This is a genomic window from Pseudomonas sp. PDM13 (assembly GCF_025685765.1).
Taxonomy (GTDB): domain Bacteria; phylum Pseudomonadota; class Gammaproteobacteria; order Pseudomonadales; family Pseudomonadaceae; genus Metapseudomonas; species Metapseudomonas solani.
Genome location: NZ_JAOTQU010000010.1, coordinates 53,655 through 109,762 on the forward strand (window position 1 = coordinate 53,655; position 56,108 = coordinate 109,762).

The window sequence follows — 56,108 nt, forward strand, 5'->3', positions numbered from 1 at the left end:
ATCAGGCTTTCGAGCCTGGCCTTGTCGATTTCGGTGATGTGGATCCCCGTCGCGTCGCCAAGGGCACCTTCGCGCAGCAGCTGCAGGTAGCGCCCAGCCGTCATGGCGAATGACTTCAATGCCGGCGTTTCGCTCTCCAGCTGGAAGCCGCTGCGCAGAAAAGCGTTCAACGACCGCGTGTTGTCCGGGTGGATCTTGGCGATGAGCTTCTGGGCTCGCATGTCCAGGAAGGCCAGCTTCATGCCCTCGCGGATCGTACGGGCGCCAAGGTTCCGGCCCCATTCGCCGCGGTTGCCGATGGCCAGGACCATCTCGCAATCCGCACCGGTCTTGATGAGACGGACGAAGCCCACTGGGGTGTCGTGCCTGTCAAAGGCCATGAAGAAGCGGCCGTCACTGTTGAACAGATGAGTCAGGATCGGCGCTCGAGTCCGCTCGATGGCGTGCTCGATGGAGCGTGAGACATCACGGGAATCGCTCAGGTAACGGGTGACGCGCTCATCTTCCAACCAGTCCATCAACGTCAGTGCATGTGCCCGAGTGATTTCCGGGCACAGCGAAATGAAAGGCTTGTTCATCTTCACCACAGCTATTCGTAAAGGATGAAAGCCCTTCATGGCTTCGGCCATGACGGTTCTTTCGGCGGCCCGCGACTTTACGGGAATGCCGAATGACTTGCGCGCCCCTGTTTCGACATTAAGCGCTTCCCGACAGGTGGCCGCGGCACGCACACCGGCCCTAAGCGCCCGAAGAGTGAGACCGCCCCGCCCTGCCCTTTACGGCTTGCTCAGAGCAGGTCGCCACAACCTCAGCAACACGATCAATCAATTGCCAGCCGTCCCGGCCCGCCAATCTTTCCGGCACATGATTATTCCCGAAAAGTATTTATAGCCGGAACATAAGAGCGAATAGGATATAAGCCGATCCGACGGGCAGCGCCTTTTCTGCGCCTCTTCCCCAAGGACTGCTCCACAGAGACTTGCCCAAGCAAGCGCCTTCCCGCCCTGCGTTGCACACCCATTCATGCGCCCTGCCCCCTGCGGGACGCTGGCTTGCAACGAGGATTGATCCATGAGCTTCGACGTTTTCTGGTTTTTGCCGACTTCCGGCGACACCCGTTTCCTGGGCCGCTCCGAGAGCGGTCGTCCGGCCACCAACGCCTACATGCGGCAGATCGCCGTGGCGGCGGACCAGCTCGGCTACGACGGCGTGCTGATCCCCACCGGTGCCAGCTGCCTCGACCCCTGGATCACCGCCGCCAGCCTGGCGCCCGTCACCCAGCGCATCAAATTGCTGGTGGCCCTGCGCACCACGCTCGGCAACCCCACCGCCACCGCACGCCAGGCCGCCAGCCTCGACCAGGCCAGCGGCGGGCGTCTGCTGCTCAACGTGGTACCGGGTGGCGATGCCACCGAGCTGGCCGCCGATGGCGTGTTCCTCGACCACGACGAGCGCTATGCCGCCTCGGACGAGTTCCTCACCATCTGGCGCCGCCTGCTGCAGGGCGAGACCGTGGATTTCGACGGCGAGCACCACAAGGTCCAGGGCGCGCAGAACTTCTTCCCGCCGCTGCAACAGCCCTACCCGCCGCTCTACTTCGGCGGCTCCTCCGAGGCCGCCCACGAGCTGGCCGCCAAGCATGTGGACGCCTACCTGAGCTGGGGTGAGCCGCCGGCCGCCGTGGCGGAGAAGATCGCCGACGTGCGTGCCCGCGCGGCCAAACATGGCCGCACCGTGCGCTTCGGCGTGCGCCTGCACGTGATCGTGCGGGAAACCACCGAAGCGGCCTGGGCTGCGGCGGACGAACTCATCAGCCATCTGGACGACGCCACCATCGCCGCCGCCCAGGCCAACTACGCGCGCATGGATTCCGAAGGGCAACGGCGCATGGCTGCCTTGCACCAGGGCCGTCGCGATCGCCTGGAAGTGGCGCCCAACCTCTGGGCCGGCGTCGGCCTGGTGCGCGGTGGTGCCGGTACCGCCCTGGTGGGCGACCCGCAGACCGTCGCCGCGCGCCTGCAGGAATATGCCGACCTGGGCATCGACAGCTTCGTGCTCTCCGGCTACCCGCACCTGGAAGAGGCCTACCGCTTCGCCGAGCTGGTGTTCCCGCTGCTGCCCGGCAAGGGCAAGGTCACCACGGCGGGCAATTTCACCGGGGGTGCCTTCGACATCCGCGCCGACAAGGGTGAGGCCGCCTAGAAACGCCGCTCCGGGCCCAGCTCATGGGTCCGGTTTCAGACGTTCCACTCGCGCTTGCAGGCCATCAGGAATTCGATGAAGGCACGCAGGCGCAACGGCATGTGCCGGCCCTGCGGGTACAGCAGGGTGAAAGGCCGCGAGCGCCCACCGAACGCTGGCAACACCTCCACCAGCGAACCCTCCGCCAGCTCCCGTTCGACGATGAACCGGTAGGTCTGGAACAGCCCCGCACCGTGCTTGGCCAGGGTCACGCCGCCGAGCACATCGTCCGAGCAGCAGTAATTGCTCCTCAGCAGCAGCTCCCGCTCCTGGCCGTTGTCATTGAACAGCCAGGGGATGCGGCGGCCATTGCTGGGCAGCTCGAACTGGATGCAGTCGTGCGCGTCCAGCGCCTCCAGGGATTGCGGCGCCGGAACCCGGGCCAGGTAATCCGGGCTGGCCACCACCACCAGGGCGGCGTCTTCGAGGTGCCGGGCGATCAGCGTCGAGTCCGGCAGCGCGCGCACGCGGATCGCCAGGTCATAGCCCTCGCCGACGAAATCGATATTGCGGTTGCTCAGGTGGATGTCGACCTTCACCCCCGGGCAGCGCTCGCGGAAGCGTGACAGCACCGGCAGGATGCGGTGGTGCCCATAGGTGGTGGGAATGCTGATGCGCAGCTCGCCGGTCGGCTCCAGCTGGCGGCCCATCACATCGCGCTCGGCCTCGATCAGCTGGGTCAGCGCCTGGCGGCATTGCTCGAAGTAGCCACGCCCGCTTTCCGTGAGGCGGATGCTGCGCGTGGTGCGCTGGAACAGCCGTGTGCCCAGGCGCTCCTCCAGGCGGGAGATGGAACGGCTGACCGCTGCCGGCGTAACGCCGGCCACCAGCGCGGCTGCCGTGAAACTACCCTCCTCTGCGGCGAGGCAGAACAGCTCGATGCTGCCCAGCTGGATGTCTTCGAAATGGCGCTTCACGATTGATTACACCGGGTATCAACTGAAGTTTCCGATCCTACATTTATCCAGCGAAACGGAACAAATACAGTTCCATCACCCCGCCGAACGCCACGGGCTTCGGCGCCATCCGCCCCCTCCAGAGGAACTCCAGATGCCATTCGTCAGCGTCCGCATTACCCGTGACGGTGTAACCCGGGAACAGAAGGCCCAGGTCATCGCCGAGATCACCGAAACCCTGCAGCGGGTCCTGGGCAAGGACCCCCACCTCACCCATATCGTCATCGAGGAAGTCGACACCGATAACTGGGGCTACGCCGGCATCACCACCACCGAGTACCGCAAGAACCCGCCCGGCTGAAGCCGACCCGCACCACAAGGAAAAGGGAGGCCATGGCCTCCCTTTTTCATGCCCACGCCTGTTCAGCGTTGCGCCGCGTCCGCATCCCGCTCCTTCAGCAGCATCTGGATCGCGGCCTCCTGCTCCGCATACCGTCCCTCCCCCGCATGCACCAGGCGGATGCGCCCCTTGGCATCGATGAAGTAGTGCGCCGGCCAGTACTGGTTATCGAAGGCGCGCCACACGCGGTACTGGTTGTCGGTGGCCACCGGGTGCCGGATGCCCAGGCGCTCGATGGCCTGGCGCACATTCGCCTCGACCCGCTCGAAGGGGTACTCCGGCGTGTGCACGCCGATCACCACCAGGCCTTGGTCGGCGTAGCGCTGCGCCCACTGGTTCACATAGGGCAGGCTGTGGCGGCAGTTGATGCAGTCGTAGGTCCAGAAATCCACCAGCACCACCTTGCCGCGCAGCGTCTGCATGTCCAGCGCCGGGCTGTTCAGCCACTGGCTGGCCCCGGCGAGAGACGGCGCCGGGCCCAGGTCCGGCAAGGCCATGCCCGTATCGGCCTGGGCGCTGCCGACCAGCCGCGCCAACAGCTTCGGCACACCGTCGAGTACCCGGTTTTCCAGGCTGGAAGCCAGCCCCGCAGGGCCCGCACCGGCCAGTTGCAGTGAGGCGCCGCTGGCGATGCCCACCACCGCCAGCAAGGCCGCCACGCCGGTGCCGCGGCGCAGCCATTCCACCAGGCGCAGGGACGGCCGCAGGCGCTGCAGCAAACCACGGCCGAGGAAGATCACCGCCGCCAGGGCCACGGCACTGCCCAGCCCATAGCTGAACAGCAACAGGCTGGCCGATGCATTGGGGCCGTCGAGCATCGCCCCTGAGAGGATCAGTCCCAGGATCGGCCCGGCGCAGGGCGCCCACAGCAAGCCCGTCGCGCAGCCCAGCAGCCAGGCCGAGAGCGCCGCCGGCAGGCGTCGGGCGCCGCCGGCAGGCGTCGGGCGCCGCCATGCAGCTGGTTCGCCAGCCACAGCCAGGGCCGGGAAAGCCAGGTGCCCAGGCGGTTGGAGAGCAACGCCAGTGCCGATACGGCGAGCACCGCCAGGGCCAGCCAGCGGCCCCAGACGCTGGCCTCGATCGCCCAGTTGGCGGAAACCGCCGCCAGGCTCGCCAGCGCCGCGAAGCCCGTGGCCAGGCCGAGCAAGGTCAGCAATGGCGACCAGGCCGAGCCGCCGGTCCGCGACAGCAGCAAGGGAAGAACCGGAAGGATGCAGGGGCTGAAAATGGTCAGCACCCCGCCGAGAAAGGCAATGAGCAGCATGGTCACCTCGGGTGCAGGCGGATGGGCCCTGGGTCAGTTGCTGTCCTGGCACGCCGTGGCGTGCTTCAGGTAGGCGAGGCTGCGCTGATGGCCCTGGGAGTCCAGGTAATCCATGCGCGCTTCAACCACCTGGCACAGCACGGTCGGCGCTTCGTGCAGCGCCAGGACCTTCTGCACATCCAGCTGCATGCCGTAGTGGTACTGCTCGACGGGGATGGATTCCGCGGCCTGCAGGCCAAGGCTGGCCAGCGGCAGGACCAGAGACAGGGCGAAGGCGGCGGTGCGGGCGATTGATTTCATGACGTACTCCTGGAGATGAAAGCCGGCTCGGTTGCCGGGCCTTCATTGCACGTCCAGGGGGTATCGCCACTGTGTCGGGAGCGTCGCCGATTTGCCGCGCCAGGTAACAAAGGGGCTCTGTATACACTGCAATACAAAGGGCAGCGGGCAAGCGGTCGCGACGTCGATACACTAGCGCCATCACCCTCCGAGGAGCGCTTCATGGACCACATCGACCACATCCTGGTCGTCGACGACGACCGGGAAATCCGCGAGCTGGTCGGCAACTACCTGAAGAAGAACGGCCTGCGCGTGAGCCTCGCCGCCGATGGCCGGCAGATGCGCAGCTTCCTCGACGGCAACGCGGTGGACCTCATCGTGCTCGACATCATGATGCCCGGCGAAGACGGCCTGAAGCTTTGCCGCGAGCTGCGCGTGGGCAAGCACAAAGCCACGCCGGTGCTGATGCTCACCGCCCGCAGCGAAGAGACCGACCGCATCATCGGCCTGGAAATGGGCGCCGACGACTACCTGAGCAAGCCCTTCTCCGCCCGCGAGCTGCTGGCCCGGATCAACTCGGTGCTGCGCCGCACCCGCATGCTGCCGCCGAACCTGCAGATCAGCGAAAGCAGCCGCCTGATCGGCTTCGGCCAATGGCGCCTGGACACCAGCGCGCGCCACCTGCTCGACGCCGAAGACACCATGATCGCCCTGAGCGGCGCCGAGTACCGCCTGTTGCGGGTGTTCCTCGACCACCCGCAACGGGTGCTCAGCCGCGAGCAACTGCTCAACCTCACCCAGGGCCGCGAGGCCGACATCTTCGACCGCTCCATCGACCTGCTGGTCAGCCGCCTGCGCCAACGCCTGCAGGACGACGCCCGCGAGCCGGCCTATATAAAGACGGTGCGCAGCGAGGGCTATGTCTTCTCCCTGCCGGTGCAACTGATCGAGCCGCTGTCATGAGCACCCTCCTCCACTGGCCGCGCACCCTGGCCGCGCGGCTGATGCTGATCTTCCTCAGCGGCCTGGTGCTCGCCTACGGCATGTCCTTCAGCTCGCAGTTCTACGAGCGCTACCAGACCGGCCGCAGCATGATGCTCAACAACCTGGAAATGGACGTGAGCACGGTGGTCGCCCTGATCGACCGCCTGCCGGCCCAGGAGCGTGCTGCCTGGCTGCCGCTGCTGGAGCGGCCGAACTACCGCTACCGCCTGGACCAGGGCCTGCCGGGCACGCCCATGGACATGGCCGCGGCGCCCATGGCCGTGGCCTCCATCGAGCGCGCCCTGGGCAAGGACTACGCCCTGAGCTTCGTCACCATCGAAGGCTCCACGCCGCATTTCCAGGTGCACATTCCGCTACGCGACGGCCACCCGCTGACGCTGGACGTGACGCCCGCGCCCATTCCCATGGCCAACTGGCTGCCACTGATGCTCACCCTGCAACTGGCGGTGCTGCTGTTCTGCACCTGGCTGGCGGTGCGCACGGCCATCCGCCCGCTGACCCGCCTGGCCGGCGCCGTCGACCAGCTCGACCCGGACACGCCCGCCCCGCCCCTGGCGGAGAGCGGCCCCCGCGAAGTGGCCCACGCCGCCCGTGCCTTCAACGCCCTGCAGGGGCGCATCGCCGCCTACCTCAAGGAGCGCATGCAGTTGCTGGCCTCCATCTCCCATGACCTGCAAACCCCCATCACCCGCATGAAGCTGCGCGTGGAGCAGATGGACGACACGCCCGAACGCGAACGCCTGTGGAGCGACCTCGACGAGATGCAGCACCTGGTGCGCGAGGGCGTGGCCTACGCCCGCAGCATGGACGGCAGCCGCGAAGCCATCTGCCGCGTGGGCCTGGACGCCTTCCTCGACAGCCTGGTGCTGGACTACCAGGACAGCGGCCAGGCGGTGAGCCTCGAAGGCCGCACCGGCGCCCTGCTGGAAACCCGCCCCCATGCACTGCGCCGGGTGCTGAGCAACCTCATCGACAACGCCCTCAAGTTCGGCGGCAGCGCCGAACTCCAGGTGCACAGGAGCGCCGAAGGCCGCGTGCGCCTGCAGGTGCTGGACGAGGGCCCGGGCATCGACGAGGCGGAGCTGGAGCAGGTCTTCAAGCCCTTCTACCGGGTGGAAGGCTCACGCAACCGCGACACCGGCGGCACCGGCCTCGGCCTGGCCATCGCCCAGCAACTGAGCCAGGCCCTGGGCGCCCGGCTGACCCTGCGCAACCGTGAAAGCGGCGGCCTGTGCGCGCAACTGGAGCTGGATGTAACAGGCTGAGGCGCAGATACAACGGGATACAGAGCGCGCGGGTGCGGACACATCCGGGACAAACCCGCCGGCGAGCATAGCCTCACCGCAACGGCATTCCGCCCCGCGCCCGATCCCGAGGAACCACCCCATGCGCCCACTGGCACTCTCCCCCTTCAAGCACGCCTTCCAGCACATCGACCGCCTGGGCAGTTGGGGCGCGGACATCCCCCTGCGCCTGTTCCTGGCCTGGGAATTCTTCGAATCCGGCCTGGAGAAATGGAACGGCGACAACTGGTTCGAGCAGATCAACAGCGCCTTTCCCTTCCCCTTCGACCTGATCCCCGCCGGGCTCAACTGGCAGCTCTCCATGTGGGCCGAGCTGATCGCCCCGGTGCTCCTGCTGCTGGGCCTCGGCACCCGCTTCGCCGCCTTCTCGCTGATGGTGCTGACCGTCGTCGCCATCGCTGCCGTGCACTGGCCGGCGCACTGGTCGAGCCTCTCCGAACTCGCCCTGGGCTACTCCATCAGCGACAAGGGCTTCGGCAACTACAAGCTGCCGCTGATCTACCTGGTCGCCGCCCTGCCCCTGCTCCTCAACGGCGCCGGCCGCCTCAGCCTCGACGCCCTGCTGCGCCGCAAGGCCTGATCCCCGCCCAGCAAAAAGCCCGTGCATCCAGTGATGCGCGGGCTTTCTTATTTAGCGTTACGTAACGTCAATAGTTATTCGTTACGTAACGGTAATTTCCTATCAGGAGCCTGTAGGTCGGGTGAAACCCGACGCTCCTCGCCCTTCGCGAGCAGAGCTCGCTCCTACCGCTGTAAGCGGGTGCCGATCACCACGCCCTGCTTCCGCAGGCTTTCCAACAGCGCCAAGCCCTGGGGCAGGAGCGTTTCCACGTCCACACCAATGGCCTCGGCCAGCAGCTGCACGTGCTGCAAACCGCTGCATTCACGCGCCTGCAGGGAGGCCAGCAAGGCATGGGCCAGCGGTGCCAGACGCGAGAAGTGCACCTGCTGGTCGGCGCCGCGGCGGGCCAGCAACAGCGTTGGCTGCTCCAGCTCGTGCGTTGGCAGGCAGCCGGGGGCGATCTCGCTCACCGGCCAGGCATAGGCCAGCGGCCAGGCCAGGGCCGAGAGCAGCGGCACGCCGTCGCGCAGGTCGCCCGCCGGGTCATGTTCGGGCTCCTGCAGATCACTCAGCAGCAAGGCGCTTTCCACCCACTCGTAGTGGGCCAGCTCCGCCAGCCAGGGCAGGCCCAGGCCATCGCCACCGACCGCCTCGAGAAAGGCGACGAACTCCCCTGCCAGCTCGGTGAACAGCGGCGTGCGGCACGGGTGCCCGGCATAGAAGGCCCGGACCAGGCCCGGCCATTGGGTGTCGCCAAGGCTCGCGCGCAGCACCGGGAAACCGCCCGCCAGCAGCCCCTCGACATTGCCGAAGAACAGCTGCCGGTAGACCGCCAGGCGCCGCGCCTCGATGCCGGGCGGCGGCGCAAAGCGCTGGGGGTCGCGCACATGGTGGGCCAGGCTCAGCAACTGGGCGTGCAGGGAGTCAGCCATGGCGCACCTCCGGCCAGTGGCTGGCGGCGTGCTGCCGCGAGCGGATCTGTTCCACCTCGGCCAGCAGCTCGCCCAGGGGCGGGAAGTTGAAGTCCCGCTCCAGCAGGGTCGGCAGCGGGCCGAAGCGCTGGTAGGCCTGCTCCAGCAGGCCCCAGACATCGGCTTTCACCGTTGCGCCGTGGGTGTCGATCTTCAGGTCCGGCGCCTCGTCGTAATGCCCGGCCACATGCAGGCTGGCCACCCGCCCGGCGGGGATCGCCGCCAGGTAGGCCTGGGCGTCGTAGCCGTGGTTGATGGCGTTGACGTAGAGGTTGTTGACGTCCAGCAGCAGGTCGCAATCGGCCTCTTCCAGCACCGCCCGGAGGAAGTCGATCTCGCTCAGTGCCTGGTAGGGCGCAGCGTAGTAGGAGATGTTCTCCACGGCGATGCGCCGGCCGAGGATGTCCTGCGCCTGGCGGATGCGCGCCGCCACGTGGTGCACCGCCTCCTCGGTGAACGGCAGCGGCAGCAGGTCGTAGAGCTGCGCCTCGTCGGAACAGTAGCTCAGGTGCTCGCTGAACAGGGCCACCCCGTGAGTATCGAGAAAGCGCCGGGTCTGCCGCAGCAACTCCAGGTCCAGCGGCGCCGGCCCGCCGAGGGACAGCGACAGGCCGTGGCAGCTCAGCGGGAAGCGCTCGGCGAGGCGCGCCAGGCCATCGCCGAAGCGGCCGCCGACGCCTATCCAGTTGTCCGGCGCGCATTCGAGAAAATCCACGGCGCTGGCGTCCATCGCCAGCAGTTCGGGCAGCAGGGCACGGCGCAGACCAAGGCCGGCGCCGTACGGGGAAGCAGTGCTCATGTCAGGTCTCCAGAAAGCAGAAACCCTCCCGGCCGGGGGCACAGGGAGGGTCGTCGGGGCGTGGGTGTCGACTCAGTCCTTCGCCTGGCTCATGTGGGTGAACAGCTCGGCGGGCACTTCCTTGCCATTGGCGCGGTACTGCTCGCTGCGGAATTTGTAGACCTCGGCTTCCGAGAGGAAGCCGTCACCGTTGGCGTCGATCGCCTTGAACTCCTTGGCGCCCTTCGGTGCCACCGCCAGCAGCTCGGCGAGGGAGACGCGACCGTCGTGGTCGGTGTCGGTACGGGTGAAGGAGGCGTCGCCGCACTTGCCCTCGCCACATTTGCCTTCACCGCACTTGCCTTCGCCCTGGGTCGCCTTGGCGCTGGCACCGCTGGCACCGCTGGCACCGCTGGCACCGCTGGAGCCGCACTTGCCCTCCCCGCACTTGCCTTCGGCGGCCTTGTCGGCGGCGGCCAACTGGTAGCCCTGGGGCAGCGCCTCGACGGCGAAGGCAGCGGACGAGGCCATGTTCAGGCCACCGGCCAGGGCCACGGCGAGCAGGCCGATGCGGGATTTGTTCGCGAGCGGGTTGTGGGACATGGTGCTTCTCCGGATACAGGGCGCGGGCGGTGCCGCGCGGGTCGTGCCACTGGGGGCGTTGGAACCCTCGAACCGCAGGCCGTTGCTGCATCAGTTCGGGGTTGGGGCTATTTCGCCCTGGCCCTGTATCCGTGGCGTATCCGTGAAGGGGAGCATTTGTAAGCCAGTCCTGGGACCGGCGCGGCGAGATACACAGCGATACACAGTGCGCTAGCCGGCGAGCGCCTCGCGCAGGCGCTGGAAGGCCGCCGTGGCGTAACCCTCGCGCCAGACCAGCAGCGTATCCACCGGCATCACCGCCAACGAGGTGACCGCCGGGCTCTCCCGGTACAGCGCGAGCACCGAGCGCGGCACGATACCGGCGCTGTCCCCCGCGCTGACGCAGGCGAGGATGGCGTGGTAGGAACCCACCTCGCGCACCTGCAGCGGCGTGCCGTCGGTGCGCTGCCCGGCCAGCCAGCGCTCGGCGAGCAGGCGGTAGGTGCAGCCCCGGGCGAAGCAGGCCAGCGTGCCAACGCGGATGTCCCCCGGCGAGGCCGCTGGCGGGTGGTCCGGCGGCAGCACCATTACCAGTTCCTCATGGAACACCGGGCTGGCGCACAGGCCGCGCTCCAGCGCCTGGCCGTCGAGATCCTGGCTGCGCAAGGCATCGGGGTGGGCCACCAGGGCGCAATCGAGGCGGCTGGACAGCACCCCCTCGATCAGCGCCTGGCTGGTGCCGGTGGACACCTCCAGGGACACCGCCGGGCACGCGCGGTGATAACGCGCCAGGACCGCCGGCAAGCGGCTGGCCGAGGTGCTCTCCATGCTGCCCAGGCGCAACGTGCCGCTGGCCACGTCCGAGTGCATGGATTGCCGCGCCTCCGCCGCCAGGGCCAGCAGGCGTTCGGCATAGGCGAGGAATTCACGGCCCTTGTCGGTCAGCGCCATGCGCTTGCCGTCCCGTTGGAACAGCGGCACGCCCAGCTCATCCTCCAGTTGCTGGATGCGCGTGGTGACGTTCGATTGCACCCGCTGCAGCTGCTGGGCGGCACGGGTCACGCTCTGCTCGGCGGCGACGGCACGGAAGATCTCGAGGCTGGTCAGGTCCACTTTCAATCTCTTACAGAGAACAAGTTGATCTGAATATTCTCATTATGAGATTTTACGTCAAGCCAACTATCGACCGAGAGGCCTGCCGAAATGTTGTTCACCGAACTGCTGGGGATCGACATCCCCCTTATCCAGGCGCCCATGGTGGGTGTTTCCACGCCGAAGCTGGCCGCTGCCGTGTCCAATGCCGGCGCCCTGGGCTCCATCGGCATCGGCGCCAGCACGCCCGACCAGGCGCGGACGATGATCCGTGACACCCGCGCGCTCACCGCCAAGCCGTTCAACGTCAACCTCTTCTGCCATCAGCCCGCCCAGGCCGACCCGGCGCGCGAGCAGGCCTGGCTCGAGCACCTGCGCCCGCTGTTCGCCGAATTCGACGCCGAGCCGCCGGCCACCCTGCGCGAGATCTACCGCAGCTTCCTCGATGACCCGGCCATGCTCCAGGTGCTGCTGGAAGAGGCCCCGGCGGTGGTCAGCTTCCACTTCGGCCTGCCGCAGCAAGGCTGGATCGACCAGTTGAAGGCACGGGGCATCCGCCTGCTCGCCACCGCCACCAACCTGGCCGAGGCGCGGCTGATCGAAGCGGCCGGCATCGACGCCATCGTCGCCCAGGGCGTGGAGGCCGGCGGCCATCGCGGCGTGTTCGAGCCCGAGCAGGATGCGCTGATCGGCACCTTCGCCCTCACCCGCACCCTGGCCAGCCAGACCCGCCTGCCGGTGATCGCCGCCGGCGGCATCATGGACGGCGCCAGCATCCGCGCTGCCCTGCAGCTGGGTGCGAGCGGCGCGCAACTGGGCACCGCCTTCATCCTCTGCCCGGAATCCGCCGCCAACACCGCCTACCGCGAAGCAATGAAGAGCCCTCGGGTCGAGCGCACCGCCCTCACCGCCGCCATTTCCGGTCGCGCCGCCCGGGGCCTGCCGAACCGGCTGTTCAGCGATGTCGGCCACCCCCAGGCCCCCGCCCTGCCCGACTACCCCATCACCTACGACGCCGCCAAGGCGCTGCACGCCGCCGCCTCGGCCAAGGGTTGCGACGACTACGCCGTGCAATGGGCCGGCCAGGGCGCGCCCCTGGCCCGTGCACTGCCCGCCGCCGAACTGGTAGCCGCCCTCGCCCGCGAACTCTCGTGATGTAGCCCGGGCTTCAGCCCGGGACGCTCGAACAAAGGGAGGTCCAGCGCCTCCCTTTTTCTTGGGTTCCACGCCTGGGATTCGTAGGAGTAGCGCTGTGCCGTAGATTGGCGCCGAGCGCGGCTCGGCTCTGCTGCGTTGGGCTTCGTACCTCAACCCAACCTACGCCCGTGCCTGGGACATACATGAACGCAAAAACAAAAGGGAGGCGCGATGCCTCCCTTTCTCATGTCACCTCCCGCTCACCAGGTTCCGCTGCTCATCCCACCGTCCACCGCCAACACCACCCCGGTGGTGAAGCCGGCCCCGGCGAGGTACAGCACCGCAGCGGCGATTTCCTCCACCGTGCCGATCCGCCCCGACGGCGCCAGGCCGTTGAGGAAGGCGCGGTTGGCCGGGTCGTGCATCGGCGTCTCGATGATGCCGGGCGCCACCGCATTGACCTGGATGTTGTGCGGCGACAGCTCCAGGGCCAGGGCGCGCGTCATCTGGTTGATGCCGCCCTTGATCAGCACCGGCAGCGCCGCAGGCACCTGGATGTTGGGCTGCAGGGCCACGGCGGCGGAGATGTTGATGATGCGTCCGCCACCCTGGGCGGCCATGTGCGCGGCCGCCACCTGGCTGCTGTAGACCACGCCCTTGAGGTTGGTGTCCAGCAGGCCTTCCAGTTCTTCCGGGCTGTAGTCGACGAAGGCCTTGGCCAGGAAGAAGCCGGCATTGTTGACCAGCACCTCGACGCTGCCGAACGCCTCCAGTGCCGCCGCGAATACCCGGCGCGCGGTGGCCGGGTCGGCCACGTCACCGGCCACGCCGATGAAGCCCTGCGGATGGCCCAGGCTGGCGGCGGCTTCATGCAGGCGCTCAGCGGAGCGCGCGGTGCCGACCACGTTGTAGCCCTGGTCGAGGAAGGCACGGGCCAGGCCCAGGCCGATGCCGCTGGATGCGCCGGTGATGACGACGGTTTGCTTGCTCATGTTCGGTTCCTCACAAATGGCGGGTGTCGTGGCAGCGGTCGATGACGCGTTGCCGTTGCAGCGCACTGTATTTGTGAGTGAGAGGCCGAAAAATCAGCTGCCGATCACTTCAGTTGATACCGCAGGTAATGAATCCCCGGTGATCACACTCGGCCCATGGTCCACACGACCGGATTTTGGCCGGACTCGCCGTGGCGAGGAACGCTCGCCTTGGCCATGCTGAGCGAGCCCATGACAACGATAAGAGGTGGCCGCCGTGTTCGAGTTCTACCATGCCCATCCCAGCGTCAACCGTGCCCTGCAGACCCGCCGGTTCCAGACCGTTCCCGCCACCGGCGCCCTGGGCGCCGATGTCACCGGGGTCGACCTGAAACAGCTCGATGAGGACGGCTTCGCCGAACTGCGCCAGGCGCTGCTGCACCACAAGGTGCTGTTCATCCGTGACCAGCAGCTGGAGGTCGAGGACCTGGAACGGGTGACCCTGGCCTTCGGCGAGTTCGGCCGCGAGCCCTATGTGAAGTGCATGCCCGACCACCCGAACGTGGTCCACGTGGTCAAGGAAGCCGACGAGAAGACCCCGGTGGTCTTCGGCGGCGCCTGGCATACCGACTGGTCGTTCCAGGAGAAGCCGCCGGCCTTCACCCTGCTCTACGGCAAGGACATCCCGCCCTTCGGCGGCGACACCTTCTTCGCCAACCTGGCGCTGGCCCATGACTGGCTGTCGCCGCCCCTGCAGGCCTTCCTCCAGGGGCTGGATGCCATCCACAGCCCCGAGCGCGCCTATGGCGTCGGCTCCGCGCACAACAAGCTGCTGGAGAACATGGACATCCGCTTCGGCGAAGCCACCGACGGCGAGGTGCGCCGCCATCCGCTGATCACCCGCCACCCGGAAACCGGGCAGCGGGTGCTCTTCGTCAACCCGGCCTACACCAGTGGCATCGAAGGGCTGCGGCCCTCGGAGGCAACGGCCCTGCTGACCCACCTGTTCAGCGTCGCCGCCCAGCCGACCTTCACCTGCCGCATGCGCTGGAGCCCCGGCACCCTGGCCATCTGGGACAACCGCAGCACCTGGCACCTGCCCATTTCCGACTACCACGGCATGCGCCGCGAGATGTACCGCACCACGGTGGTCGGCGAGGCCCCCAGCCGCTAGCCCCGCAGCGGGGCTGCCCGCCGGCCGCCCCCTGCGCGCCCCTCAGTCGCTGTAGTAACCGGTCACCACCAGGTAATGGCCGACCTTGCGCAGCAGCGCGTGCTTGTACTCCACCTTGCCGGTCACCGGGTTCTTCCAGCGGTACTCGTAGTCGCCCTTGTCGGCCTTGGTCATCAGCTCGAGGATCGGCGCGCCCACCGGCTTGCCTTCGGGGTCGTCGATGGTGGAGAAGTCCACGCCCACCAGGCGCAGGTTGTAGCCGTGGGCGACGTAACGGCGGTCCTGCAGGTCGATCACGAAGAGGTACAGGTCGTCCTCACGGAAGTCGGGCGACAGCGCGTTGATCGCCTTGATGCTGCCTGCCGCGTCGGCTTCCATCGCCTTCACCGCGCGGGCCATGAACTGATGGGCCTGCTCGGGCGTGGCCCGGGGCAGGTAGTGGCCGACGGCGATGATGCGTTCACCGACCCGGCGGAAATACACCTCCTTGCGCTCCACATGGCCGTCGCGCCAGTTCTTCCAGCGGTATTCGGCGGTCTGCACGCCCTGCTGCTCGGTGGTGGCCAGCACCTTCTGGAAGGCGTCGCGCAACTCCGGTTCCAGCACCTGGGACACATCGCGGCCGATCAGCACCGCCGAGGGCCCGCCGCTGGCCAGCATCACGCCGTGGGTGTCCACCACGAACACGTAGCGGTCCTCCTCGATGAACTCGCCCTGGCGGCTGAAGACGGCCAGCGCCGCATCACCGTGCGCCTGGTAATAGTCGACGGCGCGGTCCAGCAGCGCCCGGGCCTTGAGTGCATCCTGCGCCGGGTCGGCATGGGCCAGGCAGGCGAACAACAGGCCGAAGGCCAGGGCAATGCGTCGGATCATGGGTACTGCTCCTTGCGCCCGCAGGGGCGATGGCGGCGACCACCTGGCCGCAATGAATGATGGATGTACGCCTATGCATTCTTGCCCACTCCACGGATATCGCCAGAGCAGAGAGGCACCTGCGACTCGAGCTGGCTATGCCCTTCCCCAGCCAAGGAGGTACGCGCGGCAACCTGATGGACAGCGCGCCAGCCGGGCGTATCGAGGCCTACCGTCAGCGCACCGCTACGCTCTTCGGGCGCCTGGTGTGTGGCGGTGGAGGTGACAGTTGCGAGCGTTGAAGGGCTGAAAAGCACTCTTTCGAGGGACATTGCCGATGGTCGATGCGGCGATCTGTTCGATGGCGTGACCGGCGATTTGTCTCTACCCTGACACACTTTCAGGGAAGAACCACGGGCTGCAGGACGCAGGCAGTCGATTATCCGAAGCACGCGGGGCCAGGTCGACATGCCGTCGAGGGCTTGCTGCTTCCCAAGAACAAGACAAGAAACGGATGTCCAAAGAAAACAGTTCCGAACGCATCATCGTTGCCGACGATCACCCCGTATTCCGTGATGGTCTGCGGCGTATCGTCCAGCGTGTACTGCCCACCGTGCAGGTGGAGGAAGCCGGCAGCATGGAGGAAGTGCTCGCCTTGGCCAACGAGGGCGCCGCGCCCAGCATGTTCATCCTCGACCTGCTATTCCCCGGCCAGTCCGTCGAGGCCATCGGCGCACTGCGCCAGGCCTTCAAGCGCAGCTCCATCGTCATCGTCTCCATGGTCGACAGCCAGAAGGCCGTCGATGAAGTCATGGCCGCCGGCGCCGACGGTTTCATCGGCAAGGCCATCGCCCCCGACGAGGTCGGCGAGGCGCTGCTGGCCATCCGCGAGGGGGATTTCGTGGTGCGCTTCGGCGAAACCGGCCTGCTCGCCCACGACGCCGAACTGCCCCAGCTCACCCCGCGTCAGCAGGACGTGCTGCGGCTGATCGCCAACGGCATGTCGAACAAGGAAATCGCCCGCGAGCTGGATATCTCGCCCTTCACCGTGCGCATCCACGTCTCCTCGCTGCTGCGCACCCTCGGCGTCAACACCCGCGCCGCCGCCGCAGCCAAGGCCGCCAAGGCGGGGATCTAACCCCCAGGTAGCCCGGGCTTCAGCCCGGGAGCAGCGAAGGCCCTCTCTGTAGGAGCGGCTTCAGCCGCGAAAGACCTGCCGCAGGCACCTGGCTATGGGTGGGCGGATATTCCATCGCGAATGAATTCGCTCCCACGGGGCGGGCATGCGTATGAGCTGCAAGGTCGCTTGGTGGATGAAAAAAGCGTCATCCACACACCGGTTAACACCCTGGTTCGGGTTGAGCACGGTGCCGTAGGTTGGCGCCGAGCGCAGCGAGGCCCAACACAACGATGTTCGGCCCCGCTTCAGGCTCTCCCTGTGGGAGCGGCTTCAGCCGCGAAAGACCTTCCGCAGGCATGTGGCTGCGAGGGGCCGGATGCTCCATCGCGAATAAATTCGCTCCCACGAATGGTGCAGTGCCTCAACCCGCCGCAGCCTGCTCCGGCATGCCCAGCTTCAACGCCATCAACACCGAGCGCAGCTCGGCCGGGTGGATGGGCTTGGAGAGGATGGGGATGTCCGGGTCGGCCACCGATTCCTGCACCCGGCGCACTTCGTGGCCGGTGATGACCACCGCCGGCACCTTCCAGCCGCTGCGGGCGCGGACCTGGTCGATGCAATCGGCGCCCGACAGCTCGGTGTCCAGGTCGAAGTCGGTGATCACCAGGTCGCATTGCACATCGCCCGGCGGCAGCGAAGGCCGCGCCTCGACGATGCAGCCCCATTTCTCCAGCAGCGTGGCGGTGGCGCGCAGCACGTTGCCGTCGTCCTCGATGAGGATCACCCGCAGGCCATCGAGCATGCGCAGTGGCGCGCGCCGTGCCGGCAGCGGTGCATGGCGCGGCGCCTCGCTGGCGATCAGGCCACCGATGGACACACTGGTGCCTCGCCCCAGGCGCGAGGCGATGCGGATTTCCAGCCCCATCAGCTCGGCCAGGCGCTTGACGATGGCCAGGCCGAGGCCGACGCCTTCGATGTCCTTGTCGCGCACCTGGCGCACCCGGTAGAACTCGTCGAAGACGTTCTCCAGATGCTGCGGTGGAATGCCCCGGCCCTGGTCGTGGACATGGATGACGAAGCGCCCGCCCCGGCGACGGCAGCCGATCAGCAGCGGCTTGCCCGGCGCGTACTTGAGGGCGTTGGAGAGGATGTTCTGCACCATGGTCGCCAGCAGGTGGGGGTCGCTCAGCACATGCAGCCCACGCGCTACCCGCAGGCGGATGCGCACCCCGGCCCAGCGTGCGGCCTCGGCGTTCTGCTGTACCAGGTCCTCCAGCAACTCGGCCAGCGCCACCGGCTGCGCCCGGGGCACCACCTTGCCGCCGTCGAGGCTGTACATGTCGAGGATCGAGCGGAACAGCTGCGACACGCTGTGCAGCGACTTGTCGATGCTGTCCACCAGCTGCCGCTCCTCGTGGCCGAGGTCGGCATCGCGCAGGCAGGCGGTGAACAGGCTGATGCTGTGGATCGGCTGGCGCAGATCATGGCTGGCCTGGGCGAGGAAGCGCGACTTGGCCAGGTTGGCGGCGCTCTCCGCCTCGGTGGCGCGGCGAGTCTGGCCCAGCAGGATGTTCACGTAGGCCGGCACGATGATGGTGGTCACCACCAGCGTCAGCACCACATAGGGCTGTTCCTGCCAATAGGGGTTGAACAAGGTGATCACTCCCAGCGCCGCCAGTGCCAGCAGGGTGGAAACCGCCAGGTAGCGCGAGCCGAAGCGCAGGCCGTTGCCCACCGTCACCCACAGCAGCAGGCCATAGGCCGGCAGCATCGCCGCCCCGCCCACGCCCATGGAGAAGCCGATGCCGGCGTAGTCGTGGACCATGGAGAACAGCCGCCGCGCCGGGTAGTTGCCGGGCCGCCGCACGATGGCCATCAGCAGCACGAAGGACACCACCAGGAACAGCGAGTTGTAGACGAGGATGGGCACTGCCAGCTCCTCGGGCATGCGGCCCATGAGCTGAACAGCCGCGGTGTAGAGCGTTGCAAGGCTGGTGATCACCAGGCGGACCACCGCCTGGGAGCGTTCGGTGTCGATGGCGCTACTGCTGGGAGCGATCATGCGGAGTCCTGTCCGTTCAAGGGGCCCGGTTGACCGGTCCTCGTCCTTTTTTGAGGGTGACACCTTATGCGCCACCCTCCCGGATGATCAAGCACGCCGGCCGCATGCAACCGCCACCCTGACCAATGGCGCCAGGCCACCGTTGATCATTCTTCCCGAACCCTTCCCGCCGTCATGGGCCGTATTCCCTGTAACCCCACTGTTCTGGAGAACCCCATGAGACTGAACACATTGACTGCCTTCCTGCTCAGCGGCTGCCTGGCCGGAGCCTCACTCACCGCCCTGGCCGAAACCGATGGCGGCACCGGCCCCACCGTGCCCGGCCCGAGCACGCCCAGCTCGCCCACCGCGCCTTCCACCGATAGTGGCAGCGGGACCGGCTCCGGCGCCCAGTCACCGGGCAATGGCATCGGCGGCCCGAGCGCACCGGGCGGAACCGGTACAGGAACAGGAACAGGCACAGGGACCGGCGGAGCCGGCAGCGGCACCGGAGGCCAGGGCGGCGCCCCCACCCCGGGCACCGATGGCACCGGAACGGGTACAGGAACCGGCACCGGCACTGGCACCGCGCCAGGCGGCACCGGAACCGGTGGTTCGGGAACGGGCGGCGCAGGCACCGGCTCCGGGACGGGCGGCGCAGGCACGGGTTCCGGCACCGGCGGTGCGGGCACGGGTACCGGCGCGCCTGCCGGCACCGGCGGTACAGGCGGCTCGGGCTCCTCGGGTGGCAGCGGTAGCGCCACCGGCGGCTCCAGCGGCAGCCAGTGATCCCCTCGCAGCAACCACGCCTCCTCGCGTGGTTGCTGCGCCTGCCGAAGCAGGCCCAACCAATTCATGGGCTTCCCCCGCGTTCTAGTCGATGCCCACTGCCAGTGTTCGGGCCTCTGCCGCACAGTCGCGACCGCTGCCCAGACCCTGGGTGCGCACGGTTGCGAGTTCCTTTCGGGCCATGGCGAAATCAGCCTGGAAGGTCGGATCGCTGTGCAGGCGTGCCACTGCGGTAGCACCAACCTCACGCCCCTCACGGATATCGCTGTACCAGTGCACGTTGCACACCATGCGGCTCTCCGAATAGGCCCGGCCACGGGTCCAGATGGCGTCGGCATGTTCCGGAGCCAGTTCGCTCAGCACCAGAGCCCAGGCCCAACCAATCGCGCTATGCCCGGATGGATAGGAACCATCCTTGGCCAGCTTGGGCTCATCCTCCGGGGTGCAGCTGGGCTGCTGGTTCAGCACGAAAGGACGAGTGCGGGTGTAGCGAGTCTTGGCGCTGTAGGTCGCCAGGCCGGCGTCGGCCAAGGTCCGGCGCAGGAGCCTGTACAACGCCGGTGTCTGCTGCTCGCTGATGGGCGCATCCAGGGCACAGGAAAAGGTCCCGGCGGCAGCGGGGAACTTCAGGTCGGCATCGCGGATAGCCAGCTCCCAGCGCGCACTGCCCCGCAAGGCCTGGCTTTTTTCAGCCAACGCCTGGTCCAACAGGAACGCCGGTGTGCCCGCAGCAGGCGGTGGCGGTAGCAGCGCCAGGCTGTTGGGCAGGTCTTCCTTCTGCAGGTAGCCCACCAGGTAACCCGGGCGGAATTCCGGGATCGCTTGCTCCGGGTCGGCTTGCCTGGCTTCGCTCGGGTTGATGAGCGACAGCAACAACAGGCTGGCCAGACCGTTCGATACGTAACGTTGCATAGGGATAGCCTCTTTATATTTATAGGTGCGAGCCATTGCAGTGGCTTCGTTATTGAAACGCCGAATTTAATTACCGGATGACCCACGAGTAGTTGAACATCAGCCGTGTATCGTTGGTGTCGCGCTGGAAGTTAACGGCGTGATTGGAACGAAAGACCGCACTGCGCAAGCGAACACTGAAGTCCTTCAGCGGGCCGTCCTGCACGACATAGCGCAGTTCATTATCCAGCTCCCAGGACTTGCCGATCTTGCGAGCCCCGATGATCTCGGCATGGTCGCCGAACATATAACGGCTATTGAGACTGAGGCCGGGTAATCCCAGGCCGGCGAAGTCATACCCGTAGCGCAATGCCCAGGAACGTTCCTTGGCATTGGCGAAGTCGCCGAGTATCGACAGGTTGATCAGGTTGGCATCCGAGCCCAGGAGGTAGGCGTAGCCGGTATCCCCCATCATCCGCTGGTAGGCCACGCCGAGACTGTGGCCGGCATTGGCATACCCCAGAAACCCCTGCAGGGCCCGGTTGTCGATCTTGCCGCCCCTGGAGCCGCCATGGTCACGCATGAGGCTCAAGCGCAGATCGCTGCTCAGGACTCCGGCCCCCAGGGCGCCTTTATGGCTCAGGGCGAAGACCTGCTGGCGGTAGATATCCTCCAGTTGGGCGATATGGTAACGACCCAGCCAATGCGCCTGGAATCGGTAGTCGAGCCCGGCCGTGTCGAAGTGCTCCGCCGTCGCGCCATGCCCCTGGAAGCGCCGGTTCAGGGTGTTCAGCCGCAATGGCGTGTACTGCGTGGCATTGCGCTGCATGACCCGGCTCAAACGCCCTGCCGTCAGCTCCAGGTTCTCGAACTCGGCGGAGGTCAGCAGCCCGCCTTCGAACAACTGCGGGAACAGGCGGCCATCGTTGGGCTTGAGTGTCGGCAGGACCGGCGGCGCGAATGCCCCCAGCTTGAACTGGGTCTTGCCGGACTTGATCTTCCCGGCCAGGGCCAGCTTCGAATAGTCATCCTTCGCACGGCCATTGCGGTTCACCTGCAGCAACCCGGTACCGGTACGCCCCGGCGCCGAGTCCAGCTTGACGCCGAGCATGCCGATGGCATCGACGCCAACACCCATGCTGCCTTCGGTGAAGCCCGAGTCCAGGCGCAAGATGAAACCCTGTGCCCACTCCTCACGGTCGGCAGCACGGCCCTCGCGAAAGTCACGGTTGAAGTAGTAGTTGCGCAGGTCCAGCCGAGCGCTGCTGTCGTCGATCAGATCGGCCGCTGCCGGCGTGGCCACCACCCCTGCGCACAGCAGGATCGAGTAATTGCGTATTTGAAGTGGCAAGCATCTTGAAAGCATTGCATCGTCCTCTTTTATTGTTGTTCTTGGAGCAAGGCGACGTGTGGCGTTTCATTGGAGCGTTGTGGGTTTATTCGTTTGCGCGGCAAGTGCAAGTGCAACTCTGGCCCGGCAATTTCCAGGTCATTAATAAGATTTTATTTACCGCATGACGCCTTGAACTGACGAAGCCGAGGCTAAAGTGCAGGCAGACTTAAACAAGGACCATCAGACCCATGAATGAGGTGCTACTTGAACCAGCCCAATAATTACCTGCCCGCGCCAGGCAAGTGTCATATCAGTGGAATATCCAAGTGATCTTTTATTGCGAGCGCTGTAAGTAATTTAAATTCTGCTGTAAGAACTTACTTACTTGGAAAAGCCCCGTTAATTGTCTGCTTATTCATAGGGGGCAGTGTGAGTCCTGGCACGAGAGGACTGCGTGTAAAAACGGTGTCAGTGCAGCGAATGATGGCGAAATACTAGCCATCGTCATTCCTTCCCTTTAGTCTCCCTCCACCCGCACCCACCTTCCCTTCCTGCGGGCCCTTCGAGGACTCACCATGCAGCGGACCCTGGCTATCGCCCGCAAACTTTCCCTGTGCCTGGCATTCGGCCTGGCCGCCACCCAGGTGCACGCCGCCGGCGCCCTGGCCATCGACAGCAACCAGGGCCTGCAATACGGCTTCGCCTATGACTACCCGGACCTGTCCCAGGCCCAGGACCGTGCCCTGAGCGAGTGCGGCAGCAACTGCGAAGTGGTGCTGAATTTCGAAAGCGGCTGCGCCGCCTACGCCGCCGACCAGGTCAATGGCTCCACCGCCTATGGCTGGGGCGCCGACTTCAACGCCGGCAACGCCCAGTCCCGCGCCATTTCCGAGTGCCAGGATCGCGGCGGCAACGCCTGCCTGGTGCGCAGCTGGGGCTGCAACAGCGAGTGATCGCCGGGGCGCCGCCGGCTGGCCCGGCGTGCGCCCACCGCCCACTTTCCGGTTATTCCTGCCCGCACGGCCCTGCGGCAAAACGCCACGAGCGGCCACTCCCGAGCGGCCCATCGACCTGCTAAAGTCGCCGCCCATGAAATTCACCCGCACCGAACGCCCGCTGATCGCCTGGATGCTCTACGCAAGCGTCCTGTTCAGCCTGTTCGCCTGCGGTATTCACCACGGGCAGATGAGCGGCCTGGCCCTCAGCGGCCTGGGCGGTGCCTTCTGTTCGGCCACCGATGCCGAAGGTGCCGGGATCGACGACAGCGGCAAGCAACTGCCCCAGCTCGCTTCCCAATACAGCTGCCCGCTCTGCTCCTCCTTCGCCCCGGCCATGGCCCTCTGCAGTATCGGCTGGCAGATCGACGCCTTCCTCGGCGTGCCCGCGACACCAGTCGAAGCCCACAGCTGGCCGCAACCGCCGCCGCGCGAACTCTGGCCCTCCCTCAACCCCCGCGCCTCCCCCGCCTCTTCCTCCCTCGCCTGACCACTCGGCGCCTTCGCGCCGGATCACCTGTGCACGCTCGACTAGGAAGAGCCGATGAACCCGAAAAACACCTGCCTGGTGCTGCTGGCCTGTGCCTGCTCGCCCGCCTACGCCCAACACGCCAGCAACGCCCTGGAACTGCCCGCCAGCACCATCAGTGCCGCTGGGGAAAAGCCCGGCCTTGATCTCGACGCCGCGGCCGAAGGCACCTCGCGCCTGGGCCTCAGTCCCCGCGAGAACCCCGCCTCGGTGGCCATCGCCGACCGCGAGAAGATCGAGCGCATCGGCGCGCGCAACTCCCTCGATGTCGCCAACGCCCTGCCCGGCGTCAACGCCTCGGCCCCGCCCGGCTGGGGTGGCTACGTCGCCTACCGAGGCTTCAACGGCGCCCAGGTCAACCAGCTGTACAACGGCATCAGCCTGCAATACACCAGCGCCAACCGCCCGGTGGACGCCTGGATCTACGACCGCGTCGAGCTGATCGGCGGCCCCTCCTCCTTCCTCCACGGCAGTGGCTCGGTGGGCGGCAGCCTCAACTACGTCACCCGCCTGGCCAGCCGCGAGAACAGCGGCGAGGCGCGCATCCGCTATGCCCGTTTCGACGACCGCGAGGTCTCCATCGGCATCAACCGCGTGCTCAACGACGGCCCCGGCCCGCACCACTACGCCCGCCTCGACTACAGCCGCAACGACAGCAACGGCTACATCGACCGCCAGGAGCGCGGCGCCGGCAACTTCGCCTTCTCCCTGCTCAGCGACCTCACCGACAACCTCTCCCACACCCTGGCCATCGAATACCTGGAAGAGAAGGAAGACAGCCCCTACTGGGGCGCGCCGACCCTCAACCCCAAGGCCGGCGAACTGAAGATCGACCGCCACGACCGCTTCTCCAACTACAACGTCGAGGACGGCCGCTACGAGCAGCGCACCCGCTGGCTGCGCTCCATCACCGACTACCGCTTCGATGACGCCAGCAGCCTGCGCAATACCTTCTACCACTACGAAGGCCAGCGCGATTACCGCAACCTCGAGACCTACCGCTACACCGCCGACAACAGCGCCATCCAGCGCACCGGCGCCTACCTGCAGCGCCACGACCAGGAGCTCAACGGCAACCGCGTGGAGTTCCTGCACAAGGGCGAACTGTTCGGCCGGGCCAGCGACTGGGCCTTCGGCCTCGACTACAGCGTCAACCAGCAGGCGGTCTACCCGCGTTCCTCCTCGGCGATCTTCGACACCGTGCAGCCCGGCGCCTTCGACCCCGGCCACTTCGACGACATTCCCGGCATGGCCGCCGGCCTGGTCAAGGCGCGCAGCAACGAGGTGAAGACCACCTCCGCCTTCGCCGAGAACCGCCAGCAGCTCACCGACGAGCTGGCCCTGGTCACCGCCCTGCGCTACGACCACATCGAGCTGGACGCCACCAACCACGGCGCCGTCAGCGCCAGCGCACCGGCCGCCTTCTCGCGCCGCTGGGACGCCGTCACCGGTCGCGCTGGCCTGGTCTGGCAGTTCACTTCCGACGCCAACCTCTACGTGCAATACAGCACCTCGGCCGAGCCGCCGGGCGGCACCCTCACCGGCGCCAGCTTCACCCAGGTGCGCGACTACGACCTGAGCACCGGCCGCCAGGTGGAGGTGGGCAGCAAGCTGGACTTCGACGAAGGCCGCGGCTCGGCCACCGTCGCCGCCTACCGCATCGTCCGCAAGGACTTCCCCATCAGCGATGCCACCAACCCCAACAGCACCATCCAGGCCGGCCAGCAGACCTCCGACGGCATCGAGATCGCCGCCTCCTACCGGCTCACGCCCACGCTCACCGCCGAAGGCAATTTCGCCTGGGTCGACGCGCGCTTCGACGAGTTCAACGAGGTGGTCAGCGGCGCCAATGTCTCGCGCAAGGGCAAGACCCCGGTCAACATCCCCGACCGCCTGGCCAACCTCTGGCTCAGCTACGAGCTGACCGAGGACTGGCGCACCGGCGTCGACGCGCGCTACGTGTCCTCGGTCTACGCCAACAACGCCAACACCCAGTGGGTGCCCTCCTACACCCTCTACGGCGCCTTCGTCGAACACCGCCTGAGTGCCGACACCAAGGTCACCGCGCGCCTGCGCAACCTCACCGACGAGGTTTACGCACGCTTCATCCACCAGACCGGTGCGCAGTACTACCTGGGCGAGCCGCGCAGCCTGGAACTGGCCCTGGACATGCGCTTCTGAGGGCCGCCGGATGAAACGCCACCTGTACCTCTGGCACCGCTGGCTGGGCATCGGCCTGTGCCTGTTCATGGCCCTGTGGTTCGTCTCGGGCGTGGTCATGCTCTTCGTCGGCTACCCCAAGCTGACCCAGGCCGAGCGCCTCGCCCCGCTGCCGCCCCTGGCGGCGGGCTGCTGCGTCGAGCCCGCCGTGGCGCTCGCGGCCAGCGGTCGCAGCGAGGCCCCTTCGAGCCTGCGCCTGGTCAGCATCGCCGGCGAGCCGCGCTACCTGCTCGGCTACCGCGACGCCAACCTGGCGGTGGACGCCCGCGCCGGCAGCCTGCTGGCCGCCCAGGGGCCGCTGCAGGCCCTGGCCGGCGCGCGCAGTTTCAGCGGCGCCGAAGCCCATTACCTGGAAGGGGTGGACGAAGACCTGTGGAGCCACAGCCGCGCCCTGGATGCCGACCGCCCCCTGCACAAGGTGCGGGTGGACGACGCTGCCGGCAGCCTGCTCTACCTGTCCTCGCGTACCGGCGAGGTGGTGCGCGACGCCGGGCGCATGGAGCGCGCCTGGAACTACCTGGGCGCCTGGCTGCACTGGCTCTACCCGCTGCGCGGCGGTGTGCTGGACGGCCTCTGGGCCAACATCGTCATCTACCTGTCCCTGGCGGCCACGGCGATGGCCGTGCTGGGTGCGGTGGTCGGGCTGCTGCGCTGGCGTTTCTCCAAGCCTTATCGCAGCGGCTCGCGCTCGCCCTACCCGAGCGGCTTCGCCCGCTGGCACCACCTCACCGGCCTGGGCTTCGGCCTGTTGCTGATCGCCTGGATCTTCAGCGGGCTGATGTCCATGCGCCCCTGGCACCTCACCGAAGGCCGCTCGCCCCTCACCGCGCGGGATTTCCAGGGTGGCGAGCTGCGTGGTGATGCCTTCCATGTGGGCGTGAGCGAGGCCCTGCAACGCTTCCGCGACGCCGGCCTGGAGCCGGTGGAGCTGCAATGGAGGATGCTAGGCGGCACAGCCTACCTCGGCGCCCTGGACGCCCGGGGCGACAGCCGCGTGCTGCCCCTGGCCAGCACAGGCCCGGCCCTGGCGATGCTGCCACGCAGCACCCTGGAAGCCGCCGCGCCGCAGCCCGTGGCGCAAGCCGACTGGCTGGAAGCCTACGACGCCTATTACTACCCCCGGGGCGAAGCCAGCATGTACGGCGGCCAGCCGAAGCGCCTGCCGCTGCTGCGCCTGGCCTTCGACGACCCCGGTCACAGCTGGGTGCAGATCGACCCCTACAGCGGCGCGGTGCTGGATGTGCTGGACGACAACCGTCGGGTCGGGCGCTGGCTGTTCAACCTGCTGCACAGCTGGGATTGGCAGCCGCTGCTGGAACGGCCGTGGCTGCGGGAGGTGCTGATCATCGCCTTCAGCCTCGGTGGCCTGGCCATCAGCGTCAGTGGCGTGGTGATCGGTTGGCGCCGGTTGCGCCCCAGGCGCAGGCCGGTGCGTTCCCGCTTGCCTGCGAGGGCGACTGCGCGTCAATCGTGACGCGCAGGCCGCTCATCCCTGACGAGCGGTCATAAAACCACCACCCCGGTGCAGCGCCCGAAACTCGTGGCCTGCCCCCATCCGCACCCAGGTTATCCACAGAATAATCCACGGTTTCTGTGGGTAGCACCGGGTTGCACCGCGTTCCTGAGCGGGGGCCGTAGCCTGGGCTTCAGCCCAGGGAAACAAACCGGCTCAAGCGCTCAAGCGCCCCCGCAGCCGCCCGAGCATCCCCAGCAGGCTGCCGACCTTCTCCCGCTCACGCTCCTCGCGGGGCGCTTCGGCCTTGCGCGCCAGGGCCTGCTGCGGTTGCGTGCGCCAGGCCTGGGCCTGTTCGGCAGCGGCCTTGAGGCCCTTCTCGAACAGCCCACGGCGGATGGGTTTGGGCAGGTAACGGAAGATCTGCGCCTCGTTGATCAGCTTGAGCAGCGCCTGGGTATCACGGAACGGCGTCACCACCAGGCTGAGCAGGCGCGGGTGGGCCTGGGCCAGGGACTTGAGCAGCGGCGCGGTGTCTTCCCCGGCGAACGTCAGGTCGCCCACCAGCAGGTCCACCGGCTCGTCGTTGAGCAGGCCCACCGCCTCGGCCAGGTTGCGCGGGCGCAGCAGGCGGTGGCCGCCGCCCATGCAGAAGTCGGCGACGCTGGCCAGGGTTTCCGGGTCGTCGTCCAGCAGCAGCACGCTCAGCGCGACGGCCGTGCTGGCAGCCGGCGGCGCGACCGGGCCCGGCACCTGGCGCCCGGCGATCTCCGCCGCCTGGCGCAGGGTGAAGGCCATCTCCTGCGGGTCCCAGGGCTTGGTCAGGTAGCGGAAGATGCCGCCGCTGTTCAGCGCTTCTACCGCCGCATCCAGGTCGGAGTAACCGGTGAGCAGGATGCGCAGGCAATCCGGGGCCATCTCGCGCACCTGGGTCAGCAGCTCGGCGCCGCTCATCTGCGGCATGCGCTGGTCGCTGACGACGATATGCACCGGCTCCCTGGCCAGGCGTTCCAGGGCACGCAGCGGGTCGCTCTCGGTGAGCACCTCGTAGTCACGGCGGAACTGCATGGCGAGGCTGCGCAGGATGCGCTCCTCGTCGTCGATGAACATCACGCGGATAGGCGAAGTCATGGGCTCAGGCGCTCCGTTTCATTTCACGGGCCTGCACGCGCGGCAGGCGGATGAGGAAGCGCGTGCCGCGCCCCACTTCAGAGGCCACGCGAATGCTGCCGCCGTGGTCCTGGATGATCTTGTAGCTGATGGACAGGCCCAGCCCCGTGCCCTCGCCCACCGGCTTGGTGGTGAAGAAGGGGTCGAAGATGCGCCGCACCACGTCCGGGGCCATGCCGCAGCCGCTGTCCTGCACCGAGATGCACACCCAGTCCGCCTCGGCCCAGCTCTTGAGCTGGATGCGGCCGAAGCCGACCGTGGCCTGGGCGGCGTTGGTCAGCAGGTTGAGCAGCACCTGGTTGATCTGCGACGGCGCGCAGGCCACGCGGGGCAGTTCGCCCAGTTGCTGCTGCACCTCGGCCTTGTCCTTGATGTGGTTGCGGGCGATCAGCAGCGCGCTGCGGATGCAGTCGTTGAGGTCCACTTCCTCGCTCATGGCGCGGTCCAGGCGGGCGAAGTCCTTGAGCCCGGCCACCAGCTCGCCGATCTGCTCCAGGCCATAGAGGGTGTCGCCATAGAGCTGGCGCAGGTCCTCGGCCAGCAGCTCCGGCGCCACCTGCTCGCGCATCGCTGCGGCGGCGTCCAGGGCATCGCCCAGGCGCTGCTCGTCGCAGTCCGGGTCACGCAGGCAATCGGCCAGGGCCGCCTGGCTGCGGGCCAGTTCGGTGAGCGGCGCGGTGAGCTGGTCGAGCAGCTGCACGTTGTTCTTCACGTAGCCCAGCGGGGTGTTCAGCTCATGGGCGACGCCGGCGACCATCTGGCCCAGGGAGGCCATCTTCTCCGACTGCACCAGCTGGGCCTGGGATTCCTTGAGGTCCACCAGCGCCTTGCGCAGCACCTGGTTGCGCTGGGCGATGCGCAGCTCCATGGCCTTGAGCAGGTCGAGTACGGTGCCCAGGCCCTGGTAGCGGCCCTCGCCGTCCACCAGGATGAAATCCTCGGTGATGGGGTACTGCAGTTCGGCTGTGATCTGCTTGGCGGCCTGCTCCAGGCTCATTTCCAGGCTCAGCACCAGGGGCGTGGCATTCATCACCTCGCTCACCGGGCGGCGGCCCCAGAGATCGCGACCGAAGCGCTGCATGAAGATGTCCTGCAGCGTGTAGCGGCTCACCAGGCCCAGCGGCCGGGCCTCGGCGTCCACCACCGGCAGGGAGAGGAAGGTCTTGTGTTCCGGGGTCAGCAGCCGGTCGGCCACATCGCTGATGCTCATCGCCGGTTCCAGCCCCGCAACGGGTTTGAGCAGGCGCGCCAGACTGCTTTCGGCTGCCATGATCCAAGGCTCCTTCCACTGAGAATGGGCGCCATTCAAGCAGTGCCAGGTTGCCATCATGTGACAGCTGTCTCATTTCCCTTACACCTGGCCTCGCAGGCCGGCCGCCGGGTTCGGGCAGGGTGGACGACGCTCCACCCGTCCACCCTCCAGGCTCGCCGGCAACACCGCCGACTTTGTGTAGGGGCGACTTCAGTCGCCAAGCGGCGCGCAGCGCCGCCGCTCTCGTGTGCGAATTCATTCGCGATCGGACCTTCAGGCGATCACCCTCAATGGAAATCCCGGCTGCGCACATCCAGCCCTGCCAGCAAGGGCGTGAGGTCGTGCAGGCGGCGGGCGATGAGGTGGCGCACGCCGTCCTTGGTCTCCAGGCGGCCATCCACCTGGAGCATCTGCGAGCCCACCAGCACCCGCCGCTGGCGCACGGCGATGTCGTTCCAGACCACCACGTTGACCATGCCGAACTCGTCTTCCAGGGTGACGAAGATCACCCCGCTGGCGGTCTGCGGGCGCTGGCGGCCCTTGACCAGCCCGGCGACGCTCACCCCCTGGCCGTGCTCGGTGGCGGCCAGGTCCCGCGAGCTGCGGCAGCGGCGCTTGGCCAGGGCACCGCGCAGCAGGGCCAGGGGATGGGGGCCGAGGGTGGTGCCCAGGGTGTCGTAGTCGGCGTACAGGTCCTCGCCACGGCTGGGCAGCGGCAGGTCCACCGGCCGCTCCGCCTGCTGCGGCAGGCCGGCGAACAGCGGCAGCTCTTCCTCCACCGCCGCCACCGCCCAGCGCGCCCGGTGGCGATGGCCGGCCAGGCCACGCAGGGTGCCGGCATCGGCCAGGCGTTCACGGGCGCGGGCATCCAGGCGGGCGCGATGGCAGAGGTCGGCCACGTCGTCGAAGGCACGCAGGGCGCGGGCGGCAGAAATACGCACGGCCGCCTCCTCGTTGAAGCCCTTGACCATGCGCAGCCCCAGGCGGATGGCCAGGCGCCCGCGCGCATCGGGCTCCAGGTCGCAATCCCAATCGCTGTGGCGCACATCCACCGGGCGCACCTCGATGCCGTGGCGGCGGGCGTCCTGCAGCACCTGGTCGGGGGTGTAGAAACCCATGGGCCAGCTGTTGACCAGGGCACAGGCGAAGATCGCCGGCTCGTGGCACTTGAGCCAGCTGCTGGCGTAGGCCAGCAGGGCGAAGCTGGCAGCGTGGGACTCGGGGAAGCCGTAGCTGCCGAAGCCCTTGATCTGCTCGAAGATGCGCGCGATGAACTCGGGCTTGTAACCCTTCTCCAGCATGCGCTCGGTCAGGCGGATGCGATGGGGCTCCAGGCCGCCATGGCGCTTCCAGGCGGCCATGGAGCGACGCAACCCATCGGCCTCCTCGGCCGTGTACTTGGCCGCCACCATGGCGATCTGCATCACCTGCTCCTGGAACAGCGGAACACCCAGGGTGCGTTGGAGCACCGTCTGCAACTCCTCGGAGGGGTAATCCTCCGGTTCCTCCTTGTTCCGCCGCCGCAAATAGGGATGAACCATATCCCCCTGGATCGGCCCCGGCCGCACGATGGCCACCTGTATCACCAGGTCGTAGAACTCTTTGGGTCGCAGGCGCGGCAGCATGGCCATCTGCGCGCGGGACTCGATCTGGAACACACCGATGGTGTCGGCGCGGCTGATCATGGCGTAGGTGGCGGCGTCTTCCTTGGGCAGCTTCGCCAAGGTCAATTTCCTGCCCCGATGCCGCTCGATCAGCCCGAAGCAACGGCGCAGGGTGGTGAGCATGCCCAGGGCCAGCACATCCACCTTGAGCAGGCCCAGGGCGTCGAGGTCGTCCTTGTCCCACTGCACCACGGTGCGCTCGGCCATGCTGGCGTTCTCCACCGGCACCAGGGTGTCCAACGGTGCTTCGGAGATGACGAAGCCACCCGGGTGCTGCGACAGGTGCCGGGGAAAACCGATCAGTTCATGGGTCAGCGCCAGGACGCGGCGCATCACCGGGCTTTCCGGGTCGAAGCCGGCCTCCAGCAGGCGATCCACGGGCGGTGCGTGGTCGCTCCAGCTGCCGCAGCAATCGGCCAGGGCGTTGACCTGGTCCGGCGGCAGGCCCAGCACCTTGGCGATATCCCGCACCGCCCCGGTGCCGTGGTAGGTGCTGGCCACGGCGGTGAGTGCGGCGCGGCCGCGGCCGTAGCGGCGGAACACGTACTGCATCACCTCCTCGCGGCGCTCGTGCTCGAAGTCGACGTCGATATCCGGCGGCTCCTTGCGCTCCCTGGACAGGAAGCGCTCGAACAGCAGGTTGAAGCGGCTCGGGTCCAGCTCGGTGATACCGAGCACGAAGCACACCACCGAGTTGGCTGCCGAGCCGCGCCCCTGGCAGAGGATGCCTTTCGAGCGGGCGAAGCGGACGATGTCGTGCACCGTGAGGAAGTAGCTCTCGTAACCCAGCTCCTCGATCAGCGACAGCTCGTGTGCCACCGTCTCCAGCGCCTCCGGGCTGGCGCCCTTGGGCCAACGCTTGGGGATGCCCTCGGCCACCAGATGGCGCAGCCAGCTCACCGGCGTATGCCCCTCCGCCACCAGCTCGCGGGGGTACTGGTAGTTGATCTCGCCCAGATCGAAGCGGCAGCGCGCGGCGATCACCCGGGTCTCGGCCAGCAGCGCCGGCGGGTAGAAACGCTCCAGTACCGCCCGCGAACGCAGGTGCCGCTCGCCATTGGGGAACAGCCGCTGCCCGGCCTCGGCCAGGGTGCAGTGGTGGCGGATGGCGGTCATGCAGTCCTGCAGGGCGCGGCGGCCCCGGGCATGCATGTGCACATCGCCGGCCGCCACGGCGGGAATGCCCAGTTCCGCCGCCAGGGCCTGCAGGCGGGCCAGGCGGCTGGCGTCATCGGCGCCGCGGTGCAGTTCCACCGCCAGCCACAGGCGGCCGGGGAAGCACGCGCGCAGCCAACGGCCCTCCTCTGCGTCCGCAGCCTCGCCGGGCAGCCAGAGGGCCAGCAGGCCATCGAGGGCGTCGTCGAAATCCTCCGCCAGCAGGCGGTATTCGCCTTTCGCGGCGCGGCGCCGGGCCCGGGTGATGATCCGGCACAGGTGCTGGTAGCCGGCCAGGTTCTCCACCAGCAACACCAGGCGCGGGCCGTGCTCGATGCCCATCTCGCTGCCGACGATCAGCGGCAGCTCGCTGGCCTTGGCGGCCTGCCAGGCCCGTACGATGCCGGCCAGGGTGCACTCGTCGGTGATCGCCAGGGCGGCGTAGCCCTGCTGCTTGGCGCGCTCGAACAGTTCGGCGGCGCTGGAGGCCCCGCGCTGGAAGCTGAAGTTGGACAGGCAATGCAGCTCGGCGTACCCGGCGCTCATGCGAACCAGCCCAGCAAGGTGAAGGGGCCGAGTTCCCCGGCTGGGCACCAGGCCCAGGCGCGGCGGCCGTCGCGGGTTTCCAGCTGGTAATAGTCGCGGCGCTGGTCGGCGCCATCCCACCAGCCGGATTCCACCCGCTCCGGCCCAGCGAGGATGCGCGGCGCGAACTCGCGCAGCGGCTGGCCCTCGCGCAGCAGCCAGCCGGGCCGCGGCGGCCCCTGCAGCAAGGGCCCGGCCAGGCCATCCGCGCCCAGGCGCCAGGCATGTTCGGGGCGGTGGTCGGCGTGGGCCTGCAGGCCGCGCACAGCGTCATCCCCCAGGCGGGCGCGCAGGCGTTCGCGCAATTGCTCCCAGGGCAGGTTCTGCTGCGGGCGCGGGTCGAACAGCTCGCGGTGCTCGGGCACGAAGCGCGGCAGGTCACGGGCCTGCAGGCGCATGCCGCGCACCGGCGCCACCACCTGCAGCTGCTCCAGGCGGCCACGGGCCAGCTCGAAGAGCATCGCCGGGTCGCGCTCGGCCCCCAGCAGGCCCACCGGCACCTGGCTGTCCGCCTGGCTGGCGTGCTCCAAGTGCAATACGAAGCGCTGCACGCCGCTGTCGCGCCCGGCGAGAAAGGCGGCCAGGTCGGCGGTGAGGCGGCGCAGGGGGAACAGCAGCGCCTGGTTGGATTCCACCTCGAAGTTCAGCTCGATACGGCCATTGAATTCATCCGGCGGCAGGTAGCAGTCCAGGACCACGGCACGGCTGCCCTGCAGTTCGTCCAGGTGCTGCAGCACCCGCGCAGGGAAGCGCTTGGCCAGGGTTTCACGCGGCAGCGCCATCACCTGTTTCAGGCGGCGCAACCCCATGCGCCCCAGGGCCGTGACCACCTCGGGCTCGAAGCCGGCACGCTCCACCGGCAGGCGCTCCAGGGCCTCACGCAGGGCTGCGCCCTCCGCCACCGCCAGGCCGTCATGGGCGTTGGCCAGCATGCGCGCCGCCACCGGGTTGGGGGCCGCGACGATGCGATGGCGGAAGCCCAGCGCCGTCAGTTCCTCGCGCAGGCGTGCCTCGAAGCGCGGCCAGGGGCCGAACAGGCCAAGGCTGGAGGCGATCTCCACCAGCAGCACGCGGGGGTAGCGCAGGCTCACATGGGAGCTGAAGCCATAGCCCCAGGCGGCGAGAAAGCGCTGCCAGTGCTCGATCTCCGCGGCGTCGTACTCGGCCTGGGCGAAATCGCGGGTCAGCGCGTGGGCGGCGGTCAGGCCCATGCCCGCGCGCAGGCCCAGGGCCCGGGCGGCGGGGTTCACCGCCTGCAGCACGCGGCGCTGGGGCGTACCGGTGAGCAGCACCAGGGGCGCCTCGGGGTCGTCGCGGCGGCGCAGCACGGCGTCCAGGGCCAGTTGCGGCAGGAGGATGCAGGCCCAGCGCATGTCAGTGCCCCGCCAGGGCCAGGCTGGCGGCCGGCGCCAGGCCACCCCGGCACTTGAGCACCCGCACCCGGCCGGGGCCGTCGAGGGCCAGGCGCAGGGCCGCCGGCGAGGGGTTGTGCGCCTCCTGCTGGGGGCGATAGGCGAAGGCCAGGGTCTGCCCGGTTTCCGCCGCCACCTGCAGCCGGCGCAGGGCACGGTCATCCGCCTGGCGTGGCCAGCAGAGCACCGCGCCGCAGCTGCCCGAGCGCAGGCATTGCTCGGCGGCCCAGAGCCCATCGCGGCCCTCGGCCTCGATCAGCACCAGCCAGCGCAGGTCCACCCCGGCGGCCTGCCAGGCCTGGGGATACGGCAGGTACGGCGCGCCCACCAGGGCCACGCGCTCGGCGCTGGCGGTGAGGCGCGCCAGGGTCGGCCAGAGCAGTTGCAGCTCGCCCAGGCCGGTGCCCGGCACGAGGATTTCGCTGAGCGCGGACTCCGGCCACCCGCCCGCCGGCAATGCCGCATCCAGGGCCGCATGCCCGGTGGGCTGGGCACCGCTCGGCTGGGTGCTGGCCTGGCCTTTCCAGACCCGGCGCTCGTCCAGCAGCGCATCGAGGGCGACCACGGCGCCCATCAGGCGTCGCTCCGGCTGGAAGCGCCCGTTACGGCAAAGGGAAAGGAGGCAGGCATGAAGGGCTCGGCATGAATAACTGTATTTATATACAGTAATCCAGTCCTATTCCTACGGCAATGCACGCCACTTACCGTAGGACGGGCGGCCCACCCCTGGCGCGAATGCCCTGTACGAAAAGTAAGCGGAACCGGAGGAAAGGCTAACGGGGCGCCAATGCCTTGGGATAGCCTAGGCGCTCACGGCATGCAGGATGAGCCCGTCGATGCAGCAGCCCCACGAAAGCGCCACCGGCCTCGAAGACGCCGACCAGCGAGCCCTGGTGCGGCTGATCTTCAGCTCCACCGCCCTGACCCTGGCGTGCTTCGCCGTGCTGCAGTTCATTGCCGGCAACATCGTTCTGTCGCTGCTGGAAATGGCCACCGCCGCCCTGCTCGGCTGGGCCTGCCAGCGCATCCGCCACGTCCAGGTCCTCACGCCCTGGCTCTATGCCTATCTGCTGCCCACCTTCAGCTTCCTCATCTACATCATCGTCATGCCCGACGCCTCGCCCACGGCCTTCGTCTGGATCTACCTGATCCCGGTGCTCTCCTACCTGCTGCTGGGCAAGCTACGCGGCTTTCTCCTGGCCATGCCCTATCTCGCTGTGGCAGTCATCGCCTACCTGCTGCGCTTTCCCCCGGCGGCCGACGCCAAGGGGCTGATCGACCTGGGCAACGCCATGCTCTGCGGCCTGCTGATCATGGCCTTCGTGCACATCTACGAGGCCCGCCGCGCCATCGCCCATGCCCAGTTGCGGCGCCTGGCCCACAGCGATGCGCTGACCGGCGTCGCCAGCCGCGACTTCTTCCAGCGCGCCCTGGAACGCAGCATCGAGGAAGCCACGCGAGGCGGGCTCGGCCTGGTGCTGGTGGTGCTGGACGTGGACGACTTCAAGCAGGTCAACGACCGCTGGGGCCACGATGCTGGCGACCAGGCCCTGCGGCACATCTGCCAGCGCCTGCAGCAACGCCTGCGCGCCACCGACCTGATCGGCCGCCTGGGCGGCGAGGAGTTCGGCCTGCTGCTGCGCGAAACCAGCCGCGACGCCGCCGCGCACCTGGTCGAGGCGCTGCGTCTCGACCTGCAGCAGTCACCCCTGCACTACGGCGAACAGGTGATCCCCCTCTCCGCCACCTTCGGCCTGGCCGAATGGCAGGCCGACGGCCACAGCGGCGATGAGCTCTACCGCCGTGCCGACAAGCGCCTCTACCAGGGCAAGGCCCTGGGCCGCAACCGCCTGGTGATCAGCGACTGCGTGCCCTGACCCGCGCCACCCTGCTCCGTACCCTCCTGCCCCGTACTGCCCTTCCCCTACGTCGACCGGCTGCTTCGCGTGCTGATGTCCCCTGGCCACTTTTTCCATCCGCATAGCCAATTGTGGTGATGCGCGAACCGGCCCGCCTCACGAAGAATTCCCCCAAGAGCCGCCTCCAGCCCCACTGGGCCCGGACGGACAACGGCCAGCAGCCCCCTGCACAACTCCAAGACCCCAGGAAGCATCATGAAGCCCATCGCCCTGCGCAAAACCGTGCTTGCCCTCGCCATTTCCGCCGCCGCCCTTCCCGCCTTCGCCGACACCTTCTCGCTGAGCAACGGCCGCATCCAGCTGACCGGCCAGCAGTACTCGGCACCGGTGCTGATCAATGGCACCTACGATCCGGCACCCGACCTCAACCGCCTTGATGCGGTGGACCTGGTGGGTTCGGAATTCCATGACGGCCTGGTGTTCGACGCCACCATCCAGGTCGGCAGCAGCAGCGACGACCTGGTCTACGACAACGCCGACGCCGTGGAGCTGGACGGCAGCATCGTCCACGGCGACCTGGTCAACAAAGGCAGCCTCAAGGTCGAGCGCCTGTTCGCCATGGGGATGAACATCGACGGTTCCACCCTGTGGGCCAACCTGGTCAACCAGGGCAGCATCCAGGCCAAGGGCGCGCCCCACCAGTTCTCCGGCGAGGCGGAGCAGGTCGCCACCGGCATCGGCATCACCGAAAGCCAGGTCTGGGACCTGATCAACGACGGCAGCATCAAGGCCGAGGGCCTCCGCGCCAAGGGCCTGGCCATTCTCGACAGCGATATCGACGGCATCATCAACAACGGCACCATCACCGCCACCGGCAGCGGCTCGATCGGCGTGCACCTGGATGACGCCCGCCTCTGGAGCCTGGAGAACAACGGCACCATCCAGGCCGACGGCATCGCCATCGTCGTCGACAACGCCACCCAGGAGCTTTACATCGAGCACCACGCCGGCCTGATCAGCGGCGGCAACGCGGCCATCCAGGGCAATGGCAACCAGGTGGGCCTGTACTGGGACGGTGGCCGCATCAAGGGCGACATCCTCGGCCTCGGCGACTACGCCACGGTGGCGGGAAACGCCGAGTTCGACGGCGCCCGCATCGAGACCAGCGAATGGCTGGAAGTGGACGGCGGCAGCCAGGCCGCCAGCCTGGAACTGCTGCAGGCCCACACCGTGGTCGACGGCAAGCTCTATGTCGCCTCCAACGGCACGCTGGGCCTCGGCCTCGGCTCCACCACCCAGGCTGCTACGCCTGTGCTGCAGGTCACCGGCATCGCTGAATTCGACTCCGGTTCCCAGGTGCGCCTGACCGCCCGCAACAGCGACTTCAGCGCCAACGCCGCCGACTACGTGCTGGTCCAGGCCGGCACCCTCACCGACTACGGCCTCAGCGTCACCAGCACCTCCAGCCTGCTCAACGTCGACACCTTCGCAGTCAACGGCAACCAGTTGGTGGCCCGCGTCACCACCCGCAACCAGCAGCAGGTGGCCCAGCAGATCGCTGCCAGCGGCGGTTCCGGCAACGCCCAGGCCGCCGGCGGCACCTTCAGCCAGCTGGTGGTCAACCAGTTGGCCCAGAGCAACCCGGACGATCCGGTGCGCCAGGCCTTCATCGATGCCTCCAGCGACCCGGCGGCCCTCGCCCGTCTCGCCGAGCAACTGACGCCCGAAGTCAGCGGCGGCGCCACCCAGGCTGCCGTGGGCGGCCAGGCGCTGGTCAACAACGCCACCGGCAACCGCACCGGCAGCGGCCGCCAGGGCCTCTCTTCGGGTGATGCCCTGGCCCACACCGGCGCCTGGGTGCAGGCGCTCTACAGCGACGCCGACCAGGACCTGCGCGACGGCGTCGCCGGCTACAACGCCCACAGCCGCGGCATTGCCGTAGGCGCCGACGGCAAGCTCGGCGAGCAGCTGACCCTCGGCCTCGCCTACAGCTTCATCAACACCGACGTCAACGGCGAGATCGGCAACAGCACCGAGGTGGACAGCCACGCGCTGACCTTCTACAGCGGCTTCGAACAGGGCGACTTCTTCGCCGACGCCAGCCTCAGCTACGGCATCAACGACAACAGCGGCAAGCGCGACATCGCCGGCACCACCGCCAAGTCCGATTACGACAGCACCCTGCTGGGCCTCAACCTGCTGGCCGGCTACAGCCTGCACCCGACCCCCGGCCTGCTGGTGGAACCGCGCGTGGCCGCCCGTTACAGCCGCGTCGACATCGACGGTTACCGCGAGAAGGGTTCCTCCGCCGCCCTCAGCGTGGACGAGCAGCGCTTCGAAGTGGGTGAAGTCGGTGCCGGCCTGCGCCTGGCCAGCAGCCTGCCGCTGGGCCAGGGCACCCTGGAGCCGCAAGCCACGCTGATGGCCTACCACGACTTCATCGCCGACCAGGCCGCCAGCACCTCCAGCTTCGTTCTCGGTGGCACGCCCTTCATCACCAGCGGCGCCAGCCCGGCGCGCACCAGCTACGAGGCCGGCATCGGTGTCGACTACCACCTCGGCGCGGTGACCCTGGGTGCCAGCTACGATTACCTGGGCAAGGACGACTTCAACGCCGACACCTTCAGCGCCCGGGTCCGTTACGACTTCTGATGCCCAAACCCTCTACGCTCCAACTGCGCCGGTTGCGCGCCGCCCTGCTGCTGTTCGGCATGGCGGCGTGCGGCGCCTGCCAGACCAGCGCCCCCGGCGAGGCCCTGCAACGCCTCGCCCATGAGCGGGGCGCCAGCCTGCAGGACCTGGCCACCGCACCCTTCCCACTGCGCCTGGGTATCCCGGCGCAGCTGCCGGCCTCTGCACGGCTGCGCCTCTATATCGAAGGCGACGGCCATGCCTGGGCCACCGCCAGCCAGCCCAGCCTCGACCCCAGCCCGCGTGACCTGCTGGTGGTGCGCCTGGCCTTCGCCGACCCGGCCCCCAGCCTCTACCTCGCCCGGCCCTGCCAGTTCATCCGCGTGGACGCCTGCCAGCCGGCGCTGTGGACCGACCGCCGCTATGCGCCTGAAATCCTCGCCAGCCTCGACCAGGCCCTGGACCTGATCAAGGCGCGCTTCGGCAACCAGGAATTCGAACTGGTGGGCTATTCCGGCGGCGCAGCCCTGGCCCTGCTGCTGGCCAGCCAGCGTGACGACATCGCCCAGGTGCAGACCCTGGCCGGCAACCTCAGCCCGCGCCAGTGGGTACGCCTCAAGGGACTCAGCCCGCTGCAGGGCTCCCTGGAGCCCCTGGACGCCCCCCAGCGCCTGGCCCGCGTGCCGCAACGCCACTTCAGCGGCAGCCTTGATCCGGTGGTGCCGCCGCAACTCGCCCGGGACTATGCCGCCAGCCTGCCGGGTGCCGAATGCCTGCAACGGGTGGAGCTCGCCGGGGTCGACCACCACAGCGGCTGGGAGCAGGCCTGGGCGCTCTGGCGCGGGCGCTCCATCGACTGCGCCAGCCCTTCGGACGGCACCGCCCGCGCGATCCCCTAGACGCCCCTAGGGGCTTCCCCGATTTCGACGAAGCGCTTCACCTCCTATGGTTCCGGGTATCCATCCACTACCGGGACTTTGCCGTGCTGGCCTATTCCGTTCTCTGGTTCGCCCTCCTCCTCGGCCTCGCCGGCCTGGGGCTGGAGATGCCCTGGGTCGCGGGTGCCGGCATCGCCCTCGCCGCGGTCGCCGCCCTCCTCCTGCGCCCCCGCGCCCCGGCGGTGGTGGAAACGGCGCCGGTGGATGTAGCCCCGCCGCCCACCGATTGCCAGCCCCTGCTCGGCGCCGTGTTGCCCGCCTGGGACCAGAACATCGGCCAGGTGCGCCAACTGGTCAGCGGCAACGTCAGCAAGCTGTTCGAGCGCTTCGCCAGCCTGGCCCAGCGCCTCGACCAGACCCTGCAACGTTCGGAGAGCGTGATCGGCGGCGCCGGGGTCACCGACAACCTGCGCCAGGCCCAACAGCGCCTGGACGAAGTCACCACCGCCTTCCACGGCGCCACCGCCCACAAGAACGAACTGCTGGCCACCATCGGCCACCTCAACAGCTACGCCAGCGAGCTGCAGAGCATGTCCAAGCACGTTCAGGACATCGCCAGCCAGACCAACTTGCTGGCCCTCAACGCCGCCATCGAGGCGGCCCGGGCCGGTGACTACGGGCGCGGCTTCTCGGTGGTGGCCGACGAGGTGCGCAAGCTCTCCAGCCTCTCCGCCGAAACCGGCCAGCGCATGGTCGAGAAGGTCGGCGAGATCAACCAGGCGATCCGTTCCACCGTCAGCGCCGCCGAGGAACTCTCGGCCAGCGAAGAGAACAACCTGCGCTACCTCGACCAGGTGGCCGGCGACATCATGCAGGGCCTCAGCGCCAACCTCGACGAACTCACCGACACCTCCCGCGACCTGCAGCGCGACGCCCGCACCACCCAGGCGGACATCCAGGACATCATCGTCAGCCTGCAATTCCAGGACCGCTCCGACCAGATGCTCGACCACCTGCAGGGCGACCTGGAGCGCCTGCAACGTGCCCTGCGCGAGCAGGACCCGATCCTCGGCCAGCCGCAGCGCTGGCTCACCGAGCTGCGCCGGCAGTTCACCACGGACGAAGAGCGCACCGGCCGCCGCGGCCAGCCTGCGCAGAACAGCGAAGTCACCTTTTTCTGATCATTGGAGGCCACATGGCCAAGACCATCCTGATAGTCGACGACTCCTCGTCGATGCGCCAACTGGTGAAGATGACCCTCGGCGGCGCCGGCCACCAGGTCATCGAAGCCGTCGACGGGCGCGACGCCCTGACCAAGCTCAACGGCCAGAAGATCAACCTGATCATCAGCGACGTGAACATGCCCAACCTCGACGGCATCGGCCTGGTCAAGGAAATCAAGGCCCACAAGGACTACCGCTTCACCCCCATCGTCATGCTCACCACCGAAAGCGAGCAGAGCAAGAAGGCCGAAGGCCAGGCGGCCGGCGCGCGGGCCTGGATCGTCAAGCCGTTCCAGCCGCAGCAACTGCTGGCGGCCGTCGAAAAGCTGGTGGGCTGAGATGTTCAGCATCGCCTTCGACACCGCCGCCACCCCGGCCCACCTCGCCCTGGGCGGTGGCCTGACCATCTACGAGGTGGCCCAGGCCCACGGCGAGCTGCTGGCCCTGCTGGCGGCCAACGCGCGGGTCGAGGCCTGGCGCCTGGACCTCGCCGAGCTGGAAGAACTGGACAGCGCCGGCGTGCAGCTGCTCCTCGGCCTGCGCCGGCAACTGGTGCTGGCCGGCAACACCTTCGAAGTGGTGAACCTGCAAGGCGCCGCGCTGGAAATCGTCAGCCTGCTGCGCCTGGACGTGCTGCTGCCCGGTGAGCAACCGGCTGCGGCCTGAACGGAGGCGCCCCCATGCTCAATGGCGAACAGTGGAGCCAGCTGCTGCTGGGCTTCATCGAGGAAGCCCGCGACCTCGGCAAGCAGGCCGAGGAGTACCTGCTGCAGCTGGACCAGCAGCCCGAGGATGCGGCGGCCATCAACGGCCTGTTCCGCGCCATGCACACCCTCAAGGGTTCCGCCGGGCTGTTCTCCCTCACGCCCCTGGTGAGCTTCACCCACCACCTGGAAAACCTGCTCATGGCGGTGCGCGACGGCCAGCGCGCCCTCGACCCGTCACTGGTTTCGCTGATGCTGCGCTGCCTCGACGAAATCGTCTCGATGATCGCCCTCATCGACCCGGAAACCGGCGAGCTGCCGGTGGACGAACAACACCAGACCGAACTGCTCGCCGCCCTCGCCGCCCACCTGGGCACGGCTGCGCCGGCGGCCAAGGCGCCGGGTGAGGCGTTGCCGCCGGCCGATGGCAACGTCGCCGAAGACGGCGCCTGGCACATCTCCCTGCGCTTCCATGCCGACCTGCTGCGCAACGGCTTCGACCCCATCGCCTTCGTCCAGTACCTGGGCCGCCTGGGCGATGTGCTCAACCTCCAGGTGATCGACGACGCCCTGCCGCCCCTGGCCGAGCTGGACCCGGAAAGCTGCTACCTGGGCATGGAGATCGACCTCCTCAGCGACGCCGCCAAGGCCGAGATCGAGGACGTCTTCGAGTTCATCCACGACTTCTGCACCCTGCGCATCCTGCCGCCCAACAGCGCCCTGGACGACTACATCCGCCTGATCCAGGAACTGCCCGAAACCGACGAGCGCATCGGCTCCATTCTCGTCGCCAGCGGCCTGCTCACCGAGCATGAACTGGCCCAGGGCCTGGCCCTGCAGGCCGGTGCCGCCGAGCTCAAGCCGGCCCTCGGCGCGGTGCTGGTGGAGGAAGGCATCGTCGCACCGCAGGCGGTCAATGCCGCCCTGGCCAAGCAGAAGAGCTCGCGGGAGCGCAAGGTTCAGGAAAGCAGCCAGATCCGCGTCGCCGCCCACAAGCTGGACGAGCTGATCAACCTCGTCGGCGAGCTGGTGATCAGCGCCGCCGGGGCCCAGCTGCAGGCGCAGATGCATGGCAACGCCCTGTGCCTGGAAGGCGCGCAGACGGTCAACCAGCGTGTCGAGCAGATCCGCGAGGCGGCGCTGAAGCTGCGCATGATCGAGATCGGCGACACCTTCAACCGCTTCCACCGCGTGGTGCGCGACGTCAGCCAGCAGTTGGGCAAGGACATCCGCCTGGAGATCCGCGGCGCCGACACCGAACTGGACAAGTCGGTGATCGACAAGCTCGCCGACCCCCTCACCCACCTGGTGCGCAACGCCATCGACCACGGCATCGAGTCCGCCGAGCAGCGCCTGGCGGCTGGCAAGAGCGCCGAAGGCCGGTTGAGCCTCAACGCCTACCACGAGTCGGGGATGATCGTCATCGAAGTTGCGGACGACGGCCACGGCCTGAACACCGCGCGCATCCGCGAGAAGGCCATCGCCCGTGGTCTCATCGACCCCCAGGCCAACCTGCCCGAGCACGATATCCAGCGGCTGATCTTCGCCGCCGGCTTCTCCACCGCGGACAACGTCTCCGACCTCTCCGGCCGCGGCGTCGGCATGGACGTGGTGCGCAGCGCCATCGACGCCCTGCGCGGCAGCATCGAGATCGACTCGCGCCCGGGCCTCGGCTGCACCTTCCGCATCCGCCTGCCGCTGACCCTGGCGATCATCGACGGCTTCCTGGTGAGCCTGGGCGAGGAACACTTCGTGGTGCCGCTGGACATGGTCACCGAATGCCTGGAGCTGGAAGCCGGGCAACTGGCCGATGCCGCCTACGGCTACCTCGACCTGCGCGGCCGCCCCCTGCCCTGCATCGACCTGGCCGCGCATTTCGAACTGCCGGTGCAACGCGGCAAGCGCCGCAACATCGTGGTCGTCAGCCTCGGCCGCCAGCAGGCCGGGCTGATCGTCGACAACCTGCACGGCGAGCTGCAAACCGTGATCAAACCGCTCGGCCTGCTGTTCCAGCACCTGGAAGGCATCAGCGGCTCCACCATCCTCGGTTCGGGGCAGGTCGCCCTGATCATCGATATCGCCAGCCTGTTCCGGCACCTGCAAGGACGCGTCGATGCCGACGCGCGTACCCCGTCAACCCAACCGCGCCCCGACCTCGCGGGCTCGTAGGAGAACACCGCCATGCAATTCATCAGCAACCTGAAGATCGGCGTCAGGCTGATCGCCGGCTTCTCCCTGGTGGTGCTCCTGACCGCCGTCGTGGGGGTCCTGGGCATCGTCAACCTGGGCAAGGTCAACGACCTCTCCGACCAGATGTACAGCCGCGAGATGGCCGCCCTGGAAACCATGATGAGCGCCAACATGGACCTCATCTACATGGGCCGCCACCTGCGCAGCAACCTGCTGTCGTCTTCCCAGCAGGAGCGCGACGCCACCGCGGCGCAGGTCCACGAGGCGATGAAGAACCTGCACGAGAACCTCGACAAGGCGCGCGGCAGCTTCGACAGCGAGCAATCCCTCGCCAAGCTCGCCGCCCTCGACACGCAACTGGCCGAATACGAGAAAATCGTGCTGCAGATGCTCGAGGCCAACAAGAACGCCGCCCTGGCTCAGGGCACCGAGGCCACTGCACTGATGCCGCAGCTGCGCGCCCAGGGCAACGCCGCCGACGCCACCATCAGCGAGCTGGTGGTGCAGAAGAAAACCCGCGCCAAGGACGCCAACGACAGCATCACCGACATCTACTTGGGCTCGCGCACCCAGATGATCGTGCTGATCCTCATCGCCGCCGTGGTCGGCTTCGCCATCGGCATCCTCGTCACCCGCTCCATCTCGCGGCCGTTGAACCGCGCCATGGGCGTGGCCAACAGCCTGGCCGAGGGTGACTTGACGGTGAACGTCGAATCCGAGAGCCACGACGAGACCGGGCGCCTGCTGGCCTCCATGCAGCACATGACCGAGCGCCTGCGCAGCGTCATGGCCGATGTGCGCAGCGCCGCCGACTCGCTGTCCTCGGCCTCCGAGGAAGTCAGCGCCACCTCGCAATCCCTCAGCCAGGCCGCCACCGAACAGGCCGCCAGCGTCGAGGAAACCACCGCCTCGGTGGAGGAAATGTCCGCCTCCATCGCGCAGAACACCGAAAGCGCGCAAATCACCGACGGCATCGCCGGCAAGGCTGCCAACGACGCCGTGCAGGGCGGCCAGGCCGTGCGCGAGATGGTCCAGGCCATGAAGCAGATCGCCGACAAGATCGGCATCATCGATGACATCGCCTACCAGACCAACCTGCTGGCCCTCAACGCCGCCATCGAGGCCGCCCGCGCGGGCGACCATGGCAAGGGCTTCGCAGTGGTCGCCGCCGAGGTGCGCAAGCTCGCCGAGCGCAGCCAGGTGGCCGCCCAGGAAATCGGCGGCGTCGCCACCAACAGCGTGCAACTGGCCGAACAGGCCGGTGCGCTGCTCGACCAGATCGTGCCCAACATCCAGAAAACCTCGGACCTGGTGCAGGAAATCACCGCCGCATCCCAGGAGCAGACCACCGGCGCCGCGCAGATCAACATCGCCATGGGCCAGATGAACCAGATCACCCAGCAGAACGCCTCCGCCTCCGAGGAGCTGGCCGCCACCGCCGAGGAAATGAACGCCCAGGCCAGCCAGCTGCAGGAGCTGATCGGCTACTTCCGCCTGGACAACGGCGCCGTCGCCAACAAGCTGCCGGTGGTGCGCAACGACCGTGGCCCCGGCAACGTGCGCGAACTGCGCCGCGCGCCGGCACCGCGCAAACCGAACCAGCCGCTGGCCGACGAAGGCCAGTTCGTCAGCTTCAACTGAGGAGGCGGCATGAACGAAGCCAAGGCCATGGTGCCGGTGGCCCTGCCCACCAGCATCCAGCACCTGTCGTTCCGGGTGCGCCAGGCGCGCTACGCCCTGCCCATCGACCTGGTGCGCGAGATCATCGAATACGGCCAGGTCACCACCGTGCCGATGATGCCGCCCTTCATCCACGGGGTGATCAACCTGCGCGGCAACGTGGTGCCGGTGCTGGACCTGGCGGCACGCTTCGGCTTCGAGCTGAGCGTGCCGAACAACCGCACCTGCATCGTCATCATCGAACTCAACCTGGATGAGCAGCAGCAACGCATCGGCCTGGTGGTGGACGCCGTCGATGCGGTGCTGGACATCGAATCCGACAAGGTCGAGCAGGCACCGCCCTTCGGCGCCGGCATCCGCACCGACTTCATCGCCGGCATGGCCCGCGACGAGCGCGGTTTCACCATCATCCTCGACGTGCGCCGTGTGCTCTCGCTGGACGACATCCGCCAGCTGAGCCTCGCCCAGCAGGCCGGCTGATGCCCACCAGCCACCTGCCCAAGCTCAGCGACAGCGACTTCCGCCGCCTGCAGCAGATGATGCTGGAGGCCTCGGGGATCCGCATGGCCGAGCAGAAACGCACGCTGATGGCCGGCCGCCTGATGGGCCGCCTGCGCGCCCTCGACCTGACCAGCTACGGCGACTACATGAAGGTGCTCGACGACCCCGCCGGCCAGGAGGAGCGGCGCACGGTCATCGACCTGCTGACCACCAACGAAACCTACTTCTTCCGCGAGCCGCAGCACTTCAAGCAGCTCGGCGAATGGGTCACCCACCAGCGCCGCCCACTGCATCTGTGGAGCGCCGCCAGCTCCTCCGGCCAGGAAGCCTTCAGCATGGCCATGACCCTGGCCGAGAACGCCCGCACCCAGGACTGGTCGATCTTCGCCAGCGACCTCAGCCGCCGCGTGCTGGAAACGGCGCGCCTGGCCACCTACCCCATGGAGCAGGCGGAAAACTTCCCCACCGGCTGGCTCAAGCGCCACTGCCTCAAGGGCGTGGAGGAAAGCGAGGGGCTGTTCCGCATGAGCCAGGCCCTGCGCCACCGGGTGACCTTCGCCGAACTCAACCTGACCCGGCCGATCCCCAAGGAGATCGGCCCCTTCGACGTGATCTTCCTGCGCAACGTGCTCATCTATTTCGGCCAGGAGGAAAAGCGCGCCATGGTCGCGCGCCTGGTGGAGCGCCTGCGCCCGGACGGCCTGTTCTTCATCGGCCATGCGGAAAGCCTACATGGCTTCAACCTGCCGCTGCGTGCCGTGCGGCCTTCGGTATTCCAACGCACATGAGCCCGCTCAGCAAACCCGCCCCGAACCCGATCAAGGTGTTCATCGTCGACGACTCCGCCCTGGTGCGGCAGGTGCTCACCGCCTGCCTGGACAGCCACCCCGGCATCCAGGTCATCGGCCAGGCCGCCGACCCGCTGTTCGCCCTCGACAAGATGCGCAAGCAATGGCCCGACGTGCTGGTCCTGGACGTGGAAATGCCGCGCATGGACGGCATCACCTTCCTGCGCAAGATCATGGCCGAACGGCCGACGCCCTCGATCATCTGCTCTACCCTCACCGAAGCCGGCGCCGCCATCACCCTGGAAGCCCTCGCCGCCGGCGCCGTGGGCGTGTTCACCAAGGCCCGCCAGGGGCTCAAGGACAGCCTGCAGCAGCTCTCCGGCGACCTCATCCGGCAGATCGAACTGGCCGCCCGCAGCCGCCCCCACGCCATGCCGCGCAGCGCGCCACCGCCACCGCCGGCCAAGGCCGCGCCGGCAGCGGCGCCGGCCGAACCGGCGGCACGCCCCACCGGCTACGCCACCACCGACCGGGTGGTGGCCCTGGGCACCTCCACCGGCGGCACCCAGGCCCTGGAAGTGGTGCTGCGGCAATTGCCGGTGGACTGCCCCGGCATCGTCATCGTCCAGCACATGCCGGAGAAATTCACCGCCGCCTTCGCCCAGCGCCTGGACACCGTCTGCGAGATCGACGTGCGCGAAGCCCGGCACATGGACCGCGTGCGCCCCGGCCTGGCCCTGGTCGCCCCCGGCGGGCGCCACATGCAGCTCAAGCGCAGCGGCGCGCAGTACTTTGTCGAAGTGCTCGACGGGCCCCACGTCAACCGCCACAAACCCTCGGTGGACGTGCTGTTCCGCTCCGTCGCCCGCCACGCCGGGCACAACGCCCTGGGGGTGATCATGACCGGCATGGGCGACGACGGTGCGCGGGGCCTGCTGGCCATGCGCGAGGCCGGCGCCCGCACCGTAGCCCAGGACGAAGCCAGCTGCGTGGTCTTCGGCATGCCCAAGGAAGCCCTGCGCATGGGCGCCGCGCAAAGCACAGAACCCCTGTCGAAACTTTCTGAAGTGATCGTTCGCTACTCACGGGGGCAAACACCCGACAAGACCGCCGAAGCCGCTAAATAGAGGGCTGCAACCGCTGAAACGGGCCAGCAGGATACTGGCCCGGTGCTACCGTCCGTCCGGTCGATCCGGGCGAACCTTCGTGTCGGATGCTACTCCGTACCTGTAGGCCTGCTCTTTTTCAGGGCAGCCTGCACCTGGAGTAATGCATGACCGACGCGTTGCGCAAGGAGCGCCCATGACCTGTCGCCTGTTGCTGGCCGACGACCACGCACTGATCCGCGTTGGCGTCCGCGCCATGGTCAACGACCTGGAGGGTTACGAAGTAGTTGGAGAAGCGGAGGACGGCGAACAGGCCGTCGAGATGGCCGAGCGACTGAAGCCGGACATCATTCTCCTCGACATCTCCATGCACGGTGTGGATGGCCTTGAGGCCCTGCAGCGCCTCGGCACCCGCGTGCCCGAATCCCGCGTACTGATGCTGTCGATGCACACCGATGCCGACGTGGTGCTCTCCGCCCTGGAGAAAGGCGCCTACGGCTACCTGCTCAAGGACGCCGCCATGGTCGAACTGGCCCTCGCCCTCAAAGCCGTCGACCGGGGCCAGCGCTACCTCAGCTCGGCCATCGCCCAGCCGGTGATCGACCAGGCCCTGGCCCGCCAGCACGGCAGCGAAGACCCCGGCCTCACCCAGCGCCAGGTGGAGATCCTCCGCCTGATCAGCCGCGGCGCCTCCACCCGCTCCATCGCCGACGGCCTCGGCCTCAGCGTCAAGACCGTGGAAGCCCACCGCGCCCAGATCATGAAGCGCCTGGACATCCACGACGTCCCCGGCCTGGTCCTCTACGCCGTGCGCAAGGGCATCATCAGCCCGGACGACTGAACCCAGCCGCACGATGGTGAGGGCTGTGTAGGGTGGATGACGCTTTTTTCATCTACCAAACGGAGCTGCCGGCAACCTATGGATTGCCGCCGAGCCACAACGCCCCTCGACGCACCCTCGTAGGGTGGGCCGGGCGGCGCTCCGCTTCAGCCCACCGCTCCTCTTCCGCCGACTCGGTGTCCACGCGAGGTGCACGCGGCACACCCTACGGCGGGGCTGGCCACTGTTCGTCATTCCTGCAGGTGCGAATTCATCCGCAAAGCGGCTGCGCCTCAGCCCAGCCACGGCACCCGCCTCGTAGGAGCGAGCTCTGCTCGCGAATCCACGCACGCCGGATTCCCTCCTCCAGCGCATGGGTTTCGCTTCGCTCGCGGAACGCCGCCCGACGCATCCTGCGAAAGCCGCTGTTAGGAGTCGGTACGGCTCCGCTGGACGGCATCGCCCTGGGCCACCTCTTCATCCGGCCGCTCGCCGAAGGTGGCGCGCAACCAGCGCCCCACCTGGCACGCGGCCAGGGTGCGGGTGCTGCAGGCGCCGCTGTCCAGGGCCTGGCGCAGGGCGTCGATATCGGCGCCCTCGACATAGGCGATGGCATCGCCCATCTGCCGCGCATCGCCGAAGCCACCGGCCTTCATCTCCGCCAGCGCATCGGCGCGGCTCCAGCCCTGCACCACGGTGCGGTACATGGCCGCCATCAGGCCGGTGCGGTCGCGGCCGTGCTTGCAGTGCATCAGCACCGGCCCCTGGGCTTCGGCCTGGCGCAACACCCGCAGCACGCGGAGCACGTCCACGTCATCGACCCGGTCGGCATGCAGCGGAATGCTCACCCGGCGCACCTGGGCATCGCCCAGCCAATCGGCGTCGTTGTCCTTGATGAAACTCACCACCGTGCGCACGCCCAGGCGCTGCAGCTGCGGCAGGTCGCGGGCATCCGGCAGTGCGCTGCGGAACAGCGAGGGGGTCATGCGGTACAGGTTGAAGCCTGGGTCCAGCGACACCGCCCAGGCCTGGCGCGACAGCAAAGCCGCCGGCTCCGGAACCTGGGTATTGCCCTGGGCCAGCGGCACGGCCAGCGAAGCGACGGCCAAAAGGCCTGCGAAAAACAGCGAGAGTCGGGGTCCGGGCGTCATGGCGCATCCTCCAGAAGATGGCCATACCCTGGAGCAGCGCCCGTAAAGGCCGGATCAAGAAGACGTGAAAAATTTGTCGGCTGGGAATTTCATGGCCGTGTGCAGCCCCGCAGGATGGGTCGGGCAGCGTTCCGCGCAATCCATCAATGCGCTTCGAAGGCGAAGAAGGGCTTCGCGAGCAGAGCTCGCTCCTACGGTATCGGGGTGCTGGGTCGGTATGGAGATCCGGCGCAACCCGGCTTTTGCAGATGTCCGACAATCGCCACACCACGCCGGGCCAAGCTGATCTAGAATCAGCGACGGTCCCCACCGCAGTCCCGTACATGGATATCCAAAGCCGCACCCTGCTCCTGCGTTCCCTCCTTGCCCAGCTCAGCGAGGACGCCCCTCGTGATGCCTCAGTTCTGGAAGGCGACCCTGCCCGGGTCATGATCGGCTTGCGCGATCTCGCGGAGCTTGGCCTGATCAGCGGCCAGCTGTTGCATGGTGAGCAGAGCGACGGTCAGGGCCTGCTGTTGATCAGCGCCACCGAAATCACCCTCACCCGCCGGGGCGCCGCGTTCAAGGCCGAGCCCTGATTCCCCACCCTGCACAATGGCAGCGCAGGTAGTTTTTAGAGATACCCGTCAGTTGGCCGAAGACAGCTCCGTGCCCTTGCTCGCAGCCATCGACTCATAGGGACGGTTGTCGAACTGGCGGTACTTCTCCAGCCAGGCCGCATAGGCCTGGCCATCTCCCGCGTAGCTGCCGGTGCTGGAATAGCGCAGGCCATCCGACCCCACCAGGCGCCGCTCGATCATCGCCGGGTAGGCCGGGTGCTTGCTGGTTGTGAACAGGTACACCGCGCCGTTGCGCTCGTTCTTGACGATGGTCACCAGGTCCGATGACGAGTAGCGGATCTCCGGCAGCGCCAGGGCTTCATCGAAGGCGGCCTGCCACTGCTGCACGCTGATGGGTTCGGGGAGCGGCTGCACGGACTTCTGCTCGTCGGCCACGGTATCGCCCGCGCCGAACAGGCCGAGCAGCATTGCGAATAACTGGTTCATGGTCTTGCTCACCAGTGAAAGGGTCACAGAGGTTCAGAGGGAGGCTGGGCGAGGACGGTTCAGGGAAAATTCGCAGGCCAGGCACGCCGGGCCCTCCAGCCAGGCTGGAAGGGATGGCGCACAGCTAACCCGAAGCGCATGACGGAATGATGACCAGGTGCCACCCCACCGGCCTGGTGCTGAACTATTCCCCCCGCCAAGGTTCGATCTCTTCAGCGAGGCCGCGCCATTCGCGTGTTCCGCCGCCCCCGACTACACCCACAAGTACCCCATTCGGAGGACTGCCCATGTCCGCCCCCGGCGCCCGCCCTTCTCCCCTCGCCCGCCTGCTCGCCTTATTCCTGCTGCTGCTCGGCCTCGCGTTGCTCATCGGCGGCATCCGCCTGGTCTGGATCGGCGGCTCCTGGTACTACCCGCTCACCGGTGGCGCCCTGCTGGTGGCCGGCTTCCTGCTGTGGAACGGCCTCGGCGCCGGCCTGCTGGTGTTCGCCGTGACGCTGGCTGCCTCCACCGCCTGGGCGCTCTGGGAGGTGGGCCTGGACTGGTGGCAACTGGTGCCGCGCCTGGCCCTGTGGTTCGGCATCGGTGTGCTGTTGCTGCTGCCCTGGGCGCGCGGTGGCCTGGCCGGTGGCACCTCGCGGGCGAATAGCGGTGCGCTGCTGGTGGCGGTGCTGCTGGCCGGCGCCGTGGCCTTGCTCAGCCAGTTCACCGAGCCCCACAACCTGGAAGGCGAGATCGGCCGCGGCAACCCCCTGGCGGTGCAGAGCGAGCCGCCGATGCCGGAAGGCGACTGGCAGGCCTACGGGCGCAGCAACGCCGGCGACCGCTACTCGCCCCTGGGGCAGATCACCCCGGAGAACGCCCACAAGCTGGAGCTGGCCTGGAGCTACCGCACCGGCGACCTGCCCGGCCCGGACGACCCGCAGGAAACCACTGCCGAGAACACCCCGCTCAAGGCCAACGGCATGCTCTACGTGTGCACCCCGCACAGCCAGGTGATCGCCCTGGACCCGGACAGCGGCCGCGAGATCTGGCGCTTCGACCCGAAGATCAGCACCCAGCACGCCGACAGCTTCAAGGGCTGGGCCCACATGACCTGCCGCGGCGTCGCCTACCACCAGCAAGACACCCCCAGCGATGGCAAGCGCTGCGAACGGCGCCTGTTCCTGCCCACCGCCGACACCCGCCTGATGGCCCTGGACGCCGATGACGGCAAGCCCTGCGAAGACTTCGGCGACAAGGGTTCCATCGACCTCACCCGCGGCATCGGCAGCTTCACCCCGGGCGGCTACTACTCCACCTCGCCGCCCGGCGTCAGCCGCGACCTGGTGATCATCGGCGGCCATGTCACCGACAACGTCTCCGAGGATGAGCCCTCGGGCGTGATCCGCGCCTACGACGTGCACGACGGCCACCTGGTGTGGAACTGGGACGCCGGCAACCCTGACGACACCGCGCCGCTGCCCGAGGGCCGTACCTACACCCGCAACTCGCCGAACATGTGGTCGGTGATGAGCCTCGACGAGAAGCTCGGCCTGCTCTACCTGCCCATGGGCAACCAGACCCCGGACCAATGGGGCGGTCGCCGGACCAAGGCCTCGGAAACCTATAGCGCCGGGGTCACCGCCCTGGAGATCGCCACCGGCAAGGTGCGCTGGACCTTCCAGATGACCCACCACGACCTCTGGGACATGGACGTCGGCGGCCAGCCGAGCCTGGTGGACCTGCCGCCGCAGAAGGCCGGCGAGGCCCCGCGCCCGGCGCTGATCGCCTCCACCAAGCAGGGCAGCCTCTACGTGCTCGACCGGCGCACCGGCGAGCCCATCGTCCCGGTCAGGGAAACTCCCGTGCCCCAGGGCGCCGCCAAGGGCGACTTCACCGCCCCCACCCAGCCCATGTCCGCACTCAACCTGATGCCGCCGCCCCTGCAGGAGCGCGACATGTGGGGCGGCACGCCGATCGACCAGATGCTCTGTCGCATCGCCTTCCGTTCCCTGCGCTACGAGGGCATCTACACTCCGCCCTCCGAGCAGGGCAGCCTGGTCTACCCCGGCAACTTCGGGGTCTTCGACTGGGGCGGCATCGCGGTGGACCCGGAGCGCCAGATCGCCTTCCTCAACCCCAGCTACATGGCCTTCACCTCGAAATTGGTGCCCGAAGGCAGTGCCACCGATGAACCTGCGCGCAAGAGCGAGATCGAAGGCGTACAGCCGAACAAGGGTGCGCCCTTCGGCGCCCTGTTATCGCCGCTGCTCTCGCCCCTCGGCCTGCCCTGTCAGTCGCCGCCCTGGGGCTACGTCGCGGCCCTGGACCTGACCACCATGAAAGTCGCCTGGAAACACAAGAATGGCACCGTGCGCGACAGCTCGCCGATCCCCATCCCGCTGCCCATGGGCGTACCCAGCCTGGGCGGCAGCGTGATGACTGGTGGGGGCGTCGCCTTCCTCGCCGGCACCCTCGACCAGTACCTGCGCGCCTACGACGTGCGCAATGGCAAGCAGCTCTGGGAAGGCCGCCTGCCCGCCGGCGGCCAGGCCACGCCCATGAGCTACACCGGCAAGGATGGCCGCCAGTACGTGCTGGTGGTCGCCGGTGGTCATGGTTCCCTGCACACCCGCCAGGGCGACTACGTCCTGGCCTTCGCCCTGCCCAAGGAATGATCGATGCCGCGTAACGTCCCACTGCTGTTCTGCGCCATGACCCTGCTCGCCGGCTGTGCCGGCCGGCCCCCCGTCGACACCTCCCAACTGCTGGTGGGCTGCGCCGGCGAGGCCTGCCCCGGCATCCAGCGCTTCGCCTTCGACGGCACCCAGGGCCGGCTGACGGAGAAGCCGCTGCAGACCCTGGCCAGCGCCAACCCCTCGTGGCTGGTGCTCTCGCCGGATGCCCGCCAGCTGTTCGCCACCAACGAGAACCCGCCCAGGGGCCGCGACCCGGCCGGCCAGGTCAGCAGCTTCGCCATCGGCGAGGGTGACGAGCACAGCCTCACGCCCCTGAGCCAGGTGGCGACCAAGGGCGCCGAGCCTACCCATGCCAGCCTCAGCGAGGATGGCCGCTTCCTCTTCGTCGCCCACTACGGCAGCAAGCCCACGCCCGGTGGCAGCCTGGTGGCCGTCCCGGTCAGCGCCCATGGCACCCTCGGCCCGGTCGCCCAGCTGGTGCGCCAGCCCTTCTCCCGGCGCGGCTCGCAGCGCCAGGGCTCCTCGCACATGCACGCGGCGGTGCCGGCCGGCGATTTCCTCTTCGTCACCGACCTGGGTGCCGACAAGGTCTACGCCTACCGTTACGACGGGGATAAACCGAAGAAGCCGCTGCAGGCGGCCAAACCCGGCGCCTTCGCCCTGCCCAAGGGCAGCGGCCCGCGCCACCTGGTGTTCAACCGCAGCGGCAACCGCGCCTACCTGACCCTGGAACTGTCCAACCAGATCGCCATCCTCGGCCGCGACGAGGCCAAGCTGGAACAACAGGGCCTGATGGACCTGGACCCGCCCGGCGCCAACGCCGAGGGCGATCGCCGCCTGGGCGCCATCCACCTGTCGCCGGACGGGCGCTTCCTCTACGTCGCCCGTCGAGGCGTGGAGAACCAGATCGTGGTCTATGCGGTGAGCGCCGCCGACGGCAGCCTCAGCGAGGTGCAGCGCCACGCCAGCGGTGGCGATGAGCCTAGGGAATTCACCTTCGCCCCGGACGGGCGTTTCCTGCTGGTGGCCAACCAGAAGAGCGACAGCCTGGTGGTGTTCAGCCGCGACCCGCAAAGCGGCCTGCTGGTGGAGCAGGTGCAAAGGGTCAGCACCCCGGCCCCCAGCGCCCTGCGCTTCGTGCCCTGAGCCTCAGGCAGCCAGGCCCAGGCCCTGGCATTGCTGTGCACAGTCCTCACAGACTTGGGCCAGCCGCTGGCAGTGCGCCAGGTCATGGCGCCGGCATTCGGCGGCGCACAGCCGGCAGATACTCGCGCAGAACCTGCCGAAACCCACCACCTGGGCGCTCTCGCGCTCCACCAGCTCCTGCATCAGCAGGCAGCTGTCCGCGCATTCGCGGCTCAGCTCGATGCAGCGTTCCAGGTATTCCCCGCCCTCATCCAGGCGACTCGCGGTCACGCATTGCGCGCATTCGTCGGCGCACACCAGGCAGGCATCGGCACAGGCTTGGGCTTCGGCATTCATAGGCATCTCCAGGCAAGGGGCTCCTGTACTTCGGCCGCGCCGTGGCGCGGCGGTTCAGGAGATTTCTCTGCCTCATGGAACCGTCGGATTCGTAGCCCGGGCTTCAGCCCGGGGATGCGCTTTGTGCCTGGGGATGGTGCGTTGGGCGACTGAAGTCGCCCCTACAGTCGCCGCAAGCGCCACAAGAACGGTCGGGGCAATCCACCCGAACCCATCATCGGGCTCCGGGTCACTAACAGGGTCACCGCGATCCTGGAGGTTTCCCATGTTCGAAGACTGGCTGCCCTACCTGCCGCTGCCGGAGCTCAAGGCCCTGCTTACCGCCGCAGCGGTGGTGCTGATCCTCAGCCTGGTGGCGCGCGGCGTGATGCGCGTGCTGGTTCGCCTGGCCAAGCCGGTGCTGTTCCTGCGCGAACTGCTGCAGCGCGTGCGCCGGCCGCTCTACCTGCTGCTGCCCCTGCTGGGCCTGCAGACGGTGTGGAGCGCTGCCCCGGATGACCTGCTGTTCATCGGCGCCCTGCGCCAGCTTACCTCGATGGCCATCATCGGCACCTTCACCTGGCTTGGCCTGCGCGCCGTGGACGCAGTGCAACAGGTGATCCTGCTGCACAACCCGGTGGACATCAGCGACAACCTGCGCGCCCGCCGCATCCAGACCCAGACCCGCGTCTTGGTGCGCACCCTGAGCTTCTTCGTGCTGCTGTTCGGCGCCGCCACCATGCTCATGACCTTCCCCACCGCGCGCCAGTTCGGCACCAGCCTGCTGGCTTCCGCGGGCGTCGCCGGCCTCGCGGTGGGCTTCGCCGCCAAGCCGGTGCTGGGCAACCTGATCGCCGGCCTGCAGATCGCCATCACCCAGCCCATCCGCCTGGATGACGTGGTGATCGTCGAGAACGAATGGGGGCGCATCGAGGAAATAACCGGCACCTACGTGGTGGTGCGCATCTGGGATGACCGCCGGCTGGTGGTGCCCTTGCAGTGGTTCATCGAGAACCCCTTCCAGAACTGGACCCGGGTCAGCTCGTCGATCACCGGGGCGGTGGTGCTCTGGGCCGATTACGAGATGCCGCTGGACCCGCTGCGCCAGGAGCTGGACCGCCTGTGCAAGGAAGTGCCGCAGCTGTGGGACGGCCGCGTCAGCGTGCTGCAACTGGTGGACACCACCGAGCGTTCCATCCAGCTGCGGGTGCTGGTCAGCTCCATCGACTCCTCCCGCAACTGGGACCTGCGCTGCTACCTGCGGGAGAACCT

49 protein-coding genes and 1 pseudogene (2 of these 50 cut by a window edge) are annotated in these 56,108 nt (G+C 68.0%); 29 read left to right on the forward strand and 21 right to left on the reverse strand.

Translation table 11 applies throughout. The features are described from left to right. Positions 1-629, reverse strand: the 5' portion of a protein-coding gene (locus tag OEJ36_RS12690) for a bifunctional GNAT family N-acetyltransferase/nucleoside diphosphate kinase regulator (protein ID WP_263401776.1). Its footprint begins 334 nt before the window's first position; the window shows 629 of its 963 coding nt (coding positions 1-629); the start codon lies at positions 627-629; the stop codon falls past the left edge of the window. Between the two features lie 442 nt (positions 630-1,071). On the opposite strand from OEJ36_RS12690, the gene ssuD reads away from it, so the two are divergent. Further along, the gene (gene ssuD / locus OEJ36_RS12695) at positions 1,072-2,202 is read left to right on the forward strand and encodes an FMNH2-dependent alkanesulfonate monooxygenase (protein ID WP_263401777.1); all 1,131 of its coding nucleotides are present in this window, start codon (positions 1,072-1,074) and stop codon (positions 2,200-2,202) included. A gap of 35 nt (positions 2,203-2,237) precedes the next feature. On the opposite strand, the gene OEJ36_RS12700 is transcribed toward ssuD, so the two are convergent. Beyond that, positions 2,238-3,158, reverse strand: a complete 921-nt coding sequence (locus tag OEJ36_RS12700; protein ID WP_263401778.1) for a LysR family transcriptional regulator — start codon at positions 3,156-3,158, stop codon at positions 2,238-2,240. A gap of 133 nt (positions 3,159-3,291) precedes the next feature. Here OEJ36_RS12700 and OEJ36_RS12705 point away from each other — a divergent pair, with 133 nt between their 5' ends. After that, positions 3,292-3,498, forward strand: a complete 207-nt coding sequence (locus OEJ36_RS12705) for a tautomerase family protein (RefSeq protein WP_263401779.1) — start codon at positions 3,292-3,294, stop codon at positions 3,496-3,498. A 62-nt stretch (positions 3,499-3,560) separates the two neighbouring features. Here the strand turns inward: OEJ36_RS12705 and OEJ36_RS12710 are convergent. Then, positions 3,561-4,801 (reverse strand): annotated as a pseudogene (locus OEJ36_RS12710) (cytochrome c biogenesis protein DipZ). Positions 4,802-4,834: 33 nt separating this feature from the next. Then, positions 4,835-5,101, reverse strand: coding sequence for a DUF2790 domain-containing protein (locus tag OEJ36_RS12720; RefSeq protein ID WP_263401782.1), 267 nt, complete (start codon positions 5,099-5,101; stop codon positions 4,835-4,837). Positions 5,102-5,302: 201 nt separating this feature from the next. On the opposite strand from OEJ36_RS12720, the gene OEJ36_RS12725 reads away from it, so the two are divergent. The 3 genes from OEJ36_RS12725 (at position 5,303) to OEJ36_RS12735 (ending at position 7,969) form a co-directional block, all read left to right on the forward strand. Next, entirely contained in the window at positions 5,303-6,043 is a 741-nt protein-coding gene (locus OEJ36_RS12725; protein WP_263401783.1) for a response regulator, read from the forward strand. Beyond that, on the forward strand, positions 6,040-7,350 hold the full coding sequence (locus OEJ36_RS12730) for an ATP-binding protein (protein WP_263401784.1): 1,311 nt from the start codon (positions 6,040-6,042) through the stop codon (positions 7,348-7,350). The genes OEJ36_RS12725 and OEJ36_RS12730 overlap by 4 nt, the downstream gene beginning before the upstream one ends. A gap of 121 nt (positions 7,351-7,471) precedes the next feature. Continuing rightward, positions 7,472-7,969 carry a DoxX family protein gene (locus OEJ36_RS12735; RefSeq protein ID WP_263401785.1) on the forward strand — a complete coding sequence of 166 codons (498 nt, stop codon included), beginning with the start codon at positions 7,472-7,474 and terminating at the stop codon, positions 7,967-7,969. Positions 7,970-8,133: 164 nt separating this feature from the next. On the opposite strand, the gene OEJ36_RS12740 is transcribed toward OEJ36_RS12735, so the two are convergent. The 4 genes from OEJ36_RS12740 to OEJ36_RS12755 form a co-directional block, all read right to left on the reverse strand. Then, the gene (locus OEJ36_RS12740; RefSeq protein ID WP_263401786.1) at positions 8,134-8,883 is read right to left on the reverse strand and encodes a DUF2063 domain-containing protein; all 750 of its coding nucleotides are present in this window, start codon (positions 8,881-8,883) and stop codon (positions 8,134-8,136) included. Then, positions 8,876-9,721, reverse strand: a complete 846-nt coding sequence (locus OEJ36_RS12745) for a DUF692 domain-containing protein (RefSeq protein WP_263401787.1) — start codon at positions 9,719-9,721, stop codon at positions 8,876-8,878. Before OEJ36_RS12745 ends, OEJ36_RS12740 begins: the two co-directional genes overlap by 8 nt. A gap of 72 nt (positions 9,722-9,793) precedes the next feature. Further along, positions 9,794-10,303: a hypothetical protein gene (locus OEJ36_RS12750; RefSeq protein ID WP_263401788.1), complete on the reverse strand. Its 510-nt coding sequence runs from the start codon at positions 10,301-10,303 to the stop codon at positions 9,794-9,796. Positions 10,304-10,513: 210 nt separating this feature from the next. Next, entirely contained in the window at positions 10,514-11,395 is an 882-nt protein-coding gene (locus OEJ36_RS12755) for a LysR substrate-binding domain-containing protein (protein ID WP_263401789.1), read from the reverse strand. Between the two features lie 90 nt (positions 11,396-11,485). On the opposite strand from OEJ36_RS12755, the gene OEJ36_RS12760 reads away from it, so the two are divergent. After that, on the forward strand, positions 11,486-12,529 hold the full coding sequence (locus OEJ36_RS12760) for an NAD(P)H-dependent flavin oxidoreductase (protein ID WP_263401790.1): 1,044 nt from the start codon (positions 11,486-11,488) through the stop codon (positions 12,527-12,529). 242 nt (positions 12,530-12,771) lie between these two features. On the opposite strand, the gene OEJ36_RS12765 is transcribed toward OEJ36_RS12760, so the two are convergent. Next, on the reverse strand, positions 12,772-13,503 hold the full coding sequence (locus tag OEJ36_RS12765; RefSeq protein ID WP_263401791.1) for an SDR family NAD(P)-dependent oxidoreductase: 732 nt from the start codon (positions 13,501-13,503) through the stop codon (positions 12,772-12,774). A 256-nt stretch (positions 13,504-13,759) separates the two neighbouring features. Between OEJ36_RS12765 and OEJ36_RS12770 the strand changes: the two genes are divergently transcribed. Beyond that, a complete protein-coding gene (locus OEJ36_RS12770) occupies positions 13,760-14,656 on the forward strand; it encodes a TauD/TfdA dioxygenase family protein (protein WP_263401792.1) in 897 nt (298 codons plus the stop codon). A gap of 42 nt (positions 14,657-14,698) precedes the next feature. Here the strand turns inward: OEJ36_RS12770 and OEJ36_RS12775 are convergent, their stop codons facing one another. Then, positions 14,699-15,529, reverse strand: a complete 831-nt coding sequence (locus OEJ36_RS12775; RefSeq protein ID WP_263401793.1) for a cache domain-containing protein — start codon at positions 15,527-15,529, stop codon at positions 14,699-14,701. Positions 15,530-16,022: 493 nt separating this feature from the next. Here OEJ36_RS12775 and OEJ36_RS12780 point away from each other — a divergent pair, with 493 nt between their 5' ends. Continuing rightward, complete coding sequence (locus OEJ36_RS12780; protein WP_263401794.1) at positions 16,023-16,646, forward strand: LuxR C-terminal-related transcriptional regulator; 624 nt, start codon at positions 16,023-16,025, stop codon at positions 16,644-16,646. 403 nt (positions 16,647-17,049) lie between these two features. On the opposite strand, the gene OEJ36_RS12785 is transcribed toward OEJ36_RS12780, so the two are convergent. After that, positions 17,050-18,690: a hybrid sensor histidine kinase/response regulator gene (locus OEJ36_RS12785; protein ID WP_263401795.1), complete on the reverse strand. Its 1,641-nt coding sequence runs from the start codon at positions 18,688-18,690 to the stop codon at positions 17,050-17,052. Positions 18,691-18,906: 216 nt separating this feature from the next. On the opposite strand from OEJ36_RS12785, the gene OEJ36_RS12790 reads away from it, so the two are divergent. Further along, positions 18,907-19,458 (forward strand): hypothetical protein, encoded by a 552-nt coding sequence (locus OEJ36_RS12790; protein ID WP_263401796.1) that lies wholly within the window; start codon positions 18,907-18,909, stop codon positions 19,456-19,458. A gap of 84 nt (positions 19,459-19,542) precedes the next feature. Here OEJ36_RS12790 and OEJ36_RS12795 read toward each other — a convergent pair whose 3' ends face one another. Together OEJ36_RS12795 and OEJ36_RS12800 are read right to left on the reverse strand one after the other, a co-directional pair. Next, a complete protein-coding gene (locus OEJ36_RS12795; RefSeq protein ID WP_263401797.1) occupies positions 19,543-20,406 on the reverse strand; it encodes an acid phosphatase in 864 nt (287 codons plus the stop codon). Between the two features lie 34 nt (positions 20,407-20,440). Continuing rightward, the gene (locus OEJ36_RS12800; RefSeq protein ID WP_411860998.1) at positions 20,441-21,715 is read right to left on the reverse strand and encodes an OprD family porin; all 1,275 of its coding nucleotides are present in this window, start codon (positions 21,713-21,715) and stop codon (positions 20,441-20,443) included. A 542-nt stretch (positions 21,716-22,257) separates the two neighbouring features. Between OEJ36_RS12800 and OEJ36_RS12805 the strand changes: the two genes are divergently transcribed. The 4 genes from OEJ36_RS12805 to OEJ36_RS12820 all read left to right on the forward strand — a co-directional run bounded on the left by OEJ36_RS12805 (position 22,258) and on the right by OEJ36_RS12820 (position 26,900). After that, positions 22,258-22,635 (forward strand): DUF4189 domain-containing protein, encoded by a 378-nt coding sequence (locus OEJ36_RS12805; RefSeq protein ID WP_021221671.1) that lies wholly within the window; start codon positions 22,258-22,260, stop codon positions 22,633-22,635. A gap of 136 nt (positions 22,636-22,771) precedes the next feature. After that, a complete protein-coding gene (locus OEJ36_RS12810) occupies positions 22,772-23,167 on the forward strand; it encodes a DUF2946 domain-containing protein (protein ID WP_263401799.1) in 396 nt (131 codons plus the stop codon). 54 nt (positions 23,168-23,221) lie between these two features. Next, positions 23,222-25,387 (forward strand): TonB-dependent receptor, encoded by a 2,166-nt coding sequence (locus OEJ36_RS12815; protein WP_263401800.1) that lies wholly within the window; start codon positions 23,222-23,224, stop codon positions 25,385-25,387. Between the two features lie 10 nt (positions 25,388-25,397). Next, positions 25,398-26,900 carry a PepSY domain-containing protein gene (locus tag OEJ36_RS12820; protein WP_263401801.1) on the forward strand — a complete coding sequence of 501 codons (1,503 nt, stop codon included), beginning with the start codon at positions 25,398-25,400 and terminating at the stop codon, positions 26,898-26,900. A gap of 195 nt (positions 26,901-27,095) precedes the next feature. On the opposite strand, the gene OEJ36_RS12825 is transcribed toward OEJ36_RS12820, so the two are convergent. The 5 genes from OEJ36_RS12825 to imuA form a co-directional block, all read right to left on the reverse strand. Next, positions 27,096-28,010, reverse strand: coding sequence for a response regulator (locus OEJ36_RS12825; RefSeq protein ID WP_263401802.1), 915 nt, complete (start codon positions 28,008-28,010; stop codon positions 27,096-27,098). 4 nt (positions 28,011-28,014) lie between these two features. Beyond that, positions 28,015-29,319 (reverse strand): sensor histidine kinase, encoded by a 1,305-nt coding sequence (locus OEJ36_RS12830; protein WP_263401803.1) that lies wholly within the window; start codon positions 29,317-29,319, stop codon positions 28,015-28,017. Between the two features lie 269 nt (positions 29,320-29,588). Then, on the reverse strand, positions 29,589-32,666 hold the full coding sequence (locus tag OEJ36_RS12835; protein ID WP_263401804.1) for an error-prone DNA polymerase: 3,078 nt from the start codon (positions 32,664-32,666) through the stop codon (positions 29,589-29,591). Further along, complete coding sequence (locus OEJ36_RS12840; RefSeq protein WP_263401805.1) at positions 32,663-34,078, reverse strand: Y-family DNA polymerase; 1,416 nt, start codon at positions 34,076-34,078, stop codon at positions 32,663-32,665. Before OEJ36_RS12840 ends, OEJ36_RS12835 begins: the two co-directional genes overlap by 4 nt. 1 nt (position 34,079) lies before the next feature. Further along, the gene (imuA, locus tag OEJ36_RS12845; RefSeq protein WP_021221679.1) at positions 34,080-34,691 is read right to left on the reverse strand and encodes a translesion DNA synthesis-associated protein ImuA; all 612 of its coding nucleotides are present in this window, start codon (positions 34,689-34,691) and stop codon (positions 34,080-34,082) included. 262 nt (positions 34,692-34,953) lie between these two features. On the opposite strand from imuA, the gene OEJ36_RS12850 reads away from it, so the two are divergent. The 12 genes from OEJ36_RS12850 to OEJ36_RS12905 all read left to right on the forward strand — a co-directional run bounded on the left by OEJ36_RS12850 (position 34,954) and on the right by OEJ36_RS12905 (position 48,518). Continuing rightward, positions 34,954-35,994: a GGDEF domain-containing protein gene (locus OEJ36_RS12850; protein WP_263401806.1), complete on the forward strand. Its 1,041-nt coding sequence runs from the start codon at positions 34,954-34,956 to the stop codon at positions 35,992-35,994. Positions 35,995-36,231: 237 nt separating this feature from the next. Next, on the forward strand, positions 36,232-38,628 hold the full coding sequence (locus tag OEJ36_RS12855) for an autotransporter outer membrane beta-barrel domain-containing protein (protein WP_263401807.1): 2,397 nt from the start codon (positions 36,232-36,234) through the stop codon (positions 38,626-38,628). After that, a complete protein-coding gene (locus OEJ36_RS12860; protein WP_263401808.1) occupies positions 38,628-39,506 on the forward strand; it encodes an alpha/beta fold hydrolase in 879 nt (292 codons plus the stop codon). Before OEJ36_RS12855 ends, OEJ36_RS12860 begins: the two co-directional genes overlap by 1 nt. Before the next feature lie 146 nt (positions 39,507-39,652). Continuing rightward, complete coding sequence (locus OEJ36_RS12865) at positions 39,653-40,666, forward strand: methyl-accepting chemotaxis protein (RefSeq protein WP_411861000.1); 1,014 nt, start codon at positions 39,653-39,655, stop codon at positions 40,664-40,666. Between the two features lie 14 nt (positions 40,667-40,680). Beyond that, positions 40,681-41,046: a response regulator gene (locus OEJ36_RS12870; protein WP_021221682.1), complete on the forward strand. Its 366-nt coding sequence runs from the start codon at positions 40,681-40,683 to the stop codon at positions 41,044-41,046. A gap of 1 nt (position 41,047) precedes the next feature. After that, entirely contained in the window at positions 41,048-41,374 is a 327-nt protein-coding gene (locus OEJ36_RS12875) for an STAS domain-containing protein (protein WP_263401810.1), read from the forward strand. Between the two features lie 14 nt (positions 41,375-41,388). After that, positions 41,389-43,581: a chemotaxis protein CheA gene (locus tag OEJ36_RS12880; protein ID WP_263401811.1), complete on the forward strand. Its 2,193-nt coding sequence runs from the start codon at positions 41,389-41,391 to the stop codon at positions 43,579-43,581. A gap of 12 nt (positions 43,582-43,593) precedes the next feature. Then, a complete protein-coding gene (locus OEJ36_RS12885) occupies positions 43,594-45,243 on the forward strand; it encodes a methyl-accepting chemotaxis protein (protein ID WP_263401812.1) in 1,650 nt (549 codons plus the stop codon). Between the two features lie 9 nt (positions 45,244-45,252). Next, positions 45,253-45,762: a chemotaxis protein CheW gene (locus OEJ36_RS12890; protein ID WP_263401813.1), complete on the forward strand. Its 510-nt coding sequence runs from the start codon at positions 45,253-45,255 to the stop codon at positions 45,760-45,762. Further along, positions 45,762-46,571 carry a CheR family methyltransferase gene (locus tag OEJ36_RS12895; protein ID WP_263401814.1) on the forward strand — a complete coding sequence of 270 codons (810 nt, stop codon included), beginning with the start codon at positions 45,762-45,764 and terminating at the stop codon, positions 46,569-46,571. Before OEJ36_RS12890 ends, OEJ36_RS12895 begins: the two co-directional genes overlap by 1 nt. Next, positions 46,568-47,698, forward strand: coding sequence for a chemotaxis response regulator protein-glutamate methylesterase (locus OEJ36_RS12900; RefSeq protein WP_263401815.1), 1,131 nt, complete (start codon positions 46,568-46,570; stop codon positions 47,696-47,698). Before OEJ36_RS12895 ends, OEJ36_RS12900 begins: the two co-directional genes overlap by 4 nt. Positions 47,699-47,873: 175 nt before the next feature. Beyond that, positions 47,874-48,518, forward strand: coding sequence for a response regulator transcription factor (locus OEJ36_RS12905; RefSeq protein WP_263401816.1), 645 nt, complete (start codon positions 47,874-47,876; stop codon positions 48,516-48,518). Positions 48,519-48,925: 407 nt separating this feature from the next. Here OEJ36_RS12905 and OEJ36_RS12910 read toward each other — a convergent pair whose 3' ends face one another. After that, positions 48,926-49,648 (reverse strand): tyrosine-protein phosphatase, encoded by a 723-nt coding sequence (locus OEJ36_RS12910; protein WP_317891578.1) that lies wholly within the window; start codon positions 49,646-49,648, stop codon positions 48,926-48,928. Positions 49,649-49,971: 323 nt separating this feature from the next. Between OEJ36_RS12910 and OEJ36_RS12915 the strand changes: the two genes are divergently transcribed. Continuing rightward, on the forward strand, positions 49,972-50,226 hold the full coding sequence (locus OEJ36_RS12915; RefSeq protein WP_263401817.1) for a hypothetical protein: 255 nt from the start codon (positions 49,972-49,974) through the stop codon (positions 50,224-50,226). A 48-nt stretch (positions 50,227-50,274) separates the two neighbouring features. Here the strand turns inward: OEJ36_RS12915 and OEJ36_RS12920 are convergent, their stop codons facing one another. Further along, on the reverse strand, positions 50,275-50,694 hold the full coding sequence (locus OEJ36_RS12920) for a hypothetical protein (protein ID WP_263401818.1): 420 nt from the start codon (positions 50,692-50,694) through the stop codon (positions 50,275-50,277). Positions 50,695-50,981: 287 nt separating this feature from the next. Between OEJ36_RS12920 and OEJ36_RS12925 the strand changes: the two genes are divergently transcribed. Both OEJ36_RS12925 and OEJ36_RS12930 read left to right on the forward strand, forming a co-directional pair. Further along, the gene (locus OEJ36_RS12925) at positions 50,982-53,354 is read left to right on the forward strand and encodes a glucose/quinate/shikimate family membrane-bound PQQ-dependent dehydrogenase (protein ID WP_263401819.1); all 2,373 of its coding nucleotides are present in this window, start codon (positions 50,982-50,984) and stop codon (positions 53,352-53,354) included. Positions 53,355-53,357: 3 nt separating this feature from the next. Then, the gene (locus OEJ36_RS12930) at positions 53,358-54,521 is read left to right on the forward strand and encodes a lactonase family protein (RefSeq protein WP_263401820.1); all 1,164 of its coding nucleotides are present in this window, start codon (positions 53,358-53,360) and stop codon (positions 54,519-54,521) included. Between the two features lie 3 nt (positions 54,522-54,524). On the opposite strand, the gene OEJ36_RS12935 is transcribed toward OEJ36_RS12930, so the two are convergent. Continuing rightward, positions 54,525-54,857, reverse strand: a complete 333-nt coding sequence (locus OEJ36_RS12935) for a four-helix bundle copper-binding protein (RefSeq protein WP_263401821.1) — start codon at positions 54,855-54,857, stop codon at positions 54,525-54,527. 265 nt (positions 54,858-55,122) lie between these two features. Here OEJ36_RS12935 and OEJ36_RS12940 point away from each other — a divergent pair, with 265 nt between their 5' ends. Beyond that, positions 55,123-56,108 carry the 5' portion of a mechanosensitive ion channel family protein gene (locus OEJ36_RS12940; protein WP_317891579.1) on the forward strand. Its footprint extends 136 nt past the window's final position, so only the first 986 of its 1,122 coding nucleotides appear in the window; the start codon lies at positions 55,123-55,125; its stop codon lies off the right edge, out of view.

Coding starts and splice junctions, on each gene's coding strand:
- OEJ36_RS12920 (WP_263401818.1), bottom strand. CDS start 50,694: ATGAACCAGTTATTCGCAATGCTGCTCGGCCTGTTCGGCGCGGGCGAT.
- OEJ36_RS12720 (WP_263401782.1), bottom strand. CDS start 5,101: ATGAAATCAATCGCCCGCACCGCCGCCTTCGCCCTGTCTCTGGTCCTG.
- OEJ36_RS12880 (WP_263401811.1), top strand. CDS start 41,389: ATGCTCAATGGCGAACAGTGGAGCCAGCTGCTGCTGGGCTTCATCGAG.
- OEJ36_RS12870 (WP_021221682.1), top strand. CDS start 40,681: ATGGCCAAGACCATCCTGATAGTCGACGACTCCTCGTCGATGCGCCAA.
- OEJ36_RS12735 (WP_263401785.1), top strand. CDS start 7,472: ATGCGCCCACTGGCACTCTCCCCCTTCAAGCACGCCTTCCAGCACATC.
- OEJ36_RS12840 (WP_263401805.1), bottom strand. CDS start 34,078: ATGCGCTGGGCCTGCATCCTCCTGCCGCAACTGGCCCTGGACGCCGTG.
- OEJ36_RS12850 (WP_263401806.1), top strand. CDS start 34,954: ATGCAGCAGCCCCACGAAAGCGCCACCGGCCTCGAAGACGCCGACCAG.
- OEJ36_RS12815 (WP_263401800.1), top strand. CDS start 23,222: ATGAACCCGAAAAACACCTGCCTGGTGCTGCTGGCCTGTGCCTGCTCG.
- OEJ36_RS12910 (WP_317891578.1), bottom strand. CDS start 49,648: ATGACGCCCGGACCCCGACTCTCGCTGTTTTTCGCAGGCCTTTTGGCC.
- ssuD (WP_263401777.1), top strand. CDS start 1,072: ATGAGCTTCGACGTTTTCTGGTTTTTGCCGACTTCCGGCGACACCCGT.
- OEJ36_RS12895 (WP_263401814.1), top strand. CDS start 45,762: ATGCCCACCAGCCACCTGCCCAAGCTCAGCGACAGCGACTTCCGCCGC.
- OEJ36_RS12855 (WP_263401807.1), top strand. CDS start 36,232: ATGAAGCCCATCGCCCTGCGCAAAACCGTGCTTGCCCTCGCCATTTCC.
- OEJ36_RS12795 (WP_263401797.1), bottom strand. CDS start 20,406: ATGGCTCGCACCTATAAATATAAAGAGGCTATCCCTATGCAACGTTAC.
- OEJ36_RS12820 (WP_263401801.1), top strand. CDS start 25,398: ATGAAACGCCACCTGTACCTCTGGCACCGCTGGCTGGGCATCGGCCTG.
- OEJ36_RS12730 (WP_263401784.1), top strand. CDS start 6,040: ATGAGCACCCTCCTCCACTGGCCGCGCACCCTGGCCGCGCGGCTGATG.
- OEJ36_RS12830 (WP_263401803.1), bottom strand. CDS start 29,319: ATGGCAGCCGAAAGCAGTCTGGCGCGCCTGCTCAAACCCGTTGCGGGG.
- OEJ36_RS12705 (WP_263401779.1), top strand. CDS start 3,292: ATGCCATTCGTCAGCGTCCGCATTACCCGTGACGGTGTAACCCGGGAA.
- OEJ36_RS12825 (WP_263401802.1), bottom strand. CDS start 28,010: ATGACTTCGCCTATCCGCGTGATGTTCATCGACGACGAGGAGCGCATC.
- OEJ36_RS12785 (WP_263401795.1), bottom strand. CDS start 18,690: ATGATCGCTCCCAGCAGTAGCGCCATCGACACCGAACGCTCCCAGGCG.
- OEJ36_RS12835 (WP_263401804.1), bottom strand. CDS start 32,666: ATGAGCGCCGGGTACGCCGAGCTGCATTGCCTGTCCAACTTCAGCTTC.
- OEJ36_RS12790 (WP_263401796.1), top strand. CDS start 18,907: ATGAGACTGAACACATTGACTGCCTTCCTGCTCAGCGGCTGCCTGGCC.
- OEJ36_RS12930 (WP_263401820.1), top strand. CDS start 53,358: ATGCCGCGTAACGTCCCACTGCTGTTCTGCGCCATGACCCTGCTCGCC.
- OEJ36_RS12935 (WP_263401821.1), bottom strand. CDS start 54,857: ATGAATGCCGAAGCCCAAGCCTGTGCCGATGCCTGCCTGGTGTGCGCC.
- OEJ36_RS12740 (WP_263401786.1), bottom strand. CDS start 8,883: ATGGCTGACTCCCTGCACGCCCAGTTGCTGAGCCTGGCCCACCATGTG.
- OEJ36_RS12725 (WP_263401783.1), top strand. CDS start 5,303: ATGGACCACATCGACCACATCCTGGTCGTCGACGACGACCGGGAAATC.
- OEJ36_RS12805 (WP_021221671.1), top strand. CDS start 22,258: ATGCAGCGGACCCTGGCTATCGCCCGCAAACTTTCCCTGTGCCTGGCA.
- OEJ36_RS12765 (WP_263401791.1), bottom strand. CDS start 13,503: ATGAGCAAGCAAACCGTCGTCATCACCGGCGCATCCAGCGGCATCGGC.
- OEJ36_RS12865 (WP_411861000.1), top strand. CDS start 39,653: ATGCCCTGGGTCGCGGGTGCCGGCATCGCCCTCGCCGCGGTCGCCGCC.
- OEJ36_RS12745 (WP_263401787.1), bottom strand. CDS start 9,721: ATGAGCACTGCTTCCCCGTACGGCGCCGGCCTTGGTCTGCGCCGTGCC.
- OEJ36_RS12925 (WP_263401819.1), top strand. CDS start 50,982: ATGTCCGCCCCCGGCGCCCGCCCTTCTCCCCTCGCCCGCCTGCTCGCC.
- OEJ36_RS12775 (WP_263401793.1), bottom strand. CDS start 15,529: ATGATCCGACGCATTGCCCTGGCCTTCGGCCTGTTGTTCGCCTGCCTG.
- imuA (WP_021221679.1), bottom strand. CDS start 34,691: ATGGGCGCCGTGGTCGCCCTCGATGCGCTGCTGGACGAGCGCCGGGTC.
- OEJ36_RS12875 (WP_263401810.1), top strand. CDS start 41,048: ATGTTCAGCATCGCCTTCGACACCGCCGCCACCCCGGCCCACCTCGCC.
- OEJ36_RS12900 (WP_263401815.1), top strand. CDS start 46,568: ATGAGCCCGCTCAGCAAACCCGCCCCGAACCCGATCAAGGTGTTCATC.
- OEJ36_RS12750 (WP_263401788.1), bottom strand. CDS start 10,303: ATGTCCCACAACCCGCTCGCGAACAAATCCCGCATCGGCCTGCTCGCC.
- OEJ36_RS12890 (WP_263401813.1), top strand. CDS start 45,253: ATGAACGAAGCCAAGGCCATGGTGCCGGTGGCCCTGCCCACCAGCATC.
- OEJ36_RS12800 (WP_411860998.1), bottom strand. CDS start 21,715: ATGCTTTCAAGATGCTTGCCACTTCAAATACGCAATTACTCGATCCTG.
- OEJ36_RS12810 (WP_263401799.1), top strand. CDS start 22,772: ATGAAATTCACCCGCACCGAACGCCCGCTGATCGCCTGGATGCTCTAC.
- OEJ36_RS12915 (WP_263401817.1), top strand. CDS start 49,972: ATGGATATCCAAAGCCGCACCCTGCTCCTGCGTTCCCTCCTTGCCCAG.
- OEJ36_RS12860 (WP_263401808.1), top strand. CDS start 38,628: ATGCCCAAACCCTCTACGCTCCAACTGCGCCGGTTGCGCGCCGCCCTG.
- OEJ36_RS12760 (WP_263401790.1), top strand. CDS start 11,486: ATGTTGTTCACCGAACTGCTGGGGATCGACATCCCCCTTATCCAGGCG.
- OEJ36_RS12905 (WP_263401816.1), top strand. CDS start 47,874: ATGACCTGTCGCCTGTTGCTGGCCGACGACCACGCACTGATCCGCGTT.
- OEJ36_RS12780 (WP_263401794.1), top strand. CDS start 16,023: ATGTCCAAAGAAAACAGTTCCGAACGCATCATCGTTGCCGACGATCAC.
- OEJ36_RS12885 (WP_263401812.1), top strand. CDS start 43,594: ATGCAATTCATCAGCAACCTGAAGATCGGCGTCAGGCTGATCGCCGGC.